Source organism: Fonticella tunisiensis (assembly GCF_004364155.1).
Classification (GTDB): Bacteria; Bacillota; Clostridia; order Clostridiales; family Caloramatoraceae; genus Fonticella; species Fonticella tunisiensis.
Map to the genome: position 1 here is coordinate 1 of NZ_SOAZ01000027.1, position 41,665 is coordinate 41,665.

The following is a 41,665-nucleotide window of genomic DNA, read 5'->3' on the forward strand; positions in this document are numbered from 1 at the left end:
ACATATATAATTCGATAAATGTTGGGGGATATCCTGCATATAGATGAATGCAGAGCCTTGAAAATTAAGCCTTTCAAGGTTTTGCAAGAGACTAAAAAATATAAAATAAAAGGGGGAGAAATCATGAAAAAAGGTTTTGCAAAAACTGTAAGTTTATTATCCATTTCTACTTTACTCCTTGCTGGCTGCGCTTCCAGTAAGACTGAAGGGCAAGGTTTGAAGAAGAACAGTGAAGGATTAACTGAGATTACACTCGGAACCTACAACGGTACCTGCGAGGCACCACTTTACATTGGTATTGAAAATGGTATCTTCAAAAAGCATGGCCTTGATGTAAAGCTTGTTAACATAAATTCCGAAACACTAAAGGAAGGACTTGCATCAGGAAAGATAGATGGAGCTCAAATTTCTCCTGGAATGTTTAAGGCTATTGAACAGGGGCTTGATATTAAGCTTACAAATGGCGTGCACACTGGCTGTATTCAGGGCGTTGTTTCTGTAAATTCCCCAATCCAGTCAGTTAAGGACTTAAAGGGCAAAAAGATAGGTATAGATGCCATTGGAGGAGTTCCTATGGTTCTTCTGTCCATTGAGCTTGGCAAAGAAGGTATAGATGCAAATAAGGACGTTGAGTGGAGGGTATATCCACAGCCGCAGCTTCAGCAGGCACTTGAGAAGGGAGAGGTAGATGCATTTGTAGCATGGGATCCCTATGGAGCAATGGCAATATCCTCAGGTAAGGCTAGAAAAATATTTGGAAATATGAACAACAACCCGCAGGCGGATGACAGCTACTGCTGCTATGTGGGAGTGAGCGGCAAAATCGCAAAGGAAAACCCTGAAATAACCAAAGCCATTACTGCTGCATGGGCTGAGGCATCGAAGTGGGTACAGGACCATCCTCAGGATGCAGGCAGGATCACTGTTGATAAAAAGTACGTAAGCAGCGGAGATGAGATAGAAAACAGCAAACTCATTGGAGATTATAAATTTGTAGGAGATAAAGAAAAAGCAAAGGCAGACTTTGAAAAGACCCTTAATGCCATGAAAGCCCAGGGAATACTCGATTCAGGTACAGATGTTAAAAAGTTAGTTCAGAATACCTTTATGGAGTAATCGATGTGTAAAAAGGTCATCCTTTGCAAGAAAAACATCCATTTATGAAAATCCATAATCACCTTGATTCACATATAAACATAAATCAAGGTGATTTTTTACTATCCGTTCATCTGTCAGCAATCCTACCCCAGTCTATAGGCTCAAAAAACATCCCTTTGGAGTTTTTTATTATATGTCAGATTTCATTTATTGTGTTATAATACATACATACGGGGAGGTTTGATAATGAAAAAGCTGATTATTTTTATCCTGTCATCCCTTTTACTTTTTACTTCCTGCACAAATAAATGGAACGTAAAAAATGGATCTTCGCAGGGTAATAGAACAACCGGGGAAACTAAGATAGAAGTTAAAAACACAACTAACATTCAGGATAAACTAACCGGCATAAGAGGCGTAAACCTTATATATAATAAAGATCTGAATTTGAACTTTGAAGGTTTTAACAAAGTTTTCCTTTCAATAGATGGATTTAGAATTTCTAAAAGCCCTTACAGAACCGACTTTAGAGTAATGAAGACAGTTGATCATTCAATAAGCCTTCTTGAAGATAAAAATATGGATTACTATATCAATATAACCTCCGGACCTGGAATATCTAAAAAGGATGGACTATACAGCATATTCCAAAATAAAACTGAGGCACTTTACTTTACTAAAATGGTAGAGGAAATAATATCAAGATACAGGAATAAGCCGCACTTTATGGGAATAGCTTTAGATATTGGGGAAGGAAGTATTCCTGCTGAAAGATATTACGATACAATGGGCTATATAATATCAAAAGTTCAATCGAAATATAGCGACATAAATATCGTCCTTAACCTCCACCCAATGACCTTTGAGGAGGATTTAAACGATATTTATTTGCCTGATTTTAATAATGTAACCCTTAACCTTCCAATAACCTTCAGTGCCATTTCCTATCCAGGGTATGCAAAGGGCGTTGAAAAGTCCTACGACATCGATAAAAATGTGCTTCTAGATAAACTTACCTCGTACATGAAGCTGGCGGATAAACATAAATCAAAGCTAATGGTTTCGATTAACAGCCCATGGGTTGATAAAACCGAAATACTTCTTCAGGATATGTTCGAGCTTGTTAAAATGCTTAAATTTGACTTTAACATATCCTATGGAAACAGCGAAGATGCATTTGATTTTAGGACGAACGAAGAAGTTTTAAAGGTAATAAAAAGACACAGCCTTTAGTGCTGTGCCTTTTTATATTACATTTGCGTTATTTTGTTACATTAAAAGGAGCAGTACAATTATTCCAAGTACAATTCTATAGTATGCAAAGGGTGCAAGCTTTCTCTTCTTTATATACCCCATAAAGGCTGCAACAACAATATATGCAACTATAAAGGATACAGCAGTTCCAATAAATAGGATAATCCATTCTGAAGAAGTAAATACATATCCTGTTTTTATGAACTTCCATACCTTTAAAAGTGAAGCTCCTGCTATTGTCGGTACTGCAAGGAAGAATGAAAGCTCAGCTGCCACTTCTCTGGAAAGGCCAAGGAAAAGGCCTCCTATTATGGTTGAGGCAGAACGTGACATACCCGGCCACAGTGCAAGGCACTGGAAAAGCCCGACAACAAATGAATCCCTGTAGGTTATGTCGTCTGTTGATGTAACCTTAACCCTCTTAAGCCTCCTTTCAGCATATAGCAGGAGTAAACCTCCAACTATAAGGGCTGTCGCAACAGGAAGAGGGTTATCCATAAGGTATTTATCTATGGCGTCTTCAAAAAGAACTCCAAATATAACCGCCGGAATTACTCCAACTACAACCTTTCCCCACAGCCTGTACACCCTTCTGGATTGCCCTTTATCCTTAAAGTTTGGGAAAAGCTTGTTCCAGAAATACAGCACAACTGCTATGATGGCTCCAAGCTGGATTACGATGTTAAATGTGTTTGCAAACTCACCTGAAAAATCAACATAGTGGCTAAAAATTATCAGATGCCCTGTTGATGATACGGGCAGAAACTCTGTTAATCCTTCTATTATTCCAAGTATAATCGCAATTAATATTAAGCTCATCTTACCCCTCCTTTATCTACCTTTATAGAATACATCATTATTTATGCTCCTTCAACGGCTTAAACAACTTTTAACAAATAATACATATAAAATTCTCATACATTCATATAAAATCTAATTTCATAATATATTTAAAGTAAAGAGCTTCCCGGGAGTGGTTATTATAAACTACTTTGATTGTGTTAACGAAATAATGATAAAAAACAAAAATACATTGTCTATAAGATGGCTTGGGGTATTCAGTACTGTAAAAAAACTTGTGGAAAGAAGGCTTATAAGCCCCTACAGGGATATCAATTTCATTGGGGAGATAGAAATAAAAGGACAAAAAAAGATACAGATAAGATGCTGCAACAAAGACAACAAAATATCAAAGGAGAAAGGCTATCTTTGCTTTTTCGATAAAATAAGCCCTTCAAAGTTCGATTACCTCATATGCGTTTACTTCGATAAATATAAAAATATGCAGGGGCACTATATTTTTACAAAGGATGAGGTTGTTAACTATTTCCCTGAAATGATGGACATAAACGGAAACACCCTGCCTCAATATAAGGGTTTATATATACCTCTCGATGAAAAAATGGATAAAGAGCTAAAAACCCTTGTTGATTTTGCCTTTGAAAACTGGGAGAAAATCAAATAAAGGACCTGCTGTTATCAGCTGGTCCTTTATTTTTCTATTTTCAAAAAGTCGAGTTATGTAAGTTATTGTATTAATTCGACATTCTATAGAAAAGCAAATTTCCATTTAGTATACTTTTTATTGACATATTTTCTATATGAATAAGGGTGAATAAAAATGAAAAAAAACGTAAATCTACATTATTTTATAAACTCAATTCCTGTGGCGGCATTTGTTTTATCCATAATTCTTCATATTTATGGTTTTAATCTTTTTATTAACTTAGAAAAATATAATATACTGCATTTTTTTGCTGAATCTGCAATCAACATTGTAGCTGCAAGTATTTTTTTGCTAATTCATTACTCCTATCCCTATGAAAGCAAAACCAGATATGTTGTATCAGGAAGCCTTTTCCTCAGCACTGTAGTTACAAACATTTTCCATACGTACTATTCATTTAATGGCAATACATTCCTTGGGGTATTAACCTCAAACCTTGTTTACTTTACACTGGCGTTAACTATTTTTCTATCATCTATATTGCCCGAAAGACCATTAAGTAAAAACAGGTGGATTGTAAATGTAATTCCTTCTTTCTTTATACTCTATAACATAATATTTATATCGCGGAATAGCCATATAAATTCTACCACGGATACAATCATCAAAGATTTCATTGGCAATCAAGGGGGAATAAACGTTGCCGCTTCGCTGCTTTGTCTTTTTTCTTTCATCGCTATAGTATTGCGTCATAAAAGGAACAGGCAGATAGAAAATATCTATCTGGAAAACGGTATAACATTTTTACTGTTCTCCCTGGCCCAAAAACTTTTATCATCGGCCCCTAACGACATATATTCAATTGCATCGCTCCTCTTTAAGCTCGCAAGTATTTGCTTCATATTTAAAACTTATTTCGTAATCAACATAAAAAAGCCCTATAAAAAATTGGATGAAGCAAGGAAATATGCTGAGGAATTGAACAGCATAAAAACAGATTTTATGGTTAATCTATCCCACGAACTCAGAACGCCGATTAATATAATTCTAAACGCTGTAAAGCTTATAAGGCTTCGGGAAAGAAATATATCCTATCTAAGGTCTATTGAAAAAAACTGCCACAGGCTCAATAAGGTCTGTCAGAACCTAATATTGTTTAGTGAGATAGAAAACGACTGCATCCAGATAAAGAAATCCGAAACAGATGTTATTTTTATGATTGATGGAATACTTGAAGAGGCGGAGGAAATTGCCGATAAAAAAAAGCTTGATATAAACTTCGATTTTGAGGAAAGGGACATCATTATAACCGATGCCCAAAAACTTAAAACCATTATCCTTAACCTTATTTCAAACGCAATAAAATATGCTCCCATTGGCGGCACCGTAAACATAACGCTTAGGATTAATGAAAATCTCGAACTTCAGGTTTTAAACAATGGCCCTGTTATAACCGACAGAGAAAAAAACAGAATATATGATAAGTTTTATAAGTCAAAGGACAGGTCACTTCCATCTACGGAAGGCCTTGGAATTGGCCTTTATATATCGAAGAAATATGCAGAAATCCTTGGCGGTCAGTTGGAGACAGTAATATGCGGAGGCTTCACAGGTCATAGCCTTAAAATACCCGTTATAAAGTCGGACAGGCTCACATCCGATGAATATGCATATGATATTACAGGTTTTTTCACAGATATAGGATAATATAAGCGGTGTTTTTACACCGCTTAATCCTGTACTGCTATTGCATCTACGGGGCAGCTTGCTTCTGCCTCCTTTGCTGCATCTTCAGCTCCTTCTGGAACAGGCTCAGCAATAACATGAGCTTTTCCATCATCCTTTAATTCGAAAACATCGGGTGCAATTGACGGACAGAGTCCGCATCCAATACATGTATCCTGGCTTACAACTGCTCTCATTCACATCACTCCCTTATGAATTCATAATCGTATTCTTCCCTCTTAACCGAATTTTTAAACATTAATGGAGCCTAATATGCTGTCGGATATGTTTTTAAACTCCTCCCTAAAGGCTTCAAATTTTTCTACTCTTCCTTCATCTGAAAGCTCCATTAAATCCTTATCCATTGGAAGCTCTCCTAAAAGCTTTACTCCAACCTTATTTGCAGCCTCCTGTGAAGCGTTTTTGCCGTATATATCTATTCTCTTGCCGCAGTCTGGACATGTTATATATGTCATGTTTTCCACAACACCAAGGACTTTTATCCCCATTTTATCAGCCATGTTAACAGCCTTTGCAACTATCATTGAAACCATGCTTTGAGGAGTTGAAACCATAACAAGGCCTGTTACAGGTATTGACTGCATAACTGTCAGTGCAACGTCACCTGTTCCAGGTGGCATATCAACCAGGAGGAAATCAAGCTCTCCCCATACAACATCTGTCCAGAACTGCTGAACGGCTCCCCCTATCATTGGCCCCCTCCAGAGTACAGGCTGAGTTTCCTGCGGCATTAATAGGTTCATAGACATTACATCTATTCCCTCAGATGTTTTTACAGGATATATGTAGGTTCCATCCCCTGTAGCCCTCTGGTTGTTTATTCCAAATAACCTTGGTATGCTTGGGCCTGTAATATCTGCATCCATTATGCCTACCTTAAAGCCCCTTCTTTTTAACTCCACTGCCAGGATGGCTGTTACCGTTGACTTGCCAACGCCACCCTTGCCGCTCATAATCCCTATTATATGTTTTACCCTATTTTTCGGGTTATTTACAACACCACATGTGTTCTGCTGGTTATTGTTTTGTCTGCTGCAGTTTCCATTCGATGGACAACTCTGGCAATTTGACATATGCATCATCTCCTGATTAAATAATATATAGATTAACCCTTGTGCTACTCTAAAAAGCTCATTGGAATAAAAGCAGATAAATTTACAGACCGGCGCTGCGATAAAAAATATATTTCGATTATTTTTAGTTTAAAACTAAAAGCTCTAAAAGTCAATTTATAGGAAGGTGCCAAAATGAGTAAAATATCATCCTGTGAAAAGTTTTTTATAGGAAGAATTGCCCTTGGACTTGAAAATATGGGTGAGGCAATAAATCAGAAACACATCGAAAGACTTCTCAGCGAAAGCCTCGAAGGGGATAGAGAATTTATAGATAAAATTAAAAGCGCTCTTACAAGCGCTTATTTAAGGGATATAAATGATTTTAAAAAGAAGCTTGTTGCAGTCGATCCTTCCCCATTATGGTATGACTCGGTCATAAAACTTTCTAAGGGAAGGGAAACCCTTCTAAGGGATATAGTGATTGAGTGGTATTCAAAATATACAAAACCGGGATTTTGGAATATTATAAAGGGCCTGTTTAAGAAAAACCAATCATAGGTAAGGGCTATTATCCTTTTATCTTATCATAGCCCCCAGTGCCTTTGAAATTAACTCCGCCCCTTCCCTTGCATTGTTCCGTTTCGATATTTCAAACCTAAGTGAAATTGATGAGAGGTCGTCGTTGTATCCGTTCTTCGCATCAGAAAGGATATTAACCCCTATGCCGATGTTTTTTAAGGTATTTTTTATTTTATTCCCATGCTCCAGGTTTTCCATATATCTTGTTTCATCCCTACTTCCTATCTTTATTAGAAGTGTATTCTTGTTCAAAACAGCTGCAGTGGCGTTAATATCAAGAAGTACGTATTTTTTACTGCCTTTAACCGATTTTATTATTTCTTCCCTTGCATCGGCATTACCCCTAATACCTAGATTTAAAACGTCATATCCCATGCTTTTAAGTGATTTCTCACAGCTTAATAAAATACCTTTGACGCTGCTGTTATCCCTTAGCGTTCCTCCACTTGTGGAGTACAATATAAAGTAAAAATCTCTATCGTTTGGAGAAATCGTATACCTTTCAAGTTCCTTTGCCTCATAAATCAGATATAATATTGATACAAAGGTGGCAAATACTATAATAACTATTGCAATTATCTTTGCCCTTCTCAATTTGTCCCCCCGCAAAAAGTGCTCTAAAGCCCTTTACATAAAAAGGCCCCATATCCTATAGATATGAGACCTTCGCAGAGAATATTATATTAATCTTATATAAAATTTTCCATCGGAAGTTAATTTTACTTCAAATTTCACAGTTACATTGTTGCTATCCTTTACCGATACTACGGCACTGGCGTCCTTTCTAGTGCCATTATAACTTTTTGTATTAACGGTTATATAATAATCGGGATTTTCAACTTCTCCGGGATATTTAACTTCTATACCATCCTTGCTGATATTGTCAAGTATTCTTTTCTGATCTACCGACATAAGGTTTCTAGTTACAATATAATCCTTTCTTATATCCACCACAGCAGTTACATTGTCCTTCTTTGGAAGCTTCTCAAGGACCTTTTCAATCAAAGATGTATAGTATTCAGGAACATATTCATCGGATTTTACTTTTATCATCCTTTTAAAAAACTCATTTTCAATGGAGTCGTCTATATGATAAAGTTTATTGTTTTCATCAATTAAATTTGCAACCCTTTTATCACTTATTCCTGCTATATATTTAAATGATGCTATTTTCTTAGTTTCGCTGTAAAAATCGAAGGTGAAGTCCGGATCTAGCTTTGGATCCTCACTGACCTCAACGGCCTTTAAAACTATATTTTTAAACCTTTCCTTGTTTCTTTCCTGGCTAAAGGTATATTTTTGGGATGATCTGTTATTTATTATGTTTATTCTTTGAATTTTTTCCTTATCAAGACCTGTTTTTGCAATATTTGGATTCACCTTATTTGAACCACAGGATGTAAATATCATGGCTATGGAAATACACAAAGCCATTAAAAACCCTTTTCTCATAAAATCACCTACTCCAATATCTTTCCCATGTTATATATATCATAGTATTTTCCATTGATATACATTCCCTTTGTAATTCTGCCTTCAATTTTAAAGCCATATTTCATATAGAAGTTTATAGCCGCTGTATTGTTCTCCACAACCTGTAGATCTATTTTCTTTATTATTTCATTTGAACTTGCCCATTTCAAAAAATATTCCATGAGGTTTTTACCAACTCCAATGCCCCAGAAATCCTTAAGAACTGCAATGCCCATATCTCCCCTGTGTTCAAGCTTCTTCCTTTGGGAACCAACAAAGCTTACATTGCCTATTATTTTATTGTCGAGTATTGCCACAATATAAAGGCAGTTATTCCTGTTGTTTAAATTTGATATAAAAATCCTTTCCTGCTCTTCGGTAAAATAAAAATCGTCTATTCCAAAGGTAAGGTTATCGGACTCTCCACCCATTTTAGCATACATTTTTACTATTTCATCTGCATCCCTTTCCTCTGCCCTTCTTATAGACATTTTTCTTCCGTCCTTTAAATCATATACCATCACTTGAATTCCCCTCCATATATAATTTTATACAATAAAATAAAAAAGTACAGCATGGCTGTACTGGCGCAGTGATAAAAAATATATTGCTCTCACAACTACGCTTGTGCACATTCATATATTTTTTATCACAGCTTATTAAAAAAAGAATTAGCTCTGCATGAAACAAAATTCACCAAAAGATTATGAAAAAAGTTTCTAAATTAATCCGCTTTTCAGTTCAAGAACTAAAGCGGAGATAAAAATATATGCAGGCCGCATTTTAGTAAGCAATTAGAAGTTCTTGGCACATAGGATGAAGCAGAGCCTTAGAAGGGTTCGTGGTGTCTGAGCGAGAGCGAGTTTATAAGCCTTCTTAGGTTATGCGAATCCGGTGCCATAGAACTTCTTTGCGAAGCGTAGCAGCGGCTGGAATATATTTTTATCGCAGCGCCTACCTGTAGATATTATCTACCTTTATTCCAATGGACTTTTCAGAGCAGCACAATGCGTTAAGTTAAACAGTAAAACTCCACCAATCAAAATGAATATACATATAAACTGCGATGTAGAAAGAAGCCCAAGGCTGCCCCTCGGGTCATCCCTGTAAAATTCTATTACAAACCTTCCTATGCTGTATAAAATCATATAAAGGCCGGCAACCTTTCCATTATTTCTGGGCTTACTGGCATATATCAAAAGAATTGCAGCTATTATAAAGTTTCCAAGGCTTGAATAAATCTGAGTTGGAATTCTTTTAACCCCTGGAGCAACAAAGGGAGAGTTGTTAAAAACGATTCCAAGGGGGCCTGCGGTTACCTTTCCATAGCAACAGCCTGCAAACAGACATCCTATTCTCCCAAAACCCTGGGCAATGGATATTGAAGGAGCAATCAAATCGAAGTATGGTAAAAAGTTTAACTTTTTCCTTCTGCAGTATATGTATGCAGCTAAAGCTCCACCTATTATTCCCCCATATATCACAAAGCCCGCCGCCAGCATATCCTTTAAAACCACAGGATTTTTAATAATATAGGGCGCCTCTACAATGAGAAATAAAAGCTTTGCACCTATTACTCCTCCTATAATCCCGTATATGGCAATATCCGCTACAGCATCCTTGCTGAGCCCTCTCCTTTTTGCCCTGTACATAGCAGTTATTATAGCTGCTGCAATGCCTAAAGCTATCATAAGACCATAGCCGTGAACCACGAAATTTCCTATTCTTAGTAAGACAGGATACAAAACATTACCCCCCTAAATAAAAGTAAATGCTCTCCAGTAAAAATCCCAGTAAAAATAAGACCAGACAGAACACTACAATGAATATTCCTGTCCAGAAGCCCTCCCCTTTAAACTCTTCAAAGCTTTCAAGCATCGCCTCCTCAACATATGGATTTTTAAATATGTTTGCGCCGTCGATTGGGTTCGATGCCCTTACTCTTCTAAGCTTTGGGTCCTCATTTCTTTTATAAAGCTGAGGCACTGCAAATATAAGGGAAAAGGCTCCAAAATAATAAAAGCTTGTATATATGTTTTTCATTACCGGTGAATGCTTAATAAGAGAATATACTGAAGCTATAACCGATAGAGCTGCTGCAGCTATAAGCGCATATAGTGAATATCTTTTGATTCCATATAAGATGTACTTTAATTTTTTTCTTTCGTTCATAAAACATCCCTGCCTTATCCTTTTAATTTAAAAGTTGAAGCTATGCTGTCAAAAAGCCTTTTTATGCTCGGGTTATAATCCGATTCCTTGATAAAAAAACTTATTCTGAAGAATTCATTGCCCGTCATAGGCACAAAATATTCCGCTGCACTGTAGTACTGATTGTCATTTCCCATTCTGGAATAGGTCACTACATATCCTCTATAATTTCCTATGGTTGAAGGAGTCATTTTGTAATTTTTTAAGTCAGCTACTCCCGTTGGACTGAACCTGCTCTCATCAAGAAATTGTTTAAGGCTAATATTGATCTTCCAGACCTCTGCAAAGCCCCTGATTTTATTATCCGGAGATGTAAATCCACCATGATATTTAATTTCTTCCCCTGGAAAATACTGCAGCCTGAAGCTCCAGTCAGAGGGCAGCTGAAACTGAAACCTATCGGTACCATAGGTTTTCATAGGTTGATTAACAAGAATGGAATCATATGATGACCTATACATATCCATTATTCCTCTCCAGCTTAAGGAAAATGCAATAATCAAAGTAATTGTCAGTGCCGTATAAACGTATACAATTTTTTTCTTCATGCATCATCCTCCCATATATTTATATGGAAAAAAGTCACATAATATTATCATATCATTGTTCTAGTTTTTAAATTATAAAATATAGCTAAAAATCAGAAGCCCCAATTTACGACTTCTGATTTTTTATAACCTATTCACGGTTTAGTTTTGGTATCATTATGTTTCCTGTAAACGGGTTATAATACATTATCCACATTCCTCTTTCATTGTCCTTGAAGGGTACCCACCTTACAAATCCCGTCATGCCCATGTATGGCTGGTCGGAAATTATATTCCTTCCCTCTATTCCATACATAATATACTTTATTTCATTGTTATCATCATATTTTATTCCAAAATAATAATGTCCGCTCTTCTTAAAATATTTAATGTAATTGATGTATGGATAGGTCATTTTCAGATGATAAATGGCACAGTAGTATGGATAATACTGATTTTCCCTTATCGGTACATCATCCCTTTGAGGAATTAACCACCATTTTGTTCCCCTAAGTTCATCAGGAACATCCTCAAACGGTGAAAAATCCTTAAGGACATCATTAAACATGTCTGCATATTTCTTCCTGCCCTTGCTTTCCCCTCTAATTAAGTCAGGGTTAACATCCTTGATTCCCTTAACCTCTTCCATATCATACTCATTAAGCCTTCCAGGAATATTTCTGACCTCATCCCTGGTTACAGGTGTGTAAGCGTTTTTGCTTCCTCCAGATAGCGGTGCCTCTGAAGCTGATTTTGGTGCGTTCGAATCCTTAGACTGTGGTTTTGAGGAAGCCCGGGCTGAAGATGAACTGCTCTGAGGCTTTAGTGGTCCTTCATCCTTAGATTGTGAAGTTCCTTCGGATTTGGCCGCCTGGGACTTTGCAGCTGAAGAGGGCGATGATGTTGCTCCCTGGGATTTAACCTCCTGTGGTTTTGATACATTCCCTTCTTTAGACTGCGTGGCCCCTTCAGATTTATCCGCCTGGGGCTTTGCGGCTGAAGAGGGCGATGATGTTGCTCTCTGGGATTTAACATCCTGAGGTTTTGATGCATTCCCATCTTTAGACTGCGTGGCCCCTTCAGATTTATCCGCCTGGGGCTTTGCGGCTGAAGAGGGCGATGATTTGGACTCCTGGGACTTAGGTGGCGAAGCATCCTGCTGTTTAGTATCCCGAGGCCTTACTCCTTCTGTGTTCGCTGGTTTATTTTCATCAGGATTGTCCTTCTCAGAACTCCTCCTTTGATCAGGCTCTGCCTGAGCCTTAAACTCTTTCTCAGCCTCATCCTGCTTTTCCTCAACCCCTTCAGCATTACCCTCTTTTTCATCTTCACTTCTTTCAGCCTTTATTTCCTCTTCCTCGCTGTCCCTCTTTATTTGTTCCTCATATTCCTTGAACTTCTTTGCTTCCTCGTCGAGCTCTTCATCTGTAATATATGTTTCATCCTCTTCGCTGCTCCTTGGCTTTGATACAAGCTTCTCCTTCCATAGTATCCTATCCTTCCCCACATAGCCCGATACAGGTGCTAATATGGTATCACCCTCAACGATTATGGCAGCTACATTAAACCTGTCGACGGGAACTCCCGTACCTGCTATATCGTCCTCTTTAAATTCCCACCAGGTTTCTCCTCTTCCCGTTTCATCTATGCTTATCTCACCAAGTTTAGCTACAACTGGAGGATTCTTCGTAGCATCTATAAGGCAGCAGGTATATGGGCCCTTTTCTTTTACAAGGTTTTGTGCATACACTGTAATTTTACATTTTTCATTACGCGTTTCAATCTTTGTATATCCAGTAGGTGGCTTGTCAATTGCTATTCCAAAACCCCTGTCGTCTTCTTGAAATATAATGAAATACCTATTATAACTCTTTTTAGACGTCACACTCCTACCCTCCCAATTCTATTTCATCATTATAATATATGAGGTATGTGCAGGAATGTGACCAATATTTTTACATATTATCCCTTACCCTATCGGAAAGCTTTGCAAACTCTTCTATGGTTAGGGTTTCACCCCTTCTTTTAGGATCTATTCCTGAATCGCTAAAAACCTTCTCGAGCTTTTCCTGGCTTAATCCCGTCTGCTTTAAAACGTTCCACAGGGTTTTTCTCCTCATATTGAAGGAATCCCTTATGATCTTGAAGAAGAGCTTTTCATCATTAACTTTAACCGCTGGCTCCTCAAGTATTGTCATTTTAATTACAGCAGATTCCACCTTTGGCTGGGGTATGAAGCAGGCAGGAGGCACCCTGGTTATTTTTTCAACCTTTGTATAGTACTGTACAAGGAGTGAAAGGGCACCGTATTCCTTTGAGCCGGGCTTTGCCACCATTCTGTCTGCAACTTCCCTTTGAATCATAATTATTATGGCCCTAAGCCCTGGCTTTTCCGTAAGAAGCTTTGATATGATGGGCGTAGTTACATAATATGGAAGGTTTGCAACAACCTTAACCTCCGTAAGATTCTCCTCCTCAATAAGCCTCTTGAAATTAACCTTTAGTGCGTCATTATGTATTACCTTAATGTTGTTATAGTTACCAAGGGTCTCATTTAGTACGGGTATAAGGGTATCGTCGAGCTCGATTGCAACTACCTTACTTGCAAACTTGGCAACCTCCTGTGTCATTGTTCCTATTCCAGGTCCAATTTCTATTACACAGCTCTCATTATTAAGTTCTGCTGCCCCAACTATTTTGTCCAATATGTTTTGATCTATAAGGAAGTTCTGTCCAAGGCTTTTGCTGAACTTAAATCCAAAATGGTTTATTATATCCTTCGTTTTAGATGCAAGACTCACTCAACCAACTCCTTTGCTTTTTGTATAGCCCCTTCAAACTCATCCCTTGTAATACCATATCTGTTTAATCTGCTTAAAAACTGCTTCGCATTTCCATAGCCTATCCCAAGCTCCCTGCCAACTATATCCCTCATTTTTGTAGCCATCGGTGAGCCTGTCAGTTTGTTTTTTATAAGATCATCCATTGTAAACTCGTCTCTTTCCCGTCTTACTTCTGTTTTTACCTTTAAAAGGGCCTCCCTTATACTTTCAGGGGATGCATTTTCTATGCCTATATCTCCGTCCTTAGTACCCAGCTCCCTTGGAAGAAAGGCATGCTTGCACCCAGGAATCTTTTCAGAAATAGTTCTTCTTATCCTTTCTCCTGCAAAGTCAGGATCTGTAAATATTATAACCCCCCTTTTTTTCGCAGCCTGCCTTATCCTTTCCATTATACTGTCGTTTATGCCAAATCCCGAGGTTATTATAACATCTGCATCCACAGCTCTTTTTACAGCGCTAACATCATCCTTCCCCTCAACCACTATTACTTCCTTTATCACAAAATCACCCCGTTTTATTTTTTGCAGATATACATATTAAATATATCAAAAAATAAGGCGGATTTTCCGCCTTATTTTAAAATATACACATTTGTATAATGTGTGGACCATGATCTTCCCATTTGCTCCGGTGGGAAATAAAGGTCTATGACGTTTCCTTTAACTGCTCCGCCTGTGTCCGCAGCAATAGCGTATCCATAACCTTCAACATAAAGCCTTGTTCCAAGTGGAATTACGTTTGGATCTACTGCAACGGTACTATAACCGTTAGGATCACGCTTTACTTTCATTCCTGATGCAGTAATTCCACTTGTTGTTGGAGTATGGGGCGGCCCTACAGTGTAGGAAGTTGCTTTCATTCTTAATTTTTTGACGTAGTAAACCTTTTCTCCTCCTCTTGAGGGCATGAACCATGAAAGTGCACCTACCGATATTATTTTATCCACAGGAGCTTTTTTTATGGTTTGGCTTACCGTTTCCCTTGCAACCTCTTTACCATTCTCATAGGTTACCTTTATTGTGGTTATCCTTTCTCCATCTACTCCATCCCGGATAACCTTTGTAGCACCCTTTTCAAGATTATTATCCGTCTGTTTTATGGTTTTATAGGCTATGGTATCGCTTTTGGTAATTATTTCCTCAGTCACCCTGACAATAGTGATTTCTTTATTTACAGTAAGCATCTCTTTAAGGCCAGGGTATACTTTGTCCTTTTCGTTTACAACTATTCCTTCGGATCTTAAAACATCCTCTACCGTATCTTCCGATGTAGTTATGTTAAGTACCTTGTCTTCCACTTTAATCGTTATTGGAAAAGCCCTCTTGATTGTGATTTCCATATCATCCTTTATCCTATGTTCTAGCCCGGGTAATACCTTATCCTTCTGACCAACTTCGATATTAGCTGATGATAAGACATCCTTTACGCTTGACTTATAAGTTGCGACATTTATTCTTTCACCATCCACCACAATTGTGACTTGTTTTTCTCCCATTGAAAATGCTATAAGGCTTATTACTGTTGCAAGAACTGCAATTACTATTACCCGCCAGTTACCTGAAAAACTCTGTCTTAACTTTTGCATCAACAGATTTTTTAAATTAACCATATTTCCCTCCTTCTGTGGACCAGGGGCGCTCTGGTATTATATCCTAAATAGGATTTAATGTCAAATTTCCCCGTTCCACCTTTAGTTGGTATAAACAATTAAAGGAAAATGCCTTAATGGGCATAACATATTCATTTGTATTCATATTAAAAATTATGAACATAAATTATTCCGTTTATACCTTATACCAACCTTCGGAGGTAAATCACTACTATTATATACAAAAAACAGAGTTTTTTTGATTGTTATATATGTCCATTATTCATGTTAACCTTGAATTTTCTCTAATTTTCTTAAATTTTATTTGATTATCTTTATAAAATAGAAACCGGGCAGATGCCCGGCATTATTTTACAACTTTAATGTATTTGCTAAACTCTAAAATTTTGTTATCGCTGTATGCAACCTTTGCAGTTTTGGTCATTAGTTGCAGTTACCTTTTGTTTTATATCTTTAACATCAAATTTTAGCTCATCTATATCTTTTTTTATGTCTTTTTCCATACTATCCAATTTAACAAGAATTTGTTTAAACAAATCCTCCATAAAAATGATCTCCATGAATTAATTGTTATTAATATTATAACCTATTTATTCATTTCAAAAAAGAAGTCATTTCTCAATATTAAATAGCTGACACGCATTTTCATAGGTTATTCTCTTTATTGTTTCGTAGTCCATGCCCCTTATCTCAGCAATCCTATTAATTATATGAACAAGGTATGAAGAATCATTCCTCTTACCTCTATATGGAACGGGAGCCATATATGGGCAGTCCGTTTCAACAAGGATTCTATCAATGGGAAGCACTGAAACTGTGTCAACTGCCTTTTTTGCATTTTTGAAGGTTACAACCCCCGTAAAGCCAAAATAATAGTCGTGCTTTAAAACTTCCTTTGCAAACTCAGGACTTCCAGAGTAGCAGTGAAGCACTCCCCTTACTCCCTTAAACTCCTTTATAACCTTTAATGTATCCTCATGGGCTTCCCTGTCATGTATTACAACAGGCATATCAAGGCTTCTGGCAAGATCCATCTGTTCTCTAAAGGCCCTTAGCTGAAGCTCCCTGTCGTAGGGCTCATAATAATAATCAAGCCCTATTTCTCCAACTGCAACTATTTTTTTGTTTTCAAGAAGCTCCCCTATTTTATTTATGTTTTCAAGGGCAGCTTCAGGATATTCAGGATGAATTCCGACAGCTCCATATATAAAGTCATATTTTTCTGTGAGCTCAAGGGTTTTATAACACCCCTCAAGGCTTGCTCCACAGTTTAAAACCTTCTCTACCCCTGCCCTTCGTATTTTATCAATTACTTCTTCTCTGTCATCCTTAAAGGCTTCGTCATCGTAATGTGCATGTGAGTCGAATATCATTTTTTCACCCCTTTTGTACCTTTTATTTTATCAAAAACTAATACAATAGATAAATACAGGTAAATATAGGCTGTTTATAGCATTGCCATAAACAGCCTATAAAAATTACTTCACCTGTGCTCCTGTCTCTATCTCTCCATCAACAGTTGCAAGCAGAAGCTTTTCCTTGTTTGGGGTTGAAGCCGCCAGTATCATTCCATAGGAATCAACTCCCCTTAGCTTTACAGGCTTAAGGTTTGCAACGAGTATTACCTGCTTTCCTACAAGCTCCTCAGGAGTGAAGTGCTTTGCAATACCTGAAACTACCTGTCTTATCTCTCCGCCAAGGTCTACCTTAAGCTTTAAAAGCTTATCTGCACCCTTTATCCTTTCACATTCAACAACCTTAACAACCCTTAAGTCTATTTTTGAAAAATCGTCTATTGTTATCTCTTCCTTAATTGGCTCCATCTTTGGCTTCTCTGCCACCTGAGCCTGCTTCATGGCCTCTTCCCGTATTTTATCAAGCTCTGCAAGCTTCTTCTCAACATCGATTCTAGGGAACAGAAGCTCTCCCCTTTGAACCTTTACGCCAGTCTTAGTTTTGCCAAATTCCTTTATGCTGTCCCAGGTTAAAATATCAGCATCAAAATTAAACTGCTCATTTATCTTCCTTGAAGTATCAGGCATAAAGGATGATATAAGAATTGAAACTATTCTTATTGCTTCTGTGAGGTTATATAAAACTCCTGCAAGCCTATCCCTTTGTGCCTCGTCCTTTGCAAGCACCCATGGCATAGTTTCGTCTATATACTTGTTAGCCCTTGATATAAGCTTCCATATTTCATCCATTGCATCGCTTATTCTAAGCCTGTCAACAAGGCTCTCAACCTTTGAATGAGTTTCAACGGCAAGCTTTCTAAGGCTTTCATCGAATTCTCCCTCAAACCTTCCCTCGGTTATAACTCCTCCAAAATACTTTTCAATCATTGTAAGGGTTCTTGATACGAGGTTTCCAAGGTCGTTTGCAAGGTCTGAGTTTATCCTCTTTATGAACATCTCATTGTTGTAAAGGCCGTCTGAGCCAAAGGGTATCTCCCTTAAAAGATAATATCTTATTGCATCCACACCAAAGTGATCTGCAAGGACAACGGGGTCAACCACATTACCCTTTGACTTAGACATCTTGCCTCCATCGACAAGGAGCCATCCATGCCCAAATACCTGCTTTGGAAGTGGAAGATCAAGTGCCATAAGCATTATGGGCCATATAATAGTGTGAAATCTTATGATATCCTTTCCAACAAGGTGTACGTCTGCAGGCCAGTACTTTCTATAGAGCGTGTCATCATCGCTTCCATATCCAAGGGCAGTTATATAGTTTGAAAGGGCATCAACCCATACATATATAACATGATTTTCGTCGAAGGTTACAGGTATTCCCCACTTGAAGGAAGTTCTTGAAACGCAAAGGTCCTCAAGGCCCGGCTTTAAGAAGTTGTTTATCATTTCGTTCTTTCTGCTCTCAGGCTGAATGAAGTCAGGATGCTCTTCAATATGCTTTAAAAGCCTATCCTGATATTTTGACATTCTAAAGAAGTACGCTTCCTCCTTTGTAAGCTCAACTGGCCTTCCACAGTCAGGGCATTTTCCATCTACGAGCTGAGTTTCTGTAAAGAAGGATTCACAGGGTGTACAATACCAGCCTTCGTAGTGCCCCTTATAAATATCTCCCTTTTCATAGAGCTTTTTAAATATCTCCTGAACGGCCCTTTCATGATAATCATCTGTGGTTCTTATAAACCTGTCATAGGAGATGTTAAGCAGCTTCCAGAGGTCCTTAATACCTGCAACTATTTCATCTACATATGCCTTTGGCGTTGTTCCCTTCTCCTTTGCAATTCTTTCAATTTTCTGGCCGTGTTCATCTGTTCCCGTTAAGAACATTACATCATATCCCGTAAGCCTTTTAAACCTTGCCATTGCATCAGCTGCAACGGTTGTATAGGCATTTCCTATATGAAGCTTATTGCTTGGATAGTATATAGGGGTTGTAATATAATAGGTCTTTTTTTCCATGATATTTCTCCTTTCTATTATGGTAATATAATCTATTGTGCTACTACTGTGAAAAGCCAATTGGAATAAAAGTAGAAAATGTCTACAGGTAGGCGCTGCGATAAAAAATATATTTCATTCACCAGTACGCTTAGCAAAGAAATTCTAAGGCTTGGGATTTGAAAAATCAAGAACTTTCGTTAAACTCGCTTCTCTTAAGTCACGAAAGTTCTAGGGATTTTTTTGCATCCCTTCGCCAAGAATTTCTAATTGCTCGCTTTATGTGAATTTCATATATTTTTTATCTCCGCTTATGCACTACAAAACGTTAAGGTAAATATAAAAGCTTTCTTAGATTAAGTTTAGCTATTAATATTAAAACTGTTTTCATAATCATGTGGTGAATTTTGTTTCATAAAAATAAAAACCCCGCTCCCTAATAGATAGGGGCGAGGTACCGCGTTACCACCCTAGTTCACCTGTACTTCACAGCACAGGCCTCAGCAAGTGACTATCATCACTGTGCAATGTAACGGTTGCACCCGTAACAGCCTACTAAAGTTCAGCTGCCATGCTCCAGAACCATCTTCACATATCCCTCCACCACCGGCTTTCACCTTACCCGGCTCTCTTTAGGCTTTAGAATATGATACTCTTTCCTTCACAGCATCTTTTTATTATAGTACATAATTTATTAAATTATGTCAATATAAAATCTCCTCTATCTTTGAAAATATTCTGTTTAACATAAGCCCCGGACCTCTCATCTGATATATCTCAACAAAATATCCCTGTCCCATAACATCATCCCTTCCAACGGCCTTAAGTATGACCTCATCCTCTCCATCTCCGTTTATATCAATAACGTCCTCAAGGGTTCTTACATAGTAGGAATACCTTCTTCCAGGCCTCGAGCCAAAATTATATATCCTCCTCATACCATTCTTTATGTCATATACCTCAAGAAGCTGTATATTCCCCTTTTTAAATGTCATATTATTTCTAAACACATGGGATACTATTACGCCCTTATCTATCTTTGAAATGCTGCTCACTTCCCTTACATTAAAATCCCTTTTGCCTTTAAAAATAAACTTGCTGCCGTTAAAATCATAAAAATACAGCAGTTTCTTTTTATCTCCATCACCCACAACTGCAATTCCATTATCCACATAAAAGCTCCTGGGGATTATGTCCTCACCTATTTTACCTGAATATACTTTACTTAGCTTTTCTTCATGGAATTTAAAAACCTCAACATCCCCTCCCCTTCCAAGTACAACCGCCTCATCAATACCATCCTTATCAATATCTCCACACCTTAGAGTCAAAATATTTGAAAGGGATACTTGTCCCTCTGCATATACGCTTCCACTGCCATCAACCAGAATTATTTTGTTTTGCGGACTTATTCCGCATAAATCCATACCCTTTTTGAAAGTTCCGCTGCAAATGAATTGTATTGGCATATTTACCCTATAGATGAACTGACCTATAAGCTCCTTTCCAACAGGGTTTAGCCTGTAGACTTCTGTGTATTTAAGCTTGTTTGATATTCTTATAAGGGATTGTTTTCCCTCTATATCTATTATTGCCAGATATTTTCTTCCAAGGGTCTTCATATAAAGCTCATCCTGGGACAGGCTTAAAAGATTATCCCCCTCAAAGCTTTGAAAATATTCGCTGGATGTATAAATTTTATGAAGTCCTATTAACCCTATATCATTAAGCATGAAATACGAAATCCATCTTAAGGATGACAGCACAAGAAGGATTGTCGATATAATATATACAATCCTGTTTACAGAAACGTTGTCTGCCTTTTTATTCTTCTCAGGGTTATTGAATACAACGCAGGTACCCGAGGCATTGTCGTGGAAGGTTTGAAGCCCTTTGTCAAACAATCCATATATATATCCGATATAAAACAGGGAAGATGCAAACCTGTATATCTCCCTTTTAAGGCATATTGCAAAGTCGTATTTTACAAGCTTAACTCTTAAAAGCATCATGCCGATTGTTGCACCAAAGAGCGCTGTTGTTATGTATCTGTAGAGGAAAAATATTAAAAGGCTTATAAGGTATCCCCATACGCCAAGTAAATCAAAAAAAAGATATATTATGGAGAATATAATATAATCCACTATAAAGGCAGCAAGGCGGGAAACAATAAGCATGTAGTTCATATAATCACCTAATACTTATGTTTCCCACTTTCTTTCATTTTAGACCACAACCTTTTATTTACCTTAACTTGTTGTGTTGCTCTGAAAAGTTCATTGGAATAAAAGTAGAATACTTCCTTTGTGCAGAAAGTTTTTTTAGTCACTTAAAAAACATATAACATATGTACACTGCTGCCAGGCTTCCTGCTATGTGGGCAATAAGGGCTGCCGGGAGGCTGTGCCTTACTTTTTTAATCTGACAGACTCCAAAGTAAACTGACAGGGTATAAAATATTGTCTCGGTTGACCCCATCATAACTGCTGCAATTTTTCCCTCAATGGAATCTACTCCGTAGGTTTTCATTATATCGGTCATAACCCCCAGTGCGCCGCTTCCCGACAGGGGCTTTATGACAATCATCGGGATAACCCCTTCAGGTATATTTAGAAAATGGGATAACGGGCTAATAATGTTTATAAGATAATCCATGGCCCCCGATCTTCTAAATACGTCTATTGCAAAAAGCATGGTGAGAAGGTATGGCGCAATCCTGTACACCGACTGGAACCCATCCTTTGCCCCTGCGACAAAGGTTTCGTATACCTTAACCCCCTTTAAAATGGCGGTAAATAAAATAATCATAATAAGTATCGGTATTATAAAAACGCTAAACCCCATAATCTAAACCTCATCTATAAAATCTTTTTAAAAATATACTTGATATAATTCCCGATACAAGGGCAATGATCGTTGTAATAACGCCTGGAAGTATTATTTCCGTTGGATTTGAGGACTTAAGACCTGACATAATGGATAGAACGGTTGTAGGCAGAAGCTGAATGCAGGCTGCGTTTACTATAAGAAAGGTTACCATGTAATCCGATGCCCTCTCCCTATCAGGGTTTATCCGCTGAAGCTCCTCCATTGCCTTTATTCCAAAGGGGGTTGCTGCATTTGAAAGTCCCATCATGTTGGAGGCTATATTCATTATGATAGCCCCTGACGCCTTCTTGTTCTTCCTTTCAAGCCCCGGAAATAAAAGCTTCATGGGAAAGGAAAGTACCTTTGCAATAAAGTCCACTATCCCTGCCCCTTCGCACAGCTTCATAATCCCTGACCATACTGCCATTATCCCCCCAAGTCCTATTAAAAGCTCTATTGACTTCTGTGCAGACTCTGTCATAGTCTCCATAAGCCCTTTCCCATCGCCTTTAAGTAGGAAGGATATAATCCCTGCTATTATCATTAAAAACCATATCCAGTTGATCATTCCACCACCTCATAATAAATCTATGCGGTATTTTATGAAATCTGTACTTTTTTCAGTGGTGTCCATTACATCAATTTATAATTTAACTTGTTATGCTAGTACAAGACGCCAAAAATCCATACCCAATAGGGCAATAATGAATTAACTAATGGATATTTATATAAATCGAATTACTATAGTTTATATGAGAAAACTGATCGATAGGATAAGAGTAAATCGAGAGCAAAGAGAAAAGCTTATAAAAATTGTAAAGGCCCAAAAGTACGTGAACAGCTACTAGCGATACGAATAACAACAAAAAAGGGAGATCGATGTTCTCCCCTTTTCTATCATCAACCAATCACCATCCACTGACCACTATCCATTATTCTATAATTCCAACATGGTTTGATTAAAACTCCGTTTGGTATCCTAGATTTTTCAATGCCTTGAATCGTGTCCACGGGCAAATTTTTTCGTAAACCTTCAGTCGTGTAAAAACCTCCGATGTCCCATAAATTAATTTCCATTTAATTCATATTATAACAAATTAATCATATTTGTAAAACTAAATTTTTTCTGTATTATATATCAAACCCTATCTTCACATTCTTCATTTTCTTCTGTTCAGGAGGCTTTGCAGCGTAAAGGCATATAAAGTAAAAAACAGGCTTCTCAAATCATGCTTTGAGAAGCCTGTTTTTAGTTTGATAACCAATATCTTATATCTGATGAGGCTGGTACCGATCCTGCCACCTTTTAAAAATTATTCTTCACTCCCAACAATTGTTGCCTTTACCTTCAAATCCTCAGGTATAGCAATATTAAGCTTCTCTGCAGCATCTAGATTTATCACAAGCTCCGTATCTGAAAGAGAATCTATTGGCATGTCCTTTGGATTTTTTCCCTTGAGTATTTCGACTGCCATTTCTCCGGTTTGATATCCAAGCTTATAATAGTCTATACCTTCAGTGGCAAGTGCTCCCAGCTTCACCTCATCCTTTACAGCACCTATGATAGGTATCTTCTTTTCTGCGCAAAGGGATGCTATCATGGCCATCGACGATGCAACAAGATTGTCAGCCGGAGCGTATAGAACGTCTATATTATTGGTTAGGGAACCAATTGCCTGTGGAATCTCGTTTACATTTGTAATGCCCGAAGTAACTATTTCCAGGCCAAACTCAGAAGCTAACTTTTTAGCCCTCTCAACCTCAACCTCTGAATTAACCTCGCTTGTATTATAAAGTATTCCAACCCTCTTTGCCCCTGGCAACAGCTTTTTTAATAATTCAAACTGTTTCTCCATAGGAGCTGCATCAGTTGTTCCTGCAACATTCGTCCCGGATACCTCGAAGGATTTAACAAGCCCCGCCTTCAATGGGTCAGTTACTGCCGTAATGAGTATCGGAATTTCCTTTGTTGCGTTATAGGCTGCTTGAGCTGATGGCGTTGCAATGGCCAGGATCATATCTACCTTATCTGATACGAAGTTCTCTGCAATTAATTGAGCTGTGGGTATATCCCCCTGCGCATTTTGAAAGTCTATTTCCAAGTTTTCTCCTTCCTTATACCCGTTGGCCGCCAGGGCGTCAATAAATCCTTTTCTGGCATCATCCAGAGATTTATGCTCTACAATCTGTGAAATCCCAATTTTAATTTTGTTTTCCCTGTGCTTTGAAGAATTTGATGATGTGCCTCTTGTACACCCTGTTAATACAGACAAACACAATGCAAAAATCATAATTGAGTAAACAACTTTCTTTTTACCTTTCATACTCATTTCCTCCTTAAATTTTCAAATTATGATTTCATAATCCAATCCATCATTTTTCAGTGTATAAAAAAACAGACCTCCTCCCATGGGGCGAAGGTCTGTTCACGGTACCACCCAAATTTATTGCTCTTTTAGATAACGGCATACACCGGCTCAGCCTAATCTCAGTTGCGATTTCAGCCTGCTACTTAAGGGTGAATTTCAACAGCCATAGTCTGCGGGTTCTCAGCTCCCCCCGCTCTCTGTAAAACCTCCTGCTGATTACTTGTCCCTATCATTGTATTTTTATGGCAGCAATTTATTTATACATATTATATCAGTTTTGTAAAAATTATCAATTAAATAAACTTAATATTTAATGCTTCCAGGTAAATTTTAAAAGGTTTTCTGGTACATATATCCACTAACACTATCTGATGAAGCTACTATGGCACCTTCTCCTGGATGGAAGGACAAAAAGGGATTATTTAAGAAATAATTAATATGTTTTTAATATTCTGTGAGGCATCATGTGTTATAATATATAAAACTAATGGGGTAATGACATCCTGGTAGGGCTCCAGAATGTGGAGGTGGAGAGATGCTTTTTAAACCCGATGAAGTTGCCAACCTTAAGAAGGGCAGCAAAGTACTGGTAGAAATTAAGGAAGGAGATGTAAGGGTATTAAAAAGAAACTACTGTGGTGTGTATGAACTTTACAACATGAACAACCCATATATATCGGAATACTTTGAAGACCTGAACCTTTTTAAAAACCGATATGGAAGTGTTCATAAAAAATTTCCACTATATAACTTATCAAGGCAGCGCCTTGATATATATCCAGCAGCAGAACGTATGGAGCTTAATGAGATGATGAAATGGTTTTCCGACTACGGTAAAATACTTTATATAAAATCCGCTAAAGTTGGAACGCTGACCATTGAATACTACAGGTGGATTTCAGATATGGAAAACACAGTTTCCAACTTTCAGATTGTAAAGGATGGAGATGAATTCACATTAAATATAGCTGTGAGAAATTCCAGTGAAAGAATGGAAATGGTTGGGTAAATTAAGCGGGCAGGCAAAAAGTCTGCCCCTATTAATACATGCCATCCATTCCTGGCAAAATTCTTTAGGATGGAGAATTTCACATCATTCTTTGTCATAGTTTCATCAAACTATTATCCCCCAACTCTTTTTACAAAATTTACAGCATCCTCCCTGGTTTTAATATTGCCATAAAAGGCCTGCTCCTCCACCATCTTTAATAATTTTCCTATCCTACTGCCCTCTGCACCGGTGATATCCATTATATCCCTGCCTGTTAGAAACTTTTTCCTGCTGCTTTCATATCTATAATATCCATCAATTAAATTCAATATAAAATCGGAGTATTTTCTGCTTTCTCCATCTTCATCTAAAAGGCTTCTTGTGGCAGTTATATCATAAAGTGAGCATAGAAGGACGTCTATGGTGTTATCCTGTAAATCTGCAAACAGCCTGTAAAGTGCCCTGTCCGATGCACCCTGCTTGAATAGTCCAAGTATTCTCATGTGCCCTGCAATGATGCTTTTTATTATCTCCCTTTGCTTTATGGACATGGCAAGCCTTTTAGCTATCTCTTTAAATTCCTGAACTCCTATTTTCTCATGCCCTCTAAAGCTTACAATACCCCCATCCATATTTACTGCCTTCGGCTTTCCTATATCATGGAGAAAGACTCCTATTTTGGTTGTATATATTCTTTTTCTTCCGTTTATGTTTTCATCAAGATGATTTTTTATTTTTCCGCCATGCTCAGTATCAAATATGTTGCTTATATTTTCCTCGAAAAACTTTAAAGTGAGAAGGGAGTGGGTGTATGCATCAACAACGTGGTATCTGCACTTTCCAAGTTTCTTCATAGGCCTTATAATTGGAAATATCCTTTCAAGAAGATTGAGCTCATCAAGCTTTTTAATGTATACATGGCTCCTATCGCTTTCAAATATTTTATAAAGCTCCTCTAAAATCCTCTCGCCTGGCATAATGTCTAAAAGATATGCCTTATCCCTTATGATCTCAGCTGTATCTTCATCTATTGTAAAACCAAGCCTGCTTGCAAACCTGACGGCCCTTACCATTCTTAGGGGATCATCACATGCTGCACTGTTTGAGACAAACCTTACAACCCCTTTTTCTATGTCCTCAATTCCTCCTGTAATATCTATTGTTTCAAAGTTCTTTAAATCAATGGCAAGGGCATTTATTGTAAAGTCCCTGTTTTTAAGGTCCTCATATATGTTAAAACCCCTTAGATTTGTAAAATCTAATACAGTTTTATCCACAACAACCCTTGCAACATCGCTGTGCATATTGACATAAGAGCCACTTAAAATTTCCGCAATATCCCTGGCAGTGCTGTGGCAGTCTCCATTTACCGCAAAGTCATAGTCGGAGGGAGTTCTTTTCATAAACATATCCCTAACTGCGCCGCCAACCATATAAATTTCAAGGGATTTGTTCTCTGCATATTTTCTTATTATATCTATATAATTCATTAAATATCCTCCTAGGCAGTTTCATAGGCCTCTCCAAATATTGTCTTGTTCTTCCTTATGTATCCCTTTTCAACAAGGACCTCCAAGGTTCTTATAAGGCTATCCACATCCCTAACCCTATTTCCATCTAACTTGTTTAACAGGCTTAAAAGATCGTCTGGATATACTGGGAGGTGGGGCTTTATCATTTCATAGAGCTCGATGTCCTTTTTATTAAGCATTTCAAAGAGCTCATCAAATGGATTTTCCGTATGGTTGCTTGTACTCTTTGCCATTCTTATCCTTACGGGTATTGTTCTTCCAAAGATAGCCGAGGATATAAAGGCATCCCCCGAGCGGAGGTATGGAAGCCTCTTTGCCTCCTCAGGGCTTATATCAGTTTCCTTCTGTATGGTTTCTATATCCGATGCCCTTACCGTTCTAAACACAAGCTTTGTGTTTAGCTGTGCCGTTACGGTTTCATCAAGAAGTGTGGGCCTCTGGGTTGCAAGTATTAAAAATACACCGTACTTTCTTCCCTCCTGGGCTATTTCCTTTATAATGGACTTTGCAGAGGTTTCGTATCCCTTTGGAGCGAAATTGTGGCTCTCGTCAAAGGCAAGCACAAAGGGAGGGAAAAACTCTGCCGCCTCTCCCCTTTGAAGGCCGTCCCTGTAATCCCTTCTTTTGTGATAGAGGTTGTTTATGATGTAGGTTGCAAAAACGTTAAGTATTTTAATCTGCCCCTGAACCACAGCCATTTTACCCTCAAGGAGGCAGTTTTCAATCATCTTTATATCGTTTGTAAACAATCCTTCCCTGTAAAGGCTCTGTAGCCTCCAGTGAACTCCATTTACCGAGGCCGAAGGAAGGCTTCCGTACTGCCTATATATTTCAAGCATCCTTTTGTATCTATCCTTTTCTATTTCATCCTCTGCACCGTTTAATCTATCCTGTATTTTCTTTTCGCTTCCAAGCTCCTGTGCTTCCCTTAAAAGGGAAAGCCTTTCTTCAAATGTAAAATAGGTGTCCCTTGGCTTGTGGATCTGGCTTATTACGTTTACCATAGGCTCGGTTAATGTTCCTGCAGATGCTGCACCTATAAGGCTTATTAGGTCGTTGGTGCTAAGATCTGTAAACTTAACACCTATGTGCTTACCTATTTCAAGGCATTTAAACTTGTTTGAAAAGTCCCCCCTGTATTTTTCATCAAGGCCGTCGGAGGATAGGGTAAAGTCCATTTCATAATGGGGGTCAAGTACAACCGTTGGAATGTTCAGGGACATAAGCTCCTCAAGTATTACCCTCATTCCAAAGGACTTACCGGAACCTGAGCCTCCGAATATTCCAATATGGGGGTACTGCTGCATTGATCTTATATCAAAAATGAAGGGAACGCCTGTCTGGGGATATATCTTCCCGTCCTGAAATATACACTGAAGATCCCTGTATTCATCCTCCAGGGTTTCATTTAGTTCCTCAGTGCTTTTGATAACCCCAAGGACAAGCCCCTTATCAGGGGATGATTTTACAAAGAGATCCTTAACCTCATGAAACTCTGGGAGCCTTACCCTGGAGCCCGTTGAAACAGGGTATTCAGTTTCAACTATAAGCCTTACCCTTGCAATGTAGATAGTGTTGTCATCAACGTTATATCCAAGGCTTCTAAGGGACTGAAGTACCTTGCTGTCGGCCATCTCACCGTTTATGTTTAACGGTATGTATTTGTTGTAAGAAGTGGTTTCAACTACCTCCCCCCTTAAATTTCCCTGGGACTCATCCTCGATTATAAGAATCTGGTTTATTTTAAAGGGACTTTTATCCGATACGACATAAACCTCCTGCTGGTTTGTAATTCCCGCTACCTGCATATAATAACCTCCTATCCTCTTTTACTTCTTTTAGGGTTTAAGAGCATTTCCCTTATTTCCCTGCTTATGGTGCTTTCCACAAGGCTTTTTACCATTTCATCCGTTACCTTTACCTCTTTATCAACTATATCAAGCCATAGTGGTATTCCCCTTCCCTTCTCAGGGGTCAGTGTATATATTAAATCCGCATATTTTAGTGCCTCTACATACTGCTCCTCAATAAAATCAAGGCCTGCAACCTGGGGATCCTCTGAAAGCCTTACATAGCAGCTTTTTATACCGCTCTCGGATTTTTTTGATTTCAAATCCCTTCTAAATTCCAGCATCTCACCTTCATTTAAAATGCCAAAGAGTACCTCCCTGTCGTATAAGATGCTGTCATTAAGGTTAAGCTCTGTCTTTAGTATCTCTGCTATGTCCTTAGTCTTAACTTCCTCTGTAATGCCTATTATTATCTTTCCTGTAGATATTGCCTTTTCCTTAAACTTTTTCCATTCAGATGGACAGTCTATTCCATAGTGCATAAGAGAACCGTCCATGAATATGACCTTTGATGAAAAGCTTTCCATTGCAAAGGACGCTGCCTGAAGTTCAAGCTTTGACATTCTGGCCCTTCTTTTAAGCTCATCCTCTGCCTGTCCATCTTCATCTTCAAACAGTGGAACATATACGTCCTGAAGAATTATGTCTTCCTCCTTCGGAAGAGTGGATTTTGCCATTGACTGTATAAGTGATATGTAGTGGGGGTATATTCCTCCATAGCTGTTTATTGAACCATCAACTCCAACAATCCCCCTTTTTTCAGTTATATTTTCAATCTCGTAACCACTCAGCTTCTTAAGGGATACGGGTTTTCCCATTTTGTCGTATATTATAGATTTAATTTTATTTCTCTCTAAACCTTCATACATCTCTTTAAACTTCTTATCTACGGCCATGAGCCTTCCCCTAAGGTCCTCAAGCTTCATTTAATCACCTCGTATATAATTTTAGTACATTAATAATAATTTTTAAATAATGAGTGTCTTTAAAGCAAAACTAGCTCTGCATGAAACAAAATTCACCACAAGATTATGAAAACAGTTTCTAGATTAACCCGCTTTTCAGTTCAGAAACTAAGCGGAGATAAAAAATATATGAAATTCATATTTTTCAAATCCCAAGCCTTAGAACTTCTTTGCAAAGCGTACTGGTGAATGAAATATATTTTTTATCGCAGCGCCTACCTGTAAACATTTTCTGCTTTTATTCCAATGGGCTTTTCAGAGTGGCACAAAGTGTTAAATTAAATAAGATTATTTAACATTTTACAAATTCATCCTTTACAGTATTGACTTTAATTGGTATTTTTGTTATTATCTAATTGTTAATTGTCGAACATTGTTGAAGAGGAGGGAATAAGGTATGAAGTCTACAGGCATAGTAAGAAGAGTGGACGAGCTTGGAAGAGTAGTTATTCCAATAGAATTAAGAAGAACGCTCGAAATCGCTGAGAAGGATGCCCTTGAAATCTACGTGGATGGTGAGCAGATAATATTAAAGAAGTATCAGCCAGCATGCATATTCTGCGGAAACGCAAAGGACGTTGTAAACTTTAAGGGTAAGAATATCTGCCAGAGCTGCCTTGGTGAATTAAAGGGTGAATAAGATACATATAACCTGTGCCTGTGGCACAGGTTATTTTACTTTCAGTTATTCCATATCGATGCTATATTTATATACCTCGGACTTTGGAAGATCCCTCTCCTTCGCCACCCTTTTTATTGCTTCCTTCTTGCTCATCCCCTGATCTATGTACATCCTAATATGTTCCCCTATGCCCATTCCTTCAAACTGGCTTTTTGCTTCCTCCTTTATCTCCTCATCGCTTTTACCTTCAATGGCCAGAACGTATTCTCCCCTTGGTTCCTTTTCCTTATATATTTCAATTGCGTCAAGGAGGGATACCCTTTCTATTTCCTCATACCTTTTGGTAAGCTCACGACATATTGATATCCTCCTGTTTCCAAAGGTTTCATAGAAATCAGCCAAAGTTTTCAGGAGCCTGTGGGGGGCTTCATAGAAGATCATGGTTCTTCTTTCATCCCTTATTTCTTCAAGACGGGCCCTCCTTTCCCTATTATCCCTTGGAAGGAAGCCTTCAAACACAAACCTTGACGTATCAAACCCAGAAACCACAAGGCCGTATATTGCAGCTGATGCCCCCGGGATTAAGTATATAGATATATTATTTTCAATTGCAAGCTTCACAATATCCTCCCCGGGATCCGATATCCCTGGAGTTCCTGCATCGGTTGTGATAGCTACAACCTTCCCTTCCTTAACCATGTTTATTATCCTTTCTCCCATTTCCCTTTTATTGTGCTCGTGGTAGCTTATAAGGGGCTTTTTTATTTCAAAGTGGTTTAATAGCTTTAATGTCTGCCTCGTATCCTCAGCAGCTATTATATCCGCTTCCTTTAGTATTCTTATGGCCCTTAAGGTTATATCCTCAAGGTTTCCTATAGGCGTTGAAACAAGGTATATTATTCCCTCCATCCTACAACCTCCCGTATATTCTATTTATTTCATCTGTATATCTTCCATCCTCATTGTAAACGTATAGGGGTTCCTCCACTAAAAGAAAGTCTCCCCCTGCCTTTACAGCTTCAATCATAACCATTGAAGGCCTTTTGTTTATCTTTGGATGTATAAACCTCATCCTCTTTGGACTAAACTTGTTTTTATCAAGCCCAAGTATAATATCCTTAAGCCTTTCTGGCCTGTGTATCATATAGAGCCTTCCTCCACCCTTTAGAAGCCTTGATGCAGTAAATATTATCTCGTCAAGGTTTATAAGTATTTCATGCCTTGATACTGCCTTTTTGTCATGGGGGTTTATGATTCCTGTGCTTCCCTTTTTATATGGAGGGTTTGTTACAACAACGTCAAAGGAGTTTACGCCTATGTCCTTAAAGCAATCCTTGATATCCCCTCTGTGTATTCTTATCCTGTCCTCAAGGCCGTTTAGCCTTATACTTCTTTCAGCCATCTCGGCAACCTCTTCCTGTATTTCAACCCCTATAATCTCCTTCGGTTCATATTTTCCATGAAGAAGAAGAGGTATTATTCCCGTCCCTGTTCCAAGGTCCACTACCCTTTCCCTCTTTTTAACCTTTGAAAAGCTTGATAAAAGGACTGCATCTATTCCAAAGCAAAACCACTCAGGGTTTTGTATTATTTTAAGACCTTTAAGTTCAAGGTCGTCTATTCTTTCGCCCTCTTTTAACATAAATGCCTCCCAAGTATTTTCTATTAATATTTTTGCCTAATATATTATAATTAAAAAGCAGTATAAAAACAAAAAGAAGTTAAATGGCGGACAATATAAAAAAAGGCCCATTTTGGGCCTTTTTTTATGTAATTATTCAGCAACTGGAGCACCTACGGGACAAACACTGCTGCAGTTTCCGCAGTCTATACAGCTATCTGCATCGATAACATATGTTGTATCTCCTTGACTTATAGCATTTACAGGGCATTCTGCTGCACATGCTCCGCAGCTTATGCATTCTGATGTTATTTTATATGCCATATGTTTCACCCCCCTTAGGATACACTTGTATCACATTCTATTTTAACATTATATAACAAATAAGAAAAGCAAATATTTTGATTTTAGCTAAATGTATACCAGAAATATAAGCCTATTACATTATTCATCGAGAAGAACATCTATGTCCTCTATCTCATCCTTAACCTGGCTTATTTCGCGGTGGATGTCCTCCTCTGAAATCTCCTTATGTTCATATTCACCCGATATGAGCTGAACAACATATATGGAGTATGTTCTTATCTCAAATTCATCCCTATTTACAGCTATTTTAACCTTAACACTTTCTCCAAGTATGTTGTTTTCAACAACCTCTCCTTCTCCATCGGGTGTTTTTACGATGGATCCTACCGTTGGCGTTTTCTTTCTTATATCCTCATAGGTACTCTGCTCATAGTTTAGGCAGCACATGAGCCTTCCGCAAAGTCCGGAGATTTTTGCAGGGTTTAGGGAAAGGTTTTGCTCCTTTGCCATTTTTATTGACACCGGCTCAAAGTCCCCAAGGAAGGTTGAACAGCAAAGGGGCCTTCCGCAAGGACCAATCCCGCCTACCATCTTTGACTCATCCCTTACACCTATTTGCCTCAGCTCAATTCTTGTTCTAAAGATGGCTGCAAGGTCCTTTACAAGTTCTCTAAAGTCTATCCTTCCGTCTGCAACGAAATAGAATATTATTTTATTGTTATCAAATGTGAACTCAACATCTATAAGCTTCATGGCAAGCCCGTGTTCTTCTATCTTCTTTAAACATATATCAAAGGCTTCCTTTTCCTTTGTTTTATTCTCGAGGTTTTTAGTCTTATCTTCTGGGGTTGCAATCCTTATAACCTTCTTTAAGGGAGCTACGATTTCGCTTTCATCAACTTCCCTCTTTCCTATGACCACTTCGCCAAATTCAAGGCCCCTTGCAGTTTCAACGATAACATAGTCTCCCTGCTCTATATCAAGTTCATAGGGATCAAAGTAATATATTTTGCCGGCCTTTTTAAACCTTATACCTACAACAGTAATCATTCTATACCTCCTGTATATTTAAAACCATAACCTCTATGGTTAACTGATAGTTGGAATTTTGCTTTAGTTTTTCACGTGTTTCCTTAATTGTATCTATTATCCTGCTGAGTTTATTATATGATACAAGCCGACTTTCCTCAACTAACAATTCATAAAAATCCGCATTAATTACAAGCTCCTTATCCCTGCTGTGTTTAATAATTATAATGTCCCTGTACCAAATTGAAAGTATATCTAATATATCATTTATTTTATCCTTATTTTTAACAAAAAAATCCGTAAGCTCCATAAGCTCCCCCGGCCTGCTCTTTGGAAGCCTCCTTGCAATATCTATAGTTTCAAGCCTGAGCTTTAAATAATTTTCATCGAAAAACTTAAGTGCTCTTCCAACTATTCCATCGCTGAAGTTTACAGCCGTTTTTATTTTATCCTCATCATAGTTTTGCTTCCTTAAAAAATTTTTAATACTATCCCCTGAAGTTCTTGCAAACCTTAAAATCTGACATCTTGACTGGATCGTTGGAAGTATTGAATTAAGGTTTTCTGCAAGCATTATTATAGTTGTATCCTCTGGAGGCTCCTCCAGGGTTTTAAGTATTGCATTTTGTCCCTGAACAGTTATATTATCTACCTTCTTTATAATAACGATCTTCCTATCCCCCTCATAGGGCTTTGTATATATTTCATCTATTATATTTCTAACGTTTTCAACCCCTATGGATTTCGTTTCTCCTGATATTATCTTCACATCGGGATGGTTATTATTTTTTATTTTTATACATGAACTGCATTTTCTACAGGGCTTTTCTTCTCCCCTGCATAAAAGGGAAGATGCCATATATAGCGCAAATATACTCTTCCCTGTTCCATCAGGGCCCGTTAATATATATGAATGGGATATTCTTTTGTTTTCAAAGGCTCTTTTAAAGGATTCCTTAACGAATTCCTGACCTACAACACTGAACAAATATATCACTCCTGTAAATTCTGGAATTTATATAAAATGTTTTTAAGGACCGAATATATCGGTCCTTATATCTTCTCAAACCTATCTACGTCAATTATAAATACTGTAGCCCCACCTATTGTAATTTCAACTGGAGCAGGAACATAGACCCCTGTCCCTCCAATTATTGGTGCCGGAGGCGACACTATGCCCTTTCTTGTTTTGCATACATCCCTAATTATGTCAAGAACTTCGTCAACCTTCTCCTTTTGAACTCCTATTAGCAGAGTTGTATTGCCCGCCTTTAAAAAGCCTCCTGTTGTTGCAAGCTTTGTAACACCATATCCCTTTTCGGTTATGCTGCTTATAAGCTCACCGGCGTCATCGTCATGGACTATGGCAATAATTAGTTTCATAATAACCCTCCCTTTAAAATAAAATCGATTTTATCCTTTATGATATGATGTATTTCGTCAATTCCAAGGGTTCCATCAATGGGTACTATCCTGCTGTACTTTCCCTTTATATTATTATAACCCTCAAGTACCTTTTTATGGAAGAGTATATTTTCCTGTTCAAGCCTATCGAGCTTACCACCTCTGTTTTTTCTCTTTATCCCTTCCTCAGGCGGGAGGGTTATAAGAAATGTAACATCAGGCTCCTCCCCTAAAACCGCATAGCGGTTTATGCTTTCTATCATATCCTCCCCAAGGCCCCTGGCGTATCCCTGATATACTATTGAGGAATCAACAAACCTGTCTGCAATAACTATCTTGCCACTTTCAAGGGCAGGCTTTATAACTTCATGTACAAGCTGCGCCCTGGATGCTGCATATAAAAGGGCTTCGCAAACTGAGTTCATTCCCTTATTTTCAGGATCAAGTATTATCTTCCTTATCTTTTCGCTTATAGGCGTTCCTCCAGGTTCCCTCGTAAATAAAACGTCATATCCCCTTGACTCAAGATGTTTTCTAAGAAGATTTATCTGTGTGGACTTTCCTGAACCATCGGGGCCTTCAAATGTTATAAACAATCCCCTCATGTGTACCTCCTGCTATTCAACAACATATATATAATTTGCTGTTCCATCTTCTATTCCGTTTAGTGGTATATTATTTGCCTTAATTAGTTCTATATATTCTATTATATCATAAGTTATGACTTCACCGGGAAGCACCACAGGTATTCCAGGAGGATAGGGTGCAATCATTTCTGCACTTATAAGGCCTGCTGACTCCTTAAATTTCACTTTTCTTTTTGGTCTGTAGTATGCCTCCCTCATATTGATTGATGGTTGAAACCCCGGCATTTTAAATTTTAAATCGATGGTTTTATCCTCCCTGTTTTTTTGTGATATTTCATATAATGCCTTATACAGCATCTCAAAGCTGTCCTTTGTATCCCCAACGCTTGATATAAGGGTTGCGTTATATATATCCGACATTTCAACCTGTATCCCATAATTTTTTCTAAGTATCTCCTCCAGCCTTCTTCCTCCAAAGGGAGACTTAATAACTATCTTTGTTAAGTCTACGTCATATATCGATGCCTTTCCTTTACATCCTTCGTCTAAGACTCTATAATAACCCAGCCTTGAAATTTTGTTTTTTAAATCATAAATATTTTCTAAAAGCTCATCTAAAAGTTCTTCTCCCCTCCTCTCCATTATGTGCCTTGCCGCATCTATTGAGGCCATGAGCACATAGGATGGGCTTGTACTCTGAAAGAGCCTCATCATAAACCTTACTCCATCAGGATCAATACCTTTGTTTACGTTTAAAAGTGCAGTTTGAGTAAGGGCCGGAGTTGTTTTATGAAGGCTTGCAACTGAGATGTCTGCCCCACACTCCATGGCACTTTTGGGAAGCTTTTTGCTAAAGGGAAGGTGGGCCCCATGGGCCTCATCAACCAGTACAAGCATATTTCTTTTATGGGCTTCCCTGACTATCTCCTCAAGATTGGAGCAGGTTCCATAATAGGTCGGATAGGTTAAAACGATTGCCTTTGCATCCCGGTTTTTATCCATCGTTTCTTTCACTTCATCAATGTCAAGGGAGACAGCAATGTTAAAACCATCGAGTACCGTAGGGTTTATATAGACTGCATCAAGGCTTCCTATTAGACAAGCCATGTGGACCGACCTGTGGCAATTTCTCTGAACAATTATCCTATCCCCCGGCCTCGTGGTGCCAAGTATCATGCTGTATATTCCCGAGGTGCTTCCGTTTATCAAAAAGAAGCTTTTATCCGCACCATAGGCCCTGGCTGCCATCTTCTCAGCCTTTAAAATCATTTCCTCGGGCATATGGAGATTATCAAGTCCCGGAACCTCAGTATTGTCCATTTTATATAAATTTTTCCTTATTATTTCAAGTTCTTCAAAACCCCTTCTATTGTTTTTATGCCCCGGCATATGAAAAGGGACTATGTTTTCATCTATGTATTTTAAAAGCCCCTCTAAAACAGGCATATCCTTCAACGCAATCAACTCCCGTCAGGTATTTTTTATTTTAATTATATTATATAGTTTTACAGTTTTTAAATAGACCAAAAATAACACCGCCGTTAGTAGTGTTTTGTTCTACACTTCAGCCTCCTTTTTTTAAATCCCAAGCCTTAGAACTTCTTTGATAAGGGTGCTGGTGAATGTTTGTAAATCGCTTTCGAAGTGTTACCTTGCTTATAGTATAAAATGATTAAGAGGTTCTCCCGCAGGAGTTTGTTTAAGAAAACGCTAAAAGAAAGGGCACTATGGCCTGCTTATCATAGTGCTCTTTATGCTTTGTCATTAAATAAGTTATAACTCATGAGCCTGTTACCTATAGTAGTTCCTTAATTTTCTGCATCTGTATTTTCTTAATTCTGTCCTTGTAAAAGTCATACAATATATGGTTTACTGGTACTTCCTTTATGCTGATCATACAAAGGGAACATATGTCTTTATCAAACAGCTTTATAGACTTTGACGTTTCTTCTCCGCATACAGAACATATCATAATATCACCATCACAAATAAATGTTATCCATATTATTCCCCTTTTTTTCCATATTATTCGCTGTTATAAAAAATTGATACAAACAGATATCAAAAACTTATTAGCGGCAGGCATTCAGAAAGGCCTAAAATATAAAACTTTCAAGCTTTAAAAGTCACATTGTAAATAAAAAATCACTCCCTAAGGAGTGATTATCTACATCTATATGCCTCTATTTTCTTTAAAAGGGCATTGCTAGGTTCAAAGTTAAAACTGTAGAGCTTTCCGTTCTTTTCAAATATACATCTATAAGCCTGCCCTCTTCTGCCGGTACATGTAAAGGTATATTCTTTTTCAACGTTTGGAGCCGCTGTATTTGATGGTAATTTTTCAAGGGATACAATGTTTTTTATATTAAGATTTAGTTCTACCCTTCTCTTATTTCCGTCAAACCTTTCAATTATAAGCTCTTTGTCGATAATAGCATATCTATATTTTCTTTTACTCTTTCTCCATGCAGTCAGTCCAAGAATAATTGATGCAGATAAAACTCCATATCCCACGTAATCGGATTTTTGAATTGCATCTCTTGCACTGTATAATATAAAGGCTACATCAAATGCAAGAACAACGTATATAATTTTTAATAAAAGCTTGATTAACCTTTGATATTTGTACTCAACTATTTCCCTGTATAACGTCCCCATGTCAATCTCCCTCTATTAATAGATTTAAACAAAGATGATTATACAACCTTTGGGACATAAAGGCGAACTTAAAATTAATCTTCTATATGTGTTTAAACATTAAAAGCGTTGTTTTAATGAAACTATTATGCTGTATCTCATAAGATAACTCTTAACCTTCATTTCTTTAAGTTTTACAAATGTTTTATCATATTAAAATATTTTTACTTCATTTTTCTGATTATATTTACAATTTGTCCTTTAGAAATCTATGTCTTTCCCGTCGTATATATTTTTAAGTACCATAATCATATCCTCACGTGAAGCCTTTACGGGGTTGACCCTTGTAGAACCTGAAAGGGAATTTTCAACCAGCAGGCTGAAGTCCCTGTCAAAATCCTCACTTGATATCCCCATTTCCCTAAAGGATAATGGTATATTAAGCTCCCTGTTTAAGTCCTTTATAGCCTTTATAAAATCATCCCTGCCTATCCTTTTAGCAAGATAGGCTAATCTATCCTTTACCTCATTGTCCCTTGAATTATACTGGAGAACATAGGGAAGCACCACTGCATTTATGAGTCCATGGCCATAGTTGTACCTTCCTCCTATTGAATGGGATATACCATGGGCCATTCCAAGCCCGACGTTTGAGAAGGCGCACCCTGCAATACACTGATAGTTATGCACCTTTTCTCTGCTCACTTCATCGCCATATTTATATGATAGTGGAAGATATCTATACAAGCCTTCCACCGCTCCTGCAGCTAAAACTTCAGCAAAATCATCTATGTTTTTGTTAATATAGCATTCAACTGCATGGGTCATTGCATCCATTCCCGTCTCTGCAACAACGTTTTTAGGCATTGAAAGGGTTATGGTGCTGTCGAGTATAGCTATATCAGGAACAAACGCTTCCGTCTTTAGCCCTTTTTTTATATTCCTATCAACATAGGTTACAACGGCTGCCCTTGTAACTTCCGTTGCCGTTCCTGAGGTTGAGGGTATTGCTATGAACTTTAATTTCTTTCTCTCCCGTGGAAGAGGTCTTTCAAGGGCGTTATCAAAATTAAGTTCAGGATATTCATAAAATAGTGACATGATCTTTGCAGCATCTATTGGAGAGCCTCCCCCAACACCAATAACCACATCCGGTGAGAATTTTCTCATTACCTCTAAACCGTCAAGCACCGCATCGGTTGTTGGGTTTTTAGTAATTCCTGAATATACGTGCACACAGCAGCCCTTTTCTTCTAAAATCGATTTTATCCTGCCTATTGTCCCATTTTCAAACATAGACTTTCCGCCCGTTACTATAAAGGCTTTTTTAAAATCAAGCTCCTTTAAGTACTCAATGGAGTTTTTTCCTGTAACTATGGCATCTCCATGGAATCTTAAAAATTTCATAGGTTATATCACCTCTAAAAATATACTAATGTTATTTATATTTTATATCTGCATTTGATTAAAATCCATAAATATTCTGTTAAATGGCAGTAATTGTATATTAAATTGTAGTTTGACTCTCTATAAATCTTTGTATGCGCCTTAGCGCTTCCAGAATGTTGTCCATGGAAGATGCATAGCAAGCCCTTATAAACCCTTCACCGCAGGCACCAAAGGCAGTTCCAGGAACGACTAATACCTTCTCTGTCATGAGCAGTTTCTCGCAAAACTCGTCCGAAGTCAAACCTGTAGATTTTATAGATGGAAAAACATAAAATGCACCTAAGGGCTCGAAACAATCAAGTCCCATCTTTCTAAACCCATTCACCAGTACACGCCTTCTCCTGTTGTATTCCTTCACCATTTCATTCACATCGTCTTCGCAATTTCTTAGAGCTTCAATTGCAGCATACTGTGCTGTTGTAGGAGAACACATGATAGCATACTGATGAATCTTTTTCATTGCATCGATCAATGCCGGATGTCCACATACATATCCCAATCTCCAGCCTGTCATTGCGTAAGCTTTTGAAAAACCGCTGACAACGATAGTCTTGTCCCTCATCTCGGGAAAGCTGGCAATAGATACATGGCTTGTTTCGTATGTGAGTTCAGCATATATTTCATCGGATAAAACGATCAGATCTTTATCCTTAAGCACTTCTACAATCGCTGCCAGTTCTTCTCTTGTCATAATAGCCCCCGTCGGATTGTTAGGAAAGGGCATGATGACAACTTTAGTCCTTGGGGTAATGGCCTCTTCAAGCTGCTGAGGTGTAAGCTTAAACTGATCCTCAGCCCTAAGATTAATAACTACTGGAGTTGCCCCTGTAAAGATAGTGCATCCTTTATAAGCAACAAAACTTGGTTCTGGAATAATGACTTCATCCCCAGGACCTGCCAGTGCTCTAAGGGCGATGTCAATCCCTTCGCTTCCGCCAACGGTAACAATAATTTGATCCCTTGGATCATACTCTAGATTAAACTTCCTATTTAAGTACTTTGCAATTTCCTCACGCAGTTCAAGAAAACCTGCATTGGAAGAATAGTGGGTATGCCCTTTTTCCAGAGAATAAATGCCAGCTTCTCTTACATTCCACGGCGTAACAAAGTCAGGTTCTCCAACTCCTAAGGATATAGCTCCCTTCATTTCATTCATTAAATCAAAATATTTTCTTATTCCTGAAGGAGGGATATTCTTTACATGTGTTAAGATCATATCCTCAATCTTCATATAATGATTACCTCCCTGTCATCTACCGGCTTATCTTCAAAAATAGTTCCCTTATCCTTATACTTTTTAAGTACAAAGTGTGTTGATGTGCTCAGAACAAATTCCTGAACGGCTAGTTTTTCCGATACAAACAAGGCTACTTCTTTCATAGTTTTTCCTTCTACGATCACCGTCAGGTCAAATCCTCCGGACATCAGGTAACATGCCTTTACCTCCGGAAATCTATAGATTCTCTCCGCAACCTTATCAAACCCCTCTCCCCTTTGTGGAGTCACTTTTACTTCAATTAATGCTATTACGCTTTCTTTGCTCGTCTTCTCCCAGTTGATTAGCGTAGTATACCCTACAATAACATTCTGTTCTTCATATTTTCTAATAGCTCCTCTCACTTCCTCAACAGACTTTCCTGTCATAATGGCTATTTCTTCTTCAGTATATTTGCTGTTTTTCTCTAAAATCTCAAGGATTTCTTCCATAAATCTCTAACCTCCTGATTTTTATATAATAAAAAACTCCTTCATCCATGAAAGGGACGAAGGAGTTTTTCGCGGTACCACCCTAATTAGTGCCTTAGGCACTCACTCTACTGGAATTAAACATTCCATTCCTCTGTAACGTGAGGACACGTCCGTCTCTAATGTGGGGATTAAAAACAATAATCCCCAGTTCTCGATAGGAAATTCAGGGGCTGCATTCCACAAAGTTCCACTACCGTGCTTGCACCATCCACCGGCTCGCTAAAAGTTTTCCTTTGTGTACTCCTCCCCGTCATAATTTTTAATCAATTTATTAGTATTTATCATTCATTATAATAAAAACAATACGACTACTCAATAATTTTTTAAATTTCTTCAAAGTTTGTTCATTGTAAAATTAAATGCAACAGATAGAATAAAAAAATAGCAACCATAGTGAAAATCATGTATGATATAGGTGTCTAATCCAAACATAC

The 41,665-nt window shown here is 37.9% G+C and carries 43 protein-coding genes and 3 other annotated features; of the genes, 7 read left to right on the forward strand and 36 right to left on the reverse strand.

What is annotated here, in order from left to right; genetic code table 11:
- The first annotated feature begins 123 nt into the window (after positions 1-123).
- On the forward strand, positions 124-1,116 hold the full coding sequence (locus EDD71_RS12500) for an ABC transporter substrate-binding protein (protein ID WP_166636481.1): 993 nt from the start codon (positions 124-126) through the stop codon (positions 1,114-1,116).
- Positions 1,117-1,344: 228 nt separating this feature from the next.
- Complete coding sequence (locus EDD71_RS12505; RefSeq protein WP_133629078.1) at positions 1,345-2,331, forward strand: hypothetical protein; 987 nt, start codon at positions 1,345-1,347, stop codon at positions 2,329-2,331.
- A gap of 36 nt (positions 2,332-2,367) precedes the next feature.
- On the opposite strand, the gene EDD71_RS12510 is transcribed toward EDD71_RS12505, so the two are convergent.
- On the reverse strand, positions 2,368-3,171 hold the full coding sequence (locus EDD71_RS12510; RefSeq protein ID WP_133629079.1) for an undecaprenyl-diphosphate phosphatase: 804 nt from the start codon (positions 3,169-3,171) through the stop codon (positions 2,368-2,370).
- Positions 3,172-3,385: 214 nt separating this feature from the next.
- Between EDD71_RS12510 and EDD71_RS12515 the strand changes: the two genes are divergently transcribed.
- Together EDD71_RS12515 and EDD71_RS12520 are read left to right on the forward strand one after the other, a co-directional pair.
- Positions 3,386-3,817 carry a hypothetical protein gene (locus tag EDD71_RS12515; RefSeq protein ID WP_207669347.1) on the forward strand — a complete coding sequence of 144 codons (432 nt, stop codon included), beginning with the start codon at positions 3,386-3,388 and terminating at the stop codon, positions 3,815-3,817.
- 156 nt (positions 3,818-3,973) lie between these two features.
- The gene (locus EDD71_RS12520; protein WP_133629081.1) at positions 3,974-5,506 is read left to right on the forward strand and encodes a sensor histidine kinase; all 1,533 of its coding nucleotides are present in this window, start codon (positions 3,974-3,976) and stop codon (positions 5,504-5,506) included.
- A gap of 23 nt (positions 5,507-5,529) precedes the next feature.
- Here EDD71_RS12520 and EDD71_RS12525 read toward each other — a convergent pair whose 3' ends face one another.
- Both EDD71_RS12525 and EDD71_RS12530 read right to left on the reverse strand, forming a co-directional pair.
- Positions 5,530-5,721, reverse strand: coding sequence for a ferredoxin (locus EDD71_RS12525; protein WP_133629082.1), 192 nt, complete (start codon positions 5,719-5,721; stop codon positions 5,530-5,532).
- A gap of 54 nt (positions 5,722-5,775) precedes the next feature.
- Positions 5,776-6,618, reverse strand: a complete 843-nt coding sequence (locus tag EDD71_RS12530) for an Mrp/NBP35 family ATP-binding protein (protein ID WP_133629083.1) — start codon at positions 6,616-6,618, stop codon at positions 5,776-5,778.
- 174 nt (positions 6,619-6,792) lie between these two features.
- Here EDD71_RS12530 and EDD71_RS12535 point away from each other — a divergent pair, with 174 nt between their 5' ends.
- Positions 6,793-7,158 (forward strand): hypothetical protein, encoded by a 366-nt coding sequence (locus tag EDD71_RS12535; protein ID WP_133629084.1) that lies wholly within the window; start codon positions 6,793-6,795, stop codon positions 7,156-7,158.
- Between the two features lie 18 nt (positions 7,159-7,176).
- Here EDD71_RS12535 and EDD71_RS12540 read toward each other — a convergent pair whose 3' ends face one another.
- The 17 genes from EDD71_RS12540 to EDD71_RS12615 form a co-directional block, all read right to left on the reverse strand.
- Complete coding sequence (locus EDD71_RS12540) at positions 7,177-7,773, reverse strand: hypothetical protein (protein WP_133629085.1); 597 nt, start codon at positions 7,771-7,773, stop codon at positions 7,177-7,179.
- An 84-nt stretch (positions 7,774-7,857) separates the two neighbouring features.
- Positions 7,858-8,631 (reverse strand): hypothetical protein, encoded by a 774-nt coding sequence (locus EDD71_RS12545; protein ID WP_133629086.1) that lies wholly within the window; start codon positions 8,629-8,631, stop codon positions 7,858-7,860.
- 8 nt (positions 8,632-8,639) lie between these two features.
- On the reverse strand, positions 8,640-9,173 hold the full coding sequence (locus tag EDD71_RS12550) for a GNAT family N-acetyltransferase (protein WP_243116463.1): 534 nt from the start codon (positions 9,171-9,173) through the stop codon (positions 8,640-8,642).
- Positions 9,174-9,629: 456 nt separating this feature from the next.
- Positions 9,630-10,397, reverse strand: coding sequence for a prolipoprotein diacylglyceryl transferase (gene lgt / locus EDD71_RS12555; protein ID WP_133629088.1), 768 nt, complete (start codon positions 10,395-10,397; stop codon positions 9,630-9,632).
- A gap of 4 nt (positions 10,398-10,401) precedes the next feature.
- Entirely contained in the window at positions 10,402-10,824 is a 423-nt protein-coding gene (locus EDD71_RS12560; RefSeq protein WP_133629089.1) for a hypothetical protein, read from the reverse strand.
- A 14-nt stretch (positions 10,825-10,838) separates the two neighbouring features.
- Complete coding sequence (locus EDD71_RS12565) at positions 10,839-11,411, reverse strand: hypothetical protein (RefSeq protein ID WP_133629090.1); 573 nt, start codon at positions 11,409-11,411, stop codon at positions 10,839-10,841.
- A 130-nt stretch (positions 11,412-11,541) separates the two neighbouring features.
- Positions 11,542-13,275, reverse strand: coding sequence for a DUF7922 domain-containing protein (locus tag EDD71_RS12570; protein WP_133629091.1), 1,734 nt, complete (start codon positions 13,273-13,275; stop codon positions 11,542-11,544).
- Positions 13,276-13,345: 70 nt separating this feature from the next.
- Positions 13,346-14,191 carry a 16S rRNA (adenine(1518)-N(6)/adenine(1519)-N(6))-dimethyltransferase RsmA gene (gene rsmA / locus EDD71_RS12575; protein ID WP_133629092.1) on the reverse strand — a complete coding sequence of 282 codons (846 nt, stop codon included), beginning with the start codon at positions 14,189-14,191 and terminating at the stop codon, positions 13,346-13,348.
- Positions 14,188-14,733: a ribonuclease M5 gene (rnmV, locus tag EDD71_RS12580; RefSeq protein WP_133629093.1), complete on the reverse strand. Its 546-nt coding sequence runs from the start codon at positions 14,731-14,733 to the stop codon at positions 14,188-14,190. Before rnmV ends, rsmA begins: the two co-directional genes overlap by 4 nt.
- A 71-nt stretch (positions 14,734-14,804) precedes the next feature.
- The gene (locus EDD71_RS12585) at positions 14,805-15,842 is read right to left on the reverse strand and encodes a ubiquitin-like domain-containing protein (protein ID WP_133629094.1); all 1,038 of its coding nucleotides are present in this window, start codon (positions 15,840-15,842) and stop codon (positions 14,805-14,807) included.
- 389 nt (positions 15,843-16,231) lie between these two features.
- The gene (locus EDD71_RS15415; protein ID WP_166636482.1) at positions 16,232-16,387 is read right to left on the reverse strand and encodes a hypothetical protein; all 156 of its coding nucleotides are present in this window, start codon (positions 16,385-16,387) and stop codon (positions 16,232-16,234) included.
- 66 nt (positions 16,388-16,453) lie between these two features.
- The gene (locus EDD71_RS12590) at positions 16,454-17,215 is read right to left on the reverse strand and encodes a TatD family hydrolase (RefSeq protein WP_133629095.1); all 762 of its coding nucleotides are present in this window, start codon (positions 17,213-17,215) and stop codon (positions 16,454-16,456) included.
- A 105-nt stretch (positions 17,216-17,320) separates the two neighbouring features.
- Complete coding sequence (gene metG / locus EDD71_RS12595) at positions 17,321-19,273, reverse strand: methionine--tRNA ligase (protein ID WP_133629096.1); 1,953 nt, start codon at positions 19,271-19,273, stop codon at positions 17,321-17,323.
- Positions 19,274-19,694: 421 nt separating this feature from the next.
- Positions 19,695-19,926, reverse strand: a binding site (T-box leader).
- Between the two features lie 30 nt (positions 19,927-19,956).
- Complete coding sequence (locus tag EDD71_RS12600) at positions 19,957-21,438, reverse strand: RDD family protein (RefSeq protein WP_133629097.1); 1,482 nt, start codon at positions 21,436-21,438, stop codon at positions 19,957-19,959.
- A 139-nt stretch (positions 21,439-21,577) separates the two neighbouring features.
- Complete coding sequence (locus EDD71_RS12605; protein ID WP_133629098.1) at positions 21,578-22,096, reverse strand: spore maturation protein; 519 nt, start codon at positions 22,094-22,096, stop codon at positions 21,578-21,580.
- Between the two features lie 10 nt (positions 22,097-22,106).
- On the reverse strand, positions 22,107-22,688 hold the full coding sequence (locus EDD71_RS12610; RefSeq protein WP_133629099.1) for a nucleoside recognition domain-containing protein: 582 nt from the start codon (positions 22,686-22,688) through the stop codon (positions 22,107-22,109).
- 745 nt (positions 22,689-23,433) lie between these two features.
- Entirely contained in the window at positions 23,434-24,444 is a 1,011-nt protein-coding gene (locus tag EDD71_RS12615; RefSeq protein WP_133629100.1) for an ABC transporter substrate-binding protein, read from the reverse strand.
- Positions 24,445-24,527: 83 nt separating this feature from the next.
- Positions 24,528-24,731 (reverse strand) — a binding site (T-box leader).
- A gap of 293 nt (positions 24,732-25,024) precedes the next feature.
- Here EDD71_RS12615 and EDD71_RS12620 point away from each other — a divergent pair.
- On the forward strand, positions 25,025-25,498 hold the full coding sequence (locus tag EDD71_RS12620; RefSeq protein WP_133629101.1) for a hypothetical protein: 474 nt from the start codon (positions 25,025-25,027) through the stop codon (positions 25,496-25,498).
- Positions 25,499-25,611: 113 nt separating this feature from the next.
- Here the strand turns inward: EDD71_RS12620 and EDD71_RS12625 are convergent, their stop codons facing one another.
- Genes EDD71_RS12625 through EDD71_RS12635 form a run of 3 tightly spaced genes read right to left on the reverse strand, consistent with a single transcriptional unit; the run spans position 25,612 to position 29,788 of the window.
- Positions 25,612-26,970, reverse strand: a complete 1,359-nt coding sequence (locus EDD71_RS12625) for a CCA tRNA nucleotidyltransferase (protein WP_133629102.1) — start codon at positions 26,968-26,970, stop codon at positions 25,612-25,614.
- An 11-nt stretch (positions 26,971-26,981) separates the two neighbouring features.
- Positions 26,982-28,820, reverse strand: coding sequence for an ATP-binding protein (locus tag EDD71_RS12630; RefSeq protein WP_133629103.1), 1,839 nt, complete (start codon positions 28,818-28,820; stop codon positions 26,982-26,984).
- An 11-nt stretch (positions 28,821-28,831) separates the two neighbouring features.
- Positions 28,832-29,788: a DNA double-strand break repair nuclease NurA gene (locus tag EDD71_RS12635; RefSeq protein ID WP_133629104.1), complete on the reverse strand. Its 957-nt coding sequence runs from the start codon at positions 29,786-29,788 to the stop codon at positions 28,832-28,834.
- A 436-nt stretch (positions 29,789-30,224) separates the two neighbouring features.
- Between EDD71_RS12635 and EDD71_RS12640 the strand changes: the two genes are divergently transcribed.
- Positions 30,225-30,467 (forward strand): AbrB/MazE/SpoVT family DNA-binding domain-containing protein, encoded by a 243-nt coding sequence (locus tag EDD71_RS12640; RefSeq protein ID WP_133629105.1) that lies wholly within the window; start codon positions 30,225-30,227, stop codon positions 30,465-30,467.
- Positions 30,468-30,512: 45 nt separating this feature from the next.
- Here EDD71_RS12640 and rsmI read toward each other — a convergent pair whose 3' ends face one another.
- From rsmI to EDD71_RS12705, 13 genes are all read right to left on the reverse strand, one after another.
- On the reverse strand, positions 30,513-31,358 hold the full coding sequence (gene rsmI, locus EDD71_RS12645; RefSeq protein ID WP_133629106.1) for a 16S rRNA (cytidine(1402)-2'-O)-methyltransferase: 846 nt from the start codon (positions 31,356-31,358) through the stop codon (positions 30,513-30,515).
- Position 31,359: 1 nt separating this feature from the next.
- Complete coding sequence (locus EDD71_RS12650) at positions 31,360-32,091, reverse strand: tRNA1(Val) (adenine(37)-N6)-methyltransferase (protein WP_133629107.1); 732 nt, start codon at positions 32,089-32,091, stop codon at positions 31,360-31,362.
- Positions 32,092-32,223: 132 nt separating this feature from the next.
- Positions 32,224-32,394, reverse strand: coding sequence for a DUF362 domain-containing protein (locus tag EDD71_RS12655; RefSeq protein WP_133629108.1), 171 nt, complete (start codon positions 32,392-32,394; stop codon positions 32,224-32,226).
- Positions 32,395-32,514: 120 nt separating this feature from the next.
- Positions 32,515-33,426, reverse strand: coding sequence for a PSP1 domain-containing protein (locus EDD71_RS12660; protein WP_133629109.1), 912 nt, complete (start codon positions 33,424-33,426; stop codon positions 32,515-32,517).
- A gap of 1 nt (position 33,427) precedes the next feature.
- A complete protein-coding gene (holB, locus tag EDD71_RS12665; protein WP_133629110.1) occupies positions 33,428-34,393 on the reverse strand; it encodes a DNA polymerase III subunit delta' in 966 nt (321 codons plus the stop codon).
- Between the two features lie 65 nt (positions 34,394-34,458).
- Positions 34,459-34,788: a cyclic-di-AMP receptor gene (locus EDD71_RS12670; RefSeq protein ID WP_133629111.1), complete on the reverse strand. Its 330-nt coding sequence runs from the start codon at positions 34,786-34,788 to the stop codon at positions 34,459-34,461.
- A complete protein-coding gene (gene tmk / locus EDD71_RS12675) occupies positions 34,785-35,414 on the reverse strand; it encodes a dTMP kinase (RefSeq protein WP_133629112.1) in 630 nt (209 codons plus the stop codon). The genes EDD71_RS12670 and tmk overlap by 4 nt, the downstream gene beginning before the upstream one ends.
- A gap of 12 nt (positions 35,415-35,426) precedes the next feature.
- Entirely contained in the window at positions 35,427-36,842 is a 1,416-nt protein-coding gene (locus EDD71_RS12680; RefSeq protein ID WP_243116465.1) for an aminotransferase class I/II-fold pyridoxal phosphate-dependent enzyme, read from the reverse strand.
- 349 nt (positions 36,843-37,191) lie between these two features.
- Positions 37,192-37,368, reverse strand: coding sequence for a sigma factor G inhibitor Gin (locus tag EDD71_RS12685; RefSeq protein WP_133629114.1), 177 nt, complete (start codon positions 37,366-37,368; stop codon positions 37,192-37,194).
- Positions 37,369-37,559: 191 nt separating this feature from the next.
- On the reverse strand, positions 37,560-38,054 hold the full coding sequence (locus tag EDD71_RS12690) for a hypothetical protein (RefSeq protein WP_133629115.1): 495 nt from the start codon (positions 38,052-38,054) through the stop codon (positions 37,560-37,562).
- Positions 38,055-38,294: 240 nt separating this feature from the next.
- A complete protein-coding gene (locus EDD71_RS12695; RefSeq protein ID WP_133629116.1) occupies positions 38,295-39,440 on the reverse strand; it encodes an iron-containing alcohol dehydrogenase in 1,146 nt (381 codons plus the stop codon).
- Between the two features lie 100 nt (positions 39,441-39,540).
- Positions 39,541-40,713 (reverse strand): aminotransferase class I/II-fold pyridoxal phosphate-dependent enzyme, encoded by a 1,173-nt coding sequence (locus tag EDD71_RS12700; RefSeq protein WP_133629117.1) that lies wholly within the window; start codon positions 40,711-40,713, stop codon positions 39,541-39,543.
- Positions 40,710-41,189, reverse strand: a complete 480-nt coding sequence (locus tag EDD71_RS12705) for an Lrp/AsnC family transcriptional regulator (protein WP_133629118.1) — start codon at positions 41,187-41,189, stop codon at positions 40,710-40,712. The genes EDD71_RS12700 and EDD71_RS12705 overlap by 4 nt, the downstream gene beginning before the upstream one ends.
- Positions 41,190-41,238: 49 nt before the next feature.
- Positions 41,239-41,494 (reverse strand) — a binding site (T-box leader).
- Between the last annotated feature and the right edge of the window lie 171 nt (positions 41,495-41,665).

Coding starts and splice junctions, on each gene's coding strand:
- EDD71_RS12500 (WP_166636481.1), top strand. CDS start 124: ATGAAAAAAGGTTTTGCAAAAACTGTAAGTTTATTATCCATTTCTACT.
- EDD71_RS12505 (WP_133629078.1), top strand. CDS start 1,345: ATGAAAAAGCTGATTATTTTTATCCTGTCATCCCTTTTACTTTTTACT.
- EDD71_RS12510 (WP_133629079.1), bottom strand. CDS start 3,171: ATGAGCTTAATATTAATTGCGATTATACTTGGAATAATAGAAGGATTA.
- EDD71_RS12520 (WP_133629081.1), top strand. CDS start 3,974: ATGAAAAAAAACGTAAATCTACATTATTTTATAAACTCAATTCCTGTG.
- EDD71_RS12525 (WP_133629082.1), bottom strand. CDS start 5,721: ATGAGAGCAGTTGTAAGCCAGGATACATGTATTGGATGCGGACTCTGT.
- EDD71_RS12530 (WP_133629083.1), bottom strand. CDS start 6,618: ATGTCAAATTGCCAGAGTTGTCCATCGAATGGAAACTGCAGCAGACAA.
- EDD71_RS12535 (WP_133629084.1), top strand. CDS start 6,793: ATGAGTAAAATATCATCCTGTGAAAAGTTTTTTATAGGAAGAATTGCC.
- EDD71_RS12545 (WP_133629086.1), bottom strand. CDS start 8,631: ATGAGAAAAGGGTTTTTAATGGCTTTGTGTATTTCCATAGCCATGATA.
- EDD71_RS12550 (WP_243116463.1), bottom strand. CDS start 9,173: ATGGTATATGATTTAAAGGACGGAAGAAAAATGTCTATAAGAAGGGCA.
- EDD71_RS12560 (WP_133629089.1), bottom strand. CDS start 10,824: ATGAACGAAAGAAAAAAATTAAAGTACATCTTATATGGAATCAAAAGA.
- EDD71_RS12565 (WP_133629090.1), bottom strand. CDS start 11,411: ATGAAGAAAAAAATTGTATACGTTTATACGGCACTGACAATTACTTTG.
- EDD71_RS12585 (WP_133629094.1), bottom strand. CDS start 15,842: ATGGTTAATTTAAAAAATCTGTTGATGCAAAAGTTAAGACAGAGTTTT.
- EDD71_RS15415 (WP_166636482.1), bottom strand. CDS start 16,387: ATGGAGGATTTGTTTAAACAAATTCTTGTTAAATTGGATAGTATGGAA.
- EDD71_RS12590 (WP_133629095.1), bottom strand. CDS start 17,215: ATGATATTCGACTCACATGCACATTACGATGACGAAGCCTTTAAGGAT.
- metG (WP_133629096.1), bottom strand. CDS start 19,273: ATGGAAAAAAAGACCTATTATATTACAACCCCTATATACTATCCAAGC.
- EDD71_RS12600 (WP_133629097.1), bottom strand. CDS start 21,438: ATGAACTACATGCTTATTGTTTCCCGCCTTGCTGCCTTTATAGTGGAT.
- EDD71_RS12605 (WP_133629098.1), bottom strand. CDS start 22,096: ATGGGGTTTAGCGTTTTTATAATACCGATACTTATTATGATTATTTTA.
- EDD71_RS12610 (WP_133629099.1), bottom strand. CDS start 22,688: ATGATCAACTGGATATGGTTTTTAATGATAATAGCAGGGATTATATCC.
- EDD71_RS12615 (WP_133629100.1), bottom strand. CDS start 24,444: ATGAAAGGTAAAAAGAAAGTTGTTTACTCAATTATGATTTTTGCATTG.
- EDD71_RS12620 (WP_133629101.1), top strand. CDS start 25,025: ATGCTTTTTAAACCCGATGAAGTTGCCAACCTTAAGAAGGGCAGCAAA.
- EDD71_RS12625 (WP_133629102.1), bottom strand. CDS start 26,970: ATGAATTATATAGATATAATAAGAAAATATGCAGAGAACAAATCCCTT.
- EDD71_RS12630 (WP_133629103.1), bottom strand. CDS start 28,820: ATGCAGGTAGCGGGAATTACAAACCAGCAGGAGGTTTATGTCGTATCG.
- EDD71_RS12635 (WP_133629104.1), bottom strand. CDS start 29,788: ATGAAGCTTGAGGACCTTAGGGGAAGGCTCATGGCCGTAGATAAGAAG.
- EDD71_RS12640 (WP_133629105.1), top strand. CDS start 30,225: ATGAAGTCTACAGGCATAGTAAGAAGAGTGGACGAGCTTGGAAGAGTA.
- rsmI (WP_133629106.1), bottom strand. CDS start 31,358: ATGGAGGGAATAATATACCTTGTTTCAACGCCTATAGGAAACCTTGAG.
- EDD71_RS12650 (WP_133629107.1), bottom strand. CDS start 32,091: ATGTTAAAAGAGGGCGAAAGAATAGACGACCTTGAACTTAAAGGTCTT.
- EDD71_RS12655 (WP_133629108.1), bottom strand. CDS start 32,394: ATGGCATATAAAATAACATCAGAATGCATAAGCTGCGGAGCATGTGCA.
- EDD71_RS12660 (WP_133629109.1), bottom strand. CDS start 33,426: ATGATTACTGTTGTAGGTATAAGGTTTAAAAAGGCCGGCAAAATATAT.
- EDD71_RS12670 (WP_133629111.1), bottom strand. CDS start 34,788: ATGAAACTAATTATTGCCATAGTCCATGACGATGACGCCGGTGAGCTT.
- tmk (WP_133629112.1), bottom strand. CDS start 35,414: ATGAGGGGATTGTTTATAACATTTGAAGGCCCCGATGGTTCAGGAAAG.
- EDD71_RS12680 (WP_243116465.1), bottom strand. CDS start 36,842: ATGCCTGTTTTAGAGGGGCTTTTAAAATACATAGATGAAAACATAGTC.
- EDD71_RS12685 (WP_133629114.1), bottom strand. CDS start 37,368: ATGATATGTTCTGTATGCGGAGAAGAAACGTCAAAGTCTATAAAGCTG.
- EDD71_RS12690 (WP_133629115.1), bottom strand. CDS start 38,054: ATGGGGACGTTATACAGGGAAATAGTTGAGTACAAATATCAAAGGTTA.
- EDD71_RS12695 (WP_133629116.1), bottom strand. CDS start 39,440: ATGAAATTTTTAAGATTCCATGGAGATGCCATAGTTACAGGAAAAAAC.
- EDD71_RS12700 (WP_133629117.1), bottom strand. CDS start 40,713: ATGAAGATTGAGGATATGATCTTAACACATGTAAAGAATATCCCTCCT.
- EDD71_RS12705 (WP_133629118.1), bottom strand. CDS start 41,189: ATGGAAGAAATCCTTGAGATTTTAGAGAAAAACAGCAAATATACTGAA.